Below are 57,671 nucleotides of genomic sequence, written 5' to 3'. Positions count from 1 at the left end.
GGTGGCGAACCTGACGTCGGTCGTCACCGAATACCGGATCCCCAACTCTTTGGGCCAGGTCGACCCGTCGAGCGGGATTCCCGAGTTCGTGGGCCGGCTCAAGAACGCCGGTATGAGCAAGGTTCTCTCCGAACTGCAGAAGCAGATCGACGCCTGGCACAGCGCCAAGTAGCGCCGCACCGGATCCTTGTAGGGCCAAGACAGGACACCAGATGATGCCATCATCACACGCGACATCCAGCGCCGACTCGTCGGGGCGTCCCAGAGACGTATCTCGCTCGGCGGTGCCGGAGCGTGCCGTGCGCCGCCTCCCGATTCCCCGCACCCGGGACCCGTTCATCAACACGCCCCTGCTCGCGCTTGCGCACGGCGACGGCGTGCCGCGGCGGTACTGGATCTCGACGTGGAACGCTGCCTCGGGATCCACCGGCGCGCTGGTTGACGAGCACGGCAACGCACGCGTCTACCGCTTTGAGCCGCCCCACAGCGGGTTCTACAGTGCGGCACAGGTGGACGATGACACCCTGATGCTCTGCGGCGACCTGTCGCGGGTCGTGCGTTTGACCCTCAGCAGCGGCGCAGTTGACGTGTATGAGACGGGAGCGCCGCCTGGCCTGGTCTTCAAAGGCATGGCGTGCGATCCCGTATCGGGCAAGCTCTACGCCGCGGCGCTGGGGTCCGGTGCACGGTCGAGTCTTTCCTTCGACTATCGCAACGGCGTCACGGCGGCGATCCACACCGACGTGACGCCGGATCACTACACGAAGGCCAGCTTCGCCAACGGCGATGGCACCTACACCATTGCCGTGGGATCGCCGGGGCTGACCCTGCTGCGATGGGACCCTGCCACCGACTCCGTTGAGGCACTCGCTCTGCAGAGGCAGGAACCGCCCGTCCTTGACTGGTCGCATTTCCAAGGTCTCGATCGCCTCATCGACGACGGCCAGGGCCGGATGTTCCTCCCGGGCTGGGGGTGGTACGACCCAAAGCAGAGGAAGATCGTCGATGGCCCCGATCCCCAGATCGACATGACCTGGTTCGGCAGGATCGACGAGACCGCCTGGGGCGTCCGGTCGGACGGAAGCCACGCCGAAGTGGCACGATGGAACATCAAGACCGGCGAGATCAGCCAGGTCTGCTCGATCCCTGATCTCGCCGGCGAAGGCATCGTGCTGTCCGACAACGGCAAGATCGTCGCCGTCAACATCTACGGTGACTTCTTCCAATTCGACGGCTGGTCCGGCGCGTTGGAGATGACGCTCCGGTTGCCGACCGACGCCGGCGGTCTCGTGTACCACCTCCGACGGGTCGACCACGACCGTCTTCTCGGTGCCCCGTTCATCACCCAGCGCTTCTGGGAACTGAGGCTGAGTGACGGCACCAGCGCGGACCTGGGCAGAGCCGCGCCCGGCGCCGGGGAGGTGAAACTCAGCTGGTCGATCGGCGGCAAGATCTACTTCGCGGCCTACGTCGGTGGCGTACTGACCGCATACTCGCCTGACGAACGCGCCGCCTTTCCGGAGAACCCGCGCGTCGTTGCGGCGACGCCGAACGGGATGCGGCCCACGGCCGGGACCGACGACGGAACACGCCTCTTCTTCGCCTGCAGCCACTCGTACGGCCAACTCGGCTGCACGCTGACCCGATACGACACCGCGACCGGCCGGGCCGGCTACCGCGACGATCCGCTGCCCGGGTTGGCCATACGGACCCTGCTGTGGGATGCGGGAACGTCGTCCCTGCTGGCCGGGACGTCCATCGACGGCGACAACATGAGCGCGCCCCGCGCTCTGGAACGACCCGCGATCGTGCGCGTCGACCCCGAGTCCATGCTGCCGATCGAGCGTTACGACCTCGACGGCCCGGCCGACGAGGTCTCGCTGGTGGGTCGGATCAGCGATGACAGCTACCTCTGCGTAGCCCATCTCGGGCTTGGGCAGAAGCGGTGGTTCACCTTCTCCGCGGCAGCGCCGGCGATGCCTGGTGTCAGTGACATGTCGCCGCTGCCCGAGGGCAGTGGTGACTTCATCGCGACCTCCCGACCGGGAATGTTCATCCGCGCCACGGGCGGCCGGTTCGACCTGTGGGACATGCGCGACGGTCGCCTCGTGGCAACTCTCTACGAGGGCACCGACGTCGACCGGTGCTTCACCCAGGACAACACGGTCTACTTGGCCACCCATCGGGAGATCATTCTGATCGAGCCATTGTTTGCGGACTGTGGGGTGGACGATGATCCGCAAGGCGCCTGAGAGTCCGGTGTTCCCCGCCCGGGAAGATCCCGGTTCGGTCGGCGGCCGACTGGGCGTCGGTACTGCGTTGTTCGGGGCCATCAGCGGCGACGACGCGGAGGCGCAGGTGGCTGCGATCGTCCGCACGGCTCTGGAAAGAGGCGTGCGGTACTTCGATACCGCACCGCTCTACTGTTGTGGTGATTCGGAGAGTCGGCTCGGTGCCGCTCTGGCTTCGAACGACCGCTCGGGCGTCGTCGTGTCGACCAAGGTCGGGTATGTGGTCGGCGACGACAAGGTGTCGATCACACAGGACTTCTCGCGCGACGGCGTGTTGGCCTCGCTCGATGCCAGCCTCGAACGGCTGAAGACCGACTACGTCGACATCGTGTACATCCACGATCCGGACTATTACGCCACCGAAGCCCTCGGTACCGCCTATGCCACGTTGGACGATCTCAGGCGGCAGGGTGTCGTGCGCGCCATCGGTGTCGGAATCAACCAGACCGAGCTGGCGACGCGCTTCGTGCGGGAGACCGACATCGACCTGGTGCTGCTCGCTGGGCGGTACACCCTTCTCGATCGCTCCGCGACACAGGAACTGCTGCCCGCGTGCCAGGACCGCGGGGTGTCAGTGGTCGCGGCAGGCGTGTTCAACTCCGGGGTACTCGCCACCGGCAAGGCTTCGAGCACCTACGACTACCGGCAACCCGACGATGTGATCATGGCCCGGGTAGCGCTGATGAAGAGCTTGTGCGACCGCCATGGCGTCCCGCTGCGAGCCGGGGCCCTCCAATTTCCCGGTCGACACCCCGCCGTCGTTTCGACCCTCGTCGGCGTCGTCTCGGACGCCGAGTTGACAGACGACTTGGACATGACGGGCATGCAGATTCCACGAGAGCTGTGGGACGAACTCGACGCGCTGGATGCGGATGGAGCGTGGAGATGAAAAAACTTCCAACCCTGGCCCTGCACGGTGGCGAGCGGGTGCGAACGAAGCCCTTCCCACAATGGCCGCCGGCGCCGACCGAAGGTGAACGCGCAGCACTCCTGGGAGTGCTCGAGTCGGGCGTCTGGGGTTCCCGTGACGGAACCCGAGGAGTGGAGTTCGCCCGCCGATTCGCCGAGCGCCACGGCGCGCGCTTCGGCGTCACCGTCGCCAACGCGACCCTCGGACTGTTCGCGGCCTTGCGGGCCGCCGGCGTGCGGCGCGGAGACGAAGTCATCATCCCGCCGTACACCTTCGTGGCGACGGCGACCGCGGTGCTGTTGGCCGGTGCGGTGCCGGTGTTCGCGGACATCGACAGTGACTCGATGCTCATCAGCCCGGAATCGATCGCGCAGCGCGTGACGCCGAAGACGTCGGCAGTCATGCCCGTACACCTGGCTGGAGCCGTCGCGGACGTCGATGCGATCCGCGCCGTGATCCCCCCACACGTCAAGATCATCGAGGATGCCGCCCAGGCCCTCGGTGCCGGCCTCCGCGACCAGCCCGCGGGTTCGCTCGGAGACCTGGCCGTTTTCAGTTTCCAGTCGAGCAAGAACATGACCGCCGGAGAAGGCGGGATCATCGTCACCGACGACGAAGAACTGTACGAGGCAGCCTGGTCGGTGACGAACGTCGGCCGCCGCCGAGGCGGCGGCTGGTACGAGCACCCGCACGTGGGCTGGAACCTGCGACTGACCGAGTTCCAGAGCGCGCTGCTGATCGAACAACTGGAGCGACTCGACGAATCCAACGCGCGCCGGACCCGCGCCACGCACCACCTCGCCGCCCTCTTCAGTGAGAAGGTCCCGGGCGCCTGGATACTGCCGGACCCGGACTCCACGACCTCGCACGGGCGATACCTGGCGATGATCCGCTTCGAACCTGCCGTGTTCGGCGGCATGACGACAGATTCCTTGAGCGAGATGCTTCGAGCTGAAGGGATTCCGGCCTCAGCCGGGTACCCGCTCCTGCACAGGGATCGGGCGATCCGCGACGAAGCACTCTCCATTTCCCTGGACGCCTCCACCCAGGACTGCCCGGTCGCGGAAGCGGTCTGCCCCCTCACCGTCTGGCTCCCGCAGAATGTGCTGCTCGCCGACGAGTCGGATCTGGCCGACATCACGGACGCCTTCGCGAAGATCCAAGCCGCGCTCGGACACACAGAACACGACGGCCGACCATGAGCGGGAGCCATCCGGACCTCCTCGATGTCAACGCGCTCATCGGCCGCCATCCCGAGCGCGACGTCGGCGACGGCAGCGTCAGCGAGCTGGTGGCGGAGATGGACCGGGTCGGGATCGCGGCCGCGGTCGTGAGCCATACCGCTTCCTGGCTCCACGACCCTGCCACGGGCAACCGGTGGATTCTCGATGAGACCTCGCAGAGCCCGCGGCTGCACCCGTGCTGGGTGATGCTTCCCGACACATGCGGCGAAATCGCAGCGCCCGCCGACTTCGTGCGCGCCGCGGACGACAGCGGCGTCGTGGCGGTCCGGGCGTATCCGGCCGCTCATGGATACGACCTCGCCGGTCCAGACGCTGCGCCACTGCTGGATGCCCTGGCCGATGCGGGCTTGCCGCTGCTGGTCGATGCCGCGCAGGTCGACCTCCGTGCGATCGAAACCGTCGCGGGCCGACGCCCCCGGCTGTCCGTGGTCGTCTGCAATCCGGGCTATCGCAGCCTACGACGACAGGCCGGAGCACTGTCACGGCATCCGAACATCAGCCTCGATCTGGCGAACCTGGTGACGCACGGCGGCCTGGAGTGGCTGGTGAAACACTTCGGCCCGACCCGACTCGTGTTCGGAACCGGAGGGCCGGAGCACGACCCGGCAGAGGCCGTCACCCGCCTGCTGCTGTCCGAGCTCGACGACGACGAGGTCTCCGCGATCGGGCAGGGCAATGCACGGGTGCTCCTCGGCGAGAGATGGGGTCGGCCATGAACCAGACGACTGAGACGGTGTGGGCCCGACGCGCCCCGCACGGCATTCAGATCATCGACGCACACGCGCACACGGGGCCGTTCAGCCTGTTCTTCATCCCCGACCCCGACCCGGCATCGATGGTCCGCGTGATGGACAGATGCGGCGTCTCAACCGCCCTGATTTCCGCGCATCTGGCCGTCCAGCTCGACACCCGGGCCGGAAACGAGGTGACGGCCGCGGCCGTCGCGCAATATCCGGGCAGGTTTCGCGGCTACATCACGGTCAACCCGTGGCAGGACCCGGTCGCCGAGATCGAGCGATGGGCCGACGACGCTCGCTTCTGCGGCATCAAGATCCACCCGGACCAGCACGCCTACCCGCTGACCGGCTCGCGCTACAGCGCCGTCTGGGAGTTCGCGGCAGCAGCCGGAGCCCCCGTACTCACCCATACATGGGCTGGTTCGGCGTACAACGATCTGCCGATGGTCGGCGACATCGCCGACCGGCACCCGCAGGTCACCCTCCTCGCCGGGCACTCGGGCGGAATGCCTGTCGGCTACGACGAGGCGATCGCCGTTGCCGCGCGGTATCCGAACGTCATCCTCGAGATCTGCAGTTCTCGGGGGCATGGCAGGTATCTGCAGCACATGGTCGACGAGGTCGGTGCCGACCAGGTCGTGTTCGGCTCGGACTTTCCCTATCTCGACCTGCGGGTCGGCCTCGGCCGCGTGCTGTTCGCGAAACTCTCGGACGCCGATGCCGCCGCGGTACTCGGCGGCACGATCACCCGGTTGCTGAGCCACAAGAAGGAAATCTAAGGGCGCCGACCGCGCCATCAGCTGTACGAGGAGTGGGCGTTGCGTATTACCCATGTCGAATGCTTTCAGATACTCGTGCCGGCGGTGTCTCCACCATTCTCCTGGCGCCGGGGACTACTCGGGAGCCCGCCTGACAGCACGGTAGGTGTGCTGCGGGTGGGCACGGACGCCGGCGTCGAGGGCGTTGCCATCACCGGCCGACCGGGCTCGGGCGTGGTGCTGCAGGACTTGGTCGATCGCCTCCTGCGGGATCTTCTCGTCGGCAAGGATCCGCTGCAGCGGGAACTCCTGTGGCACGAGATCTGGGAGCTGGACCGCATCGAGGAGTTGCCGCTGCCCCTGCTCGGTGTTGTCGACACGGCACTGTGGGATCTCGCCGGCCGTTTCTCCCAGCTGCCCACCTGGCAGGTGATCGGCGGGTTCCGGGAGAGCATTCCGGCCTACGCGTCGACTTCGACGTTCGGCTCGGTCTCGGAGTATCTCGATGTGGCGACGCAGTCCTTGGAACTCGGCTTCACCGCGATCAAGCTGCACGCCTGGGGGGATGCGCAGGCGGATGCGGAACTGTGTCAGAAATTGCGCAGCCACGTCGGTGACTCCGTTCCGCTGATGTACGACGGTTCGGCCGGTTTCGATCTGCCTGACGCCGTCCATCTCGGCCGGGTACTGGCCGACGCCGGATACCTCTGGTACGAGGAGCCGATGCGCGAATTCAGCGTGTCAGCGTACAAGCAACTCGCCAGATCCGTCGGCGTGCCGCTGTTGGTGGCCGAAACCTCCGACGGTGCGCACATGAACTCCGCCGACTTCATCGTGGCCGGCTCCGCGACGTTCGGTGTCCGAACGAGCGCGGAGCTCCGAGGGGGGTTCACCGGCGCCATGCGTACGGCGCACCTTGCCGATGCGTTCCGGGTGCGGGCGGAAGTTCACGGCGGAGGCATGGCGAGCCGTCATCTGTGCATGGCGATTCCCAACACCACCTACTTCGAGTCTCTGGTGACAAGCCTGGAGGTCGTCCGGCCGCCCGAGGTGGACAGCGAAGGCATGGTGCACGCGCCGCGATCCGTCGGCATAGCGCTGCCCCGGGGACTCGACTACCCCTCCGAGTTGCAGCCCTACGTGGACGAAAGGTGAGGAGCTTGAGCCAGAACTGGGGACGTTGGGGTGCCGACGACGAAGTCGGTGCACTCAACTACATCACCGACGGGCGACGTCGAAGAGCCGCGGGGCTCGTCAAACAGGGCCGCGTCGTTTCGCTCGCGCGCCCCCTGAAGCTGGGTGACGTGACAAACGGGCATGAGTCGCTGCGGCGTATTGAGATGGACGACGGGTTTCTCGGCGCGGTGACGGAGTGCCTTCAGCTCGAATATCACGGCGACGAGATCACGCACATCGACTCCCTCGGACACATCTGGGACTCCGGCGGGATGTGGGGCGGCAGAGACCCCGACAGCATGATCCAAGCCGACGGATTGTCCTGGGGGGCCATCAACGCCTGGCGCGAGGGCATCGTCACGCGGGGCGTTCTCCTGGACGTCGTCCGGCACCGCGGCGTCGACTTTGTGGAATCCAGCGCGCCGGTGACCGGGAACGAGCTGGCCGAGATCGCGCGCAAGCAGCAGGTGGACGTCACAGTCGGCGATGCGGTGGCGGTCTATTGCGGACGTGAAGAATGGGTTGCCGCCGGTCGCCCCGGGCACAGCGCTCCGGGTCTCGATCCGTCGTGCGTGGACTTCCTGAGCGCACGAGAGTGCACTGCTCTGCTCTGGGACCAGAACGAGGTCACGCGCGCCGACGGACAGCCCAGGACGCTGCCCGTGCACTCGGTGATATGGCGGTTCGGCATGGCAGTCATCGACGGAGCGAAGCTCGACGAGCTGGCGGACGTCTGTCAGGAGCGAAACACCTACGAGTTCATGCTGATCACGGCACCGCTGCCGATCATCGGTGGCAGCGGATCCCCGGTCAATCCGCTCGCACTCCTCTAGGCGACGGTCCAAGCCATGGACAAGCCCGGCCGCTCGGCCTGGCGTTGGATCACCCCGCCGGCGGCGTTCCCCTCGGCCCAGCGCTACGTGACGTGTCCGGCCGATGGCTTTCGGACCACGTGAACGATGCCCCTCAGCGAAGGAGAACGTAGACATGACTGACGTGAGCGTCTCGGCGGCGAGAGCCGGGTTCGAAGTTGTCCGCGGACTTGACGCGCAGGCGATGTACCGGGCGATGCTGCGGATCCGCCGGGTCGAAGAACGGATTCTCGCGTTGCGGCGCGAAGAGGCGATCAGCGGCTCGGTCCATGTGTGTGTAGGGCAGGAGAGCGTCCCGGTCGGCGTCGTAGCCGCCCTCGACCACCGGGACAAGGTCCTGTCGACCTACCGTGGCCACGGCTGGGCGCTCGCCCTCGGAGTACCGGCCGAATCCCTGCTCGCCGAGTGCCTGGGCCGGGAAACCGGTACCAACGGCGGCCGCAGCGGTTCCCCGTATCTCAGCTCGCCGGAGCACGGCTTCATCGGCGAGAACAGCATCGTCGGGGCGGGACTGCCCGTCGCAGGCGGCGTCGCGATGGCGCTGAACGCGGCCGGCGAGAACGCGGTGGCGGTCGTCTCGTTCGGCGACGGCGCCACGAATCAGGGCGCGTCCCACGAAGCCCTGGTGTTCGCCATCGCGCGCAGGCTGCCGGTCGTGTTCGTGTGCGAGAACAATCAGTGGTCGGAGATGACGCCGATCACCGACACGGTACCGAACGCTCAGCTGGCCGACCGTGCCGCCGGCTATGGCCTGCCGACACAGATCGTCGACGGCAGCGACGTGGCGGCTGTGTTCCATGCCGCGCAGACCGCAGTCCAGCACGCCCGCTCCGGCGGCGGTCCGTCCTTCCTGGAGGTCCGTGTGCCGCGGATCCTCGGACATTACAACGGCGACGTCGAGCACTACCGGACCGCGGACGACCGCGCCACCCACGCCAAGCGTGACCCCATCGCCCGGCTTCGGGACCAGCTGCTCGCCGACGGCGCTGTCGATGCTGCAAGGCTCGAATCGGTGGAAGCCGACGTCGAAACCGACCTTCGGCGGCGCGAGCAGCTCGCCCTGGCGGGTCCGCTGCCCGACCCCGCCAGTGCACGAGATCACGTATACGCTCCCGCGCACGCGCCGGCCACGACGCCGTTCAATCCCGACGCCAAGGCCCTGCGCTATGGGCTGGCGGTGAACCGGGCGCTGGACACCGAGCTGAGCGAACGCCCCGAGGTCGTGCTGTTCGGTGAGGACATCGCGATCCCCGGCGGAACGTTCGGGGTGACCCGCAACCTCCGCAAACGCTTCGGCGAGCGGGTGTTCGATACACCCATCTCCGAGTCCGCGATCCTCGGGGCCGCGGTGGGGGCGAGTGTCCAGGGTCTGCGACCCGTCGTGGAGATCATGTGGACGGATTTCGTGTTCGTCGCGCTCGACCAGATCGTCAACCAGGCGGCAAACGTCCGATACATCGCCCGCGGAACCGTCTCCGCCCCGATGGTGATCCGCATGCAGCAGGGCATCACGCCGGGCTCGTGCGCCCAGCATTCGCAGAGTATGGAGGCGCTGCTGGCACACATCCCCGGCATCAAGGTCGGGATGCCGTCGAACCCTCAGGACGCCTACGCGATGATCCGCGCCGCCATCGCCGACCTGGACCCCGTGGTGATCATCGAGTCGCGGGCGCTGTACCAGCTCAGCGCACCCGTCGACACCGAGGCCCCGGTGGAGCCGGTCGGCGGCGCCCGAGTGCACCGCCACGGCGGGGACTTGCTCGTCATCACATGGGGCCGGATGACCCAGACATGTCTGGCCGCTGCGGAACGGCTGGCTGAGCAGGGCATCTTCGCATCCGTCCTCGACCTGCGCTGGCTCACCCCGCTCGACGAGGACCAGATCGCGGCCAACCTCGGCAGCGGCAAGGTCCTCATCGTCCACGAGGCCAATCTCACCGGCGGCTTCGGGGCCGAGATCGGCGCCCGACTGGCCGAGCATCACTTCGACAAGTTGAGGGCGCCCGTCCGGCGCATCGGCCTGCCGGACGTTCGGGTGCCGTCGGCTCCCACGTTGCAAGAGGCCCTGCTGCCGGACACGGAACAGATCGTGTCGGCGGCCACGGAGCTGCACACCCGCCAACCCTGATGATCAGTCACTGCCTGACATACGAAGGATGAGATGAGCGTATTGGTGACCGGCGCGGGTGACGGCATCGGACGTGCCGTGGCCGAAGCGCTGCTCGAAGAGGGGCATCACGTGGTAGCAGTCGACCTGGACACCTCGCGGTTCGCAGCAGAGGTCGTCTCGGATCGCCTGCACCTGCTCGACGGCGACGTGCAGGACGCGGACCTGCTCGACCGTGCAGGGCGGGCCGCTTGTCAGCACGGCCGACTGGAAGGCGTGGTGGCTTGTGCCGGCATCAGTCGGCCAGGCGACAGCGGCACATATCCGGCCGAGCTCTGGCACGAGGTCCTGGGTGTCGATCTCGACGCGGTCTTTGAGACTTTGCGGCTCGCGGCGCGCTACGCCGAAGGGGAGGCGTCCTTGGTCGCCATCTCCTCCATCGCCGGGCATCAGGGCTTTGCCGGCCGGGCCGCGTACAGCGCGGCGAAGGCCGGAGTCGAGGGGCTTGTGCGCAGTCTCGCAGTCGAGTGGGCGCCGTCGCTCCGGGTGAACGCGATCGCGCCGGGCTATGTCCGCACGGCGATGGTCGATCGGAATATCGCCGATGGTGTCGTCGACGAGGCCACGCTCGTGTCCCGTACGCCGATGGGGCGCCTGGGGACACCGGCCGATGTCGCGGCCGCGGTGTCGTTCCTGCTCTCCGACAGGGCCGCGTGGATCACCGGGACGACGCTCGTGGTGGACGGCGGCTGGACCGTGTACGGCCTGAACGCGCGGACGTGAGGCGGGGGCAGCTGATATGGGCATCCAGCGAAGCTGTGTCGTCGTGATTTCACCTCAATGAATTTCCCATTCCTGAACGCAGTTCGTCGTCGAATGTGTCGAAAGGACAGACCAGTGGTCATCGCGTGGCGCGGCAGCCTTGCTGCCGGCAGAAGAAAGTTAAGAGTCATCGCCGTTGCACTATCGGCGATGGCGCTGTTCTGGATTCCCAACATGCCGCCGTTCGCCGCCAGTACGGCGCACGCCGGCGTTCAGGCCACCTACTATGTGTCGCCGACCGGATCGGGATCGACCTGCTCATCGGCGAGCCCGTGTAGCCTGACCGGCGCCCAAAGCGTGGTCCGCACCGTGAACAGCAACATGACCGGCGACATCATCGTGTACATCATGCCCGGGAACTACACGGTCACGTCCCCGATCACCTTCGACCAGTCGGACTCGGGCACGAACGGCCACACGATCCGTTACGAGAACTACGGCCCGGTCGGCAGCGCCGTCTTCCTCGGTGGTCGGGCGGTCACGGGATGGACGCAGTACTCGGGCAACATCTACCGGGCCAATGTCGGAACCGGGTGGGCGTTCAACGACCTGTTCGAGAACGGCCGGCGCGCAGTCAAGGCCAGGACGCCGAACGTCAGCAGCAGTTACGGGCAGACCACGACGAGCCAGGGCCCTTGGCTCAAGAACATCGCGTACAGCGACACCTCGAACACGACCTTCAAGTACAACACCGGTGACCTGAACCCGACCGGATGGAACCTCGCCACCATGCAGGCGATGATCTTCTCCGGCGGGTACTACAACTGGGACGAGAACCTGATCCCCCTGGCCGGCGTCGACTCGGCGAACCACCTGATCACCTTGGAGCAGAACACGCCCTACGGCCTCACGCCGGGCGGCCGCTACTTCATCCAAGGCGACTTGTCGCTGCTGGACGCACCCGGGGAGTACTACCTCGACCAGGCCGGCGGGTACCTCTACTACTACCCGCGCAGCACGTCGATCCAGGACCAGACGATCATCGCGCCGACGGTGAAGGACATCTTCCGGTTCGTCGGGTCGTCGCAGACGTCGCTCGTCCACGACGTGGCGCTGCGGGGCCTTTCACTGGACTACTCCGACTTCGTCGATCAGGACCCTGCGCCCGGCACCAACCTGGTCCGTGCGCCGGACGCGATGATCTACCTGACCAACACCCAGGACATCACCATCGAGGACTGCCATCTGCGGAACGCGGGCCTCACCGGCATCTTCATGCACCGGTTCAATGAGAACAACACGATCTACGGGAACTGGATCGAGCAGTCCGGAGTCAACGGGATCAGCATGATCGGTTACGATCCGAGCGATCCGGCGACCGCCGACGTCAACAACAGCCATGTCATCGAGAACAACAAGATCGAATTCGTGGGTGTGCACGGGTCGTACTCCGCGGGGATCTACATGCTGTTCACCGGGAAGAACACGGTGTCCCACAACCAGATCAGCCACGGCGCTCGGTGGCTGATCGGCGGAGGCACGGTACCCGACATTCCGATTTCGCAGCAGTACTTCGCGAACAACTACTTCGGCTACAACGATCTCTATGGAGCGTGCGAAGACACGGCTGACTGCGGAGCCTTCTACTTCTTCGGAAGTGTGTACCAGGCCCAGGCCAACACCATCGAGCAGACGCGGGTCGACACCGCCCGCTGGAACGCGAACGCCGGCTTGTCTGAAACGGCTCCATCGGGCGTACAACCCAACATCGGGGTCTGGGGGATCTACTTCGACAACGCCAGCAACTACTGGAACGCACGCAACATCAGCGTGAAGAACGTGCAGACCGGAGCGTACCTGAACAACGGGAACAGCAACGAGACCCTGAGCAACGTGAGCTGGGGGACCGGATACAACGACAGCCTGGTGGACCACAAGAATATCGGGCTGCTGCCGGACTTCCCCTCGGCGTACGGGAACGGTGGCTATACCTGGGCCAACGACTCCGACTCCCAGCTGACCTACACCGGCAGTTGGGCCTACAACCCCGGCCCCGTCGCGGGTGACATGAACGGCGACGAGACCTACACCGATACGCCCGGAGACTCGGTCCAGTACACATTCAACGGTACCGAGGTCAAATGGGCGACCAGCACGTCCAACAACAGAGGTAAGGCCGACGTCTACATCGACGGCGTACTCGATGCGACCGTGGATGCCTACACGGCGGGCTCCGTGAGGCAGAACGTCGTATACGACAAGGGCGGGCTGTCCAGCGGCCGGCACACCATCAAGATCGTGGTGTCCAGCAGCAAGAACCCCAACTCGGGTGGAAACTACATCGTCGTGGACGGCATAGGTGCCACCTCCAACTATGTCAACGACGACCTCATGACCTACAGCGGGGGCGGCTGGTCCGTCAACACGGGGCTCAGCGGCAACTACCTCGGTGACGAGCACTACGCGGACACCAGCGGAAACTCCAGTCAGTACTCGTTCAACGGCACCGGGGTCACATGGCTGGCATCGACCTCCAACAACCGTGGCGAAGCCGACGTCTACATCGACGGAGTCTTCGACGGGACCGTCGATCTGTACACGGCCACCGCTGTCCGACAGAACGCCGTGTACACCATGCGTGGCCTGATCCCAGGGCCGCACACCATCAAGATCGTCGTCAACGGTGCGCACGACAGCACCTCCGGCGGCACCTATGTGACGGTGGACGGCCTCGTCGTCGTCCCGACGTGATGCGCACTTCCTGAACGTACGAACAGGACGCCAAGGCAAGGAGCTTGCCGCGCCACTTGCCTTGGCGCCCGTCGCTCACATTGAGAGGAAACATGGTCGCATCAGCGACGCTTCAGAATGAGCACGTGCGGGTGACCGTCCTGACGGGCAAGGGCTGTGACATCCACGAGCTCTGCGACCTCACGACAGGTGTCGACGTCCTGGCCAAGACCCGGGTACAGCTCAGCGATCTGCAGCCGGGCATCCATGCGCCCGACTCGGCCGAAGCCTGGCTGGCGCAGTATGTCGGGGGATGGCAAGTCCTGCTGCCCAACGGCGGAGCGCCCGGACGGCGCGGCGGCGCGGAATGGGGTTTCCACGGTGAGGCAAGCCAACTGCGCTGGAACGTCACCGACCAGGCCGATACCCATCTTGACGCGTATGTACGGCTGCTGCGCGCTCCGCTGCTCGTCACACGCCGGCTCGAGATAGCCGGAGCGACTGTCAGACTGACCGAATCGGTGCAGAACGAAGCCGCGGCGCCCCTCGAAGTCATGTGGGTGCATCACCCCGCCTTCGGCGCGCCCTTCCTCGACGCGGGATGCCTGCTGTCCGCAGGTGCGCGGACCGTTGTCGCCGACGACGAGAATCCCGGCAATGTCCTCATCGCCGGGTCGGTGAACCCATGGCCGAAGGCCACGACGAGGGACGGCGGGCAACTCCGCCTCGACGAAGCACCCGGACCGGACTCGGGCACCGCCCACCTGGCATACCTGTCAGAGTTCGAAAGCGGATACTTCGCCATCACCAACCCGAGACTGCGCCTCGGCGTGGCACTGAGCTGGGATACCGACGTCTTCCCCCACGCGTGGTATTGGGTCGAGGCCCGGGCGACATCCGCGTTCCCGTTCTTCGGCCGTCACTACACACTCGCCATCGAACCGGCGACATCCGTACCGGCCCAGGGGGTCGACGCGTTGGCAGCCAAATCCGGTGAGCCGCTGCTCCTCGCGCCTGGGCAGACCATCGCCACCACCCTCGAAGCAACGCTGTTCCACGACGACCGGCGGGTCGCCGGTGTCGAGTCCGGCCGGATCGAGTTCGTCGAGGCAGGTGGACCACGGTGAACGGGCCCAGATTCGAGATGCTGGTCCGCTTGTTCGGCGACGCCGAAGCGGAGCAGATCTTCTCCGAGCGCCGACTGGTGCAATCGTGGCTCGACGTCGAGATCAGCCTCGCGGCCGCACAGGCCGAACTCGGGCTCATCGAGCCCGAGACAGCAACGGCCATCGCGAGCGCGGCACGCTTCGAGCATATGGACCTCGGGCTGTTGTGGACGGAGGCCCAGACGGTCGGCTACCCGATTCTGCCGCTGGTCCGGCAGATCGAGAACGCGACGCCGCCGGAGCACCGCGGACGCGTCCACTTCGGTGCCACGACGCAGGACATCATGGACAGCGGGCTCGCCCTGCAGCTGACAGCGGCGACCGCGCGGCTGGAAACCCTGCTCCAGCAGCTCGGCGACCAGATCGCGACCCTCGCGCAGCGGTACGCGACCACGGTGATCGCCGCACGCACTCACGCCCAGCAGGCCGTCCCCACCACCCTGGGAACGAAACTCGCCGTCTATCTGGCCGAGATCACCCGGCACCGGTCCAGGCTGATGTCAGCAGGCCGCGACGTCAGCGTCCTTTCACTCTTCGGCGCCGGCGGCACATCAGCCGCCTACGGCGGCTCGGCTGCTGCGCTTCGCAAGAACGTCGCGGCCCGCCTCGGGCTGCGTCCGGTCGACGTCCCCTGGCACGTCGCCCGCGACAGCCTCGCGGCGTATGCGTCGACGTGCGCGGCCATGGCAGCGACGACCGCGCGATTCGCTCGCGAGGTCATCGACCTGTCGCGAACGGAGATTGCCGAACTGGCCGAGGCCGACGGCTACCTGCGGGGCGCCTCGTCGACGATGCCGCAAAAACGCAACCCCATCGAGTCCGAAGCGGTGATCGGCTTCGCGGTCTGTGCCGAAGCCCTCAGCGTCGCGATGCTGCGCGCGATGGAGGCGGGGCATGAGCGGTCGGCCGGTGAGTGGCAGGTCGAGTGGCAGGCGTTGCCGCAGCTCGTGTCCCTGACGTGCTCCGGTCTGCTGGTCGCAGGTTCGATCGCCCGAGGGCTGCGCGTGTTCCCGGAGCGGATGCGTCAGAACCTGCGGGCCGACGCGGGGCTGGTCATGGCCGAGGCGTACATGATGCGGCTCGCTCCTGTGATGGGTCGCGACCGCGCGCACGAACTCGTCTACGACGCGGCGCGGCGCACGCGCGAGAACGGCGAGGACTTTGTCCAGACCCTGCGGCAGATGTGTCCCGAGGGGATGTGGGTCGCAGTGGATGAGCTGGATCCCGGAAGTTATATCGGCGTTCCCGAGCAGACCATCGCGGCGGCGCTGTCCGCCTGGGCGGCCGGCGGTGTCGAGTCCGCGACGGAGCTCCGCTGACCGCGGCCGCAGACGGCACCCTCCGTCGACAGGAGTTTCGTTGGTGAGTTAGGCCGTCAGCCTGGCCCGGCCGCGGCGTCGGATGGCGGCCGGAGTCTGGTAGCCGGTCAGCAGGACCAGCGCGCCCTGGTGACTGTTGTAGTCGAAAGCCCGTTCCAGCATGGGGAAGACGTCGGCAGCGACCAGGGCGCCCCGGAGAGCCGGGCGGCCACTCCTGGCAAGCCACGACTGGCAAGAACCGATCAGCCACGCCCGGCCCTCCCGGGCCGCGTAACAACTTACGGAGAACCGATGACTCCTCCCGACCCGGATTTCGCCCTCGACGTCCACGTGTTGCGGTATTCCGAGACCTTCGGCCGCCGGATCCGGCAGGATCCGTACTGGCAGCTCGGGATACCCACACAACGCCTCGTCCTGGAGGCGTTGAAGCAGGGCCAACCGGACGTAGCCGTAGCCCTCGCCGAGTACATGGCAGAAGAATTCGCCATCCTCTTCGACAGTGTGCTGAACGGTTGGCTCCGCCAGCTGCTGGAGCACACCGTAAGCCGAATGCAGGTGCCTGAGCTGGAGACCGTGCTCCGGGTCCCGGGCAAGCACGTCTGGGAGGCATTCCACGCCGTAGGCGGGAAGCTGCACGCGGAGGCAATCACCGCAGTCGCGGAAGGCGAGGTCGCAGAGGCGGGTGCGGCGTTGGACAGGACTCGCCTCATATTCAAGACGATCAACGACGAGACCGTGCGGTTCATCCAAGACCTGCTGACGGCCCTCGACGAACGGGAAGGCGAACACACACCCATCGAGGCGATGCGTGGCGCCTACGAAACGATCTGGCGCGACCGCTACCGCTCGTGGAACGACCTGACCCCCGAGGAGAAGTTGCATCTCTCCTGCGAGGGTATGCGAACCCACTTCGGCGGGCCGCTGCGCGACGGAGCGTTCGAGGTCTTCGACGACGGCGATCGCTACCGGATGCAGTTCGCGGTCTGTGGCACCGGTGGGATGCTCCGCTACGGTGATCCGGAAACCGATGGCAGGCCCTGGCCGACGACCGGCGTCAACCGCACCCCGCAACCCTGGAGTTGGGGAAAGGTCGGCGTCCCCTGGTACTGCACCCATTGCAGCCTGTTCCTGGAGCACTGGCCGGCAGAGGACTACGGCCACCCCCTGCGTCCCCTGCTCTATGACGACGACGAAGACAGCCCGCTGTCGACGTCATGGTTCATCTACAAGCAGCCCGGCTTCGCGCGGCCAGAAGACTTGGTCCGCATCGGCCGCGGCGACACCGAACGCGAGGACGAGCGATGAGCAGAAGCGCTGTAGTGACCGGATGCGGCGCCGGAATCGGCCGAGCGACCATCGAGCGCCTGGCCGACGACGGTTACCGAGTGGTCGGCGTCGAGGCGAACCCGGACAAGGCCGCAGCAACTTCTTCCGCGATCGGCGACCGTGGAGAGATCCTGACCGCGGATGTCCGCGACCGCGACGCGCTGCAACACGCGGCTCAAGTGGCCCGGGGGCTCGCGCCACTGGCCGGCTGGGTGAACAACGTCGGAGTCGCGTTGCGCGGGATGCTGCACCAAGCCGACGCAGCGGATGTGCATGCCGTCGTCGACATCAACATGATGAGCCACTTCTGGGGTTCATGTGTCGCGGTGCAGACCTTCCTCGACCAGGGCGCGCCCGGCTCGATCGTCAACATGTCGTCGATCCACGGACGCGCGGCCTTCAACGGGTGGGCCGCGTACGACATGGTCAAGGGCGGCATCGACGCGTTGACCCGCTACATCGCCGTCGAATACGGGTCGATCGGCGTGCGCGCCAACGCCATTGCTCCGGGTGCGATCCGCACCGAGATGGTCCGTGACGTCATCGCCAACTCCCGAGACCCCGAACACGAGGAGCGGGACATGTCGGCGCTGCACCCGCTGGACCGGCTGGGCGAGCCGTCGGAGATCGCCTCGGTCGTCGCCTTCCTCCTGTCGGACGAGAGCTCCTTCCTCTCCGGTCAATGCATCGCCGTCGACGGGGCTGCTACCGCGCGGTGCTACCGGTACGAACCCGACCCGACCCTTCTCGCAGACTTCCGACAGGCCGGCGCCCGTCAAGGGGAAAGGTAGAAAGGACATGACTGTAGACCTATCCGTACTGGCCACCGGACTCGATCACCCGGAAGCGGTGGCGTGGTCCCGTCAGGGTTGGCTCGCCGCCGGGGGAGAGGCCGGACAGATCTATGCGGTCGACCCGTCGTCCGGCACGGTCAGCAAGGTCGCAGACACCAGAGGCTTTGTGCTGGGCCTGGCCTTCGACGCAGCGGACCGTCTCTACGTCTGCGACATGGGCCGCCATGCGGTCCTGCGCGTCGACCCGGGATCAGGCACCGTCGACGACATCACGACCGGATTCGCCGAAACCGAGGTCCGAGTACCGAACATGGCGACATTCACGGCAGACGGAACGCTCTTCTTCTCCGACTCCGGTGACTGGGGCGCGAACAACAGCCTGATATTCGCGAGAACCACCCAGGGCGAGGTCCGGGTCGCGAGCGACGAGGCCCGTGGCTTCGCGAACGGCATCGCCCTCGATCCGGACGGCCGCCATCTCTATGTCGCCGAGTCGTCGGTTCCCTGCGTCAGCAGGTTTCCCCTCCTTGAGGGCGGTCGCCTCGGCGCGCGCGAGGTTGTTGTCGAGACACCGAATACCGTGCCCGACGGCATCGCCTTCGCCGCCGACGGCCGCCTCTTGATCTGCTGCTATCGCCCCGATGCGCTATACGTCTGGGACGGCTCCACAGTGGAACTGCTGGTGTCCGACTGGACCGGATTGACCCTCTCCGCGCCGACTGGCGTTGCCTTCTTCGGGGACCGGCTTGATCGGCTCGTGGCCGCGAACCTGCATGGCCAGACCCTGGTGGAGGTTCACTGCGGAATGACCGGTGCCACCTTGAACTTCCCTGACTTCACTCCGGAAGAAGCGGGCTGCTGACTGCTGTCCGGTCCAACTGCAATGAGGGGTGTGGCAACGCGGCGCACCGGGCATCCCGCGCAATCACTCCGCGGGATGCCCGGACACCCGCCGCAAGATCTCCTTGCGGACATCCACCAGGGTGCGGTCGATGTGAGCGACGGCGGCGGTACGCGCGGCCGGTCCGTCGCCGTGCTGAATCGCGTCGTATATGGCCTGATGTTCCCGCGCCGCGTCATGGTGCCGACCCGCGATGACGTGCTGGAGCACCATCGCCGCCGACTGGCTGACCAGGCCGCGTACGTTCGCTGCGGACGCGCGCAGGAACTTGTTGTGCGCCGCGTCGGCCACCGCCGCATGGAACGCCTCGTCGGCCTCGGCGTTCGCGGTGAACTCGTTCCGCTCCAGGGCGGCCCAGTACGCGTCAAGTGCCTCCTTGATCGCCCGCATCTCCGAAGGAGTCGCCCGGGCCGCGGCGAACTCGGCGAGCTCCGCCTCCAGCAGGCGCCGGTACTCGAACAGCGCCGTGACGTCCTCGACGTCCAAAGGGATGTAGCGAGGCTCCACGTCGTGGAACATGACGGGGTTGTTCGCGACGTAGAGACCCCGGCCCTTTTGCGCGCTGATCTTGCCGACCGCCGACAACACCTTCACCGCCTCGCGGGTGACGGTGTGGCTGAAGCCGAGGGTCCGCGCCAGTTCGTTCTCCGCAGGCAGCCGGTCCCCGGGCGACAGGCCGTCGCGCTCGATCAAATTCAGGATCTGTCGGGCCGCGCGGACATAACCCGGAGTGTATCCGTCGTCCCGGGACGCTTCGCTCCCCTCGGGACTCTCCAGCGACCTCATTGGACCCCTCTCCACCAACTCATGGGGGAAGACTAGCATCTATGATCAGTTGGTGTTTTGCTTCTGGTAGTTATTCAAGGAGCCGGTTGCTGCGGGACTTCGCCTGGTGCGGCCAATCCATAGCGCCACTCTTGACAGTCGAACACGAACGGGCGACTGTGTGTCTCACAGTTTTCCGCCTGCGCACAGCGCCTTGCGGCCACAATAACTGCTAAACATTCTCTTCGCCAAGTCCTGCGCGTATGTCGCCGGTCGACACCCACCGAGCCAAGGGAAAAGCCCACCATGGATTCGACGACAGCAGGTCCTCTGGTAAGTCGACGCACCGTACTCAAGGGCGCCGGACTCTCCGCTGCGGGGGTCACCGTGCCGACGGTCGACCAGGACCGGTCTCGTCATGCCGGTGTGACACCGAGCCTCACTTTCTACGTTTCGCCCACGGGCGCGGACAGCAACGACGGCACACGGAACGCCCCGTTCGCGACACTGGAGGCGGCGCGCGACGCGATCCGCGCGCTGAAGTCGAGGTCCAGGTTGCCGGCCGGGGGCGTGACCGTGTATCTCCGCGGCGGTCGGCACGAACGGTCCTCGACCTTCACGCTGGGGACACAGGACTCCGGCTCCGCAGGGGCACCGATCGTCTATCGCGGTCACCACGGCGAAGTCGTCGAGATCGTCGGCAGCAAGGTTCTCGACGGCAAGGCGTTCGCACCGGTCACGGATCCGGCCGTGATGTCACGGCTGGCGCCGAGCGCGCGGGACAAAGTGCGGCAGGTCTCGCTGCCGGACCAGGGAATCAGCGACTACGGAACCATGGTCGGCGGCTGGGGGATCAGCATCTACCCCGGGACCGTCCCCGTTCCGCCACCCCAACTCGTCCTGAACGGCGCATGGATGACCTTGGCCCGCTGGCCGCAGTCCGGATACACGACGATGGGCGAGATCGTCGACGACGGGACGTCCGGACAGCCGCTGCAGTTCCGGTACACCGACGACCGTCCGAACCACTGGAGAAGTGTCGACGATACCTGGATCTTCTCGTACCCGAAGTACACCTGGTCGTTCGAGGATCTCCGGATCGCGGCCGTGGACCCGTCCACTTCTACGCTCACCTGCGCGTTCGGCACGGGCTACGGCGCAGTGCGCGGCGCGCGCTACTACTACTTCAACGTCCTGGAGGAACTGGACTCTCCAGGGGAGTGGTATCTCGACCGAAGCACCGGATTGCTCTACCTCTACCCGCCGGCCGACCTCGAGTCGGCAAGCGTGAGCCTGACCCAGCTCGAGACACCGCTGGTCGCGATGGACTCCGTCGACCATGTGACCTTCGAAAACCTCACCTTCGGCGAGTCGCGTGGCACGGCGATCTCCAGCACCAAAGGCAGCGACAACCTCGCACGCGCCTGCACCTTCGCATTCCTCGGCGGCCGCGCCGTACTGTTCGCGGGCGGATACCGCAACGGTGTCACCGACTGCGAGATCCACGACACCGGCATCGGCGGCGTCGTCATCGACTCCGGCGACCGCGCCACCTTGACGCCAGGCGACAGCTACGTCGAGAACAACCGGATCCACGCGTTCAGCCAATGGCAGGTGGACGACTCGCCCGCAGTGCACGTCCTCGGCGTGGGGAACCGCATAGCCCACAACGAGATCTACGATTCCCCCCACATAGCGATCATGTTCTACGGCAACGACCACATCTTCGAGTACAACGAGATCCACCACGTGGTCACCGACACGCAGGACGCCAGTGCCGTCTACACCGGCCGGGACTGGTCGGTCCAAGGAAACGTGTTCCGCTACAACTACTTCCACGACATCAACAACAGCCCGTCTCAGCTGCCACCATCCGACGGCACCCAGGCCGGAATCTACCTGGACGACGGCTCTGGCGGAACGTACATCTACGGCAATGTCTTCGAACGCGTCGCCACACCCGTCCTCCTGCACGGCAGCCGCAACACCGTCGTGGACAACAACCTGATCATCGATTGCGGCCGGCCGATCTGGATGACCGGCATCGGCCCGGACCTGCTCCCCGCCCTCCATCAGTCGCTTCAGCAGGTCCCGTACAAACAGGAGCCGTGGGCCTCCCGCTATCCGGCGTTGCTCACCATCACCGACGACGACCCGACGCTGATGAAGCACAACACCCTGATCCGCACGGTGATCGCCGCATCAGGCCCTTCGTCGTACTCAGCCGATGCGATCAAGTACACCAGCATCGAAGACAACTGGGTCACCAGCTCCACCGCCATCGGGCTCGTGAACATCGACGGTTCCCGCCATTACCTCCGAAGCGACTCGGCAATCCTCGTGAATATTCCCGATTTCGCCGTCATGCCGGCCGGCCTGGTGGGGCGGTTCTCCAACGACGGTGTGTTCCAGAGACTGGCCGACCTGGTAGCGGCCTTCAAGGGCACCGATGACATCGGCGAGGGTACGAGCCGACGGCTCTACGAGATCCTCAACAACGTCCGCAACGCGCTCGCAGGCGACAACCGGAGAGCCGCAGCAGCTGCTCTGGCGAGGTTCGTGACCGTGACCAAGAACGCGGCCGCACACCGGACATGTTCGCGGAGCGCTGCCACCGGCCTGGTCACACTGGCCGACAGCCTGCTTGCCTCAGTCTCGGGCGACGGCTTCCAGGACGTCACCGCGCACTCCACCAAATCGGCCATCGCCATCGGCGACAGCCTCAAGGTCTGGGCCATGGGTGACATGCTCTCCGGCCAGTACGTCAACGTCTTCCCGGCACACACACTGAAATCCTTGAATCCCCGGGTAGCGAAGACCGGTTCCGGCGACACCGCCACCGGACTGACTGCCGGTCTCGCGCGCCTCAGCGTCCAGGCGCGCCACGGCGGCATGACTCACACGGGCATCGTCCAAGTCCCCGTACGCACCGCCCTGCTCGCGACGATCACCGCCACGGCCGGCACGCACCTGCTGACCGTCGGCAGCGACCGGCTGACGCTGGCCGTCACCGGCACACTTACCAACGGGGACCCGGCCGACATCGCGCCGCAGGACCTGCAGTTCAGCACGTCGGATCCGACCGTTGCCACCGTGGACCAGGCCGGCACCGTGACGCCCGTGGCGAAGGGCGTCGCGGTCATCACCGCAACCGCTGTCCAGGACGGGATCAGCGCCGACGCCGGCTGGGGGATCATCGTCGCCCCCGCTCAAGCGAACATACCCGAGGGATGGAGCGTGACGAACCTCGGGCACACGGTGCACGGCGGAACCGTTCCCACTCAGGGGGCCGCGACCTGTCAGAACGGTGTGTGGTGGGTCGCCGGCGACGGCGCCAACATCTGGAACAACACCGACGACTGCACCTTCCTGCACCAGGACATCTCCGGAACCACCGATGTCACCGTCACCGCCACGTTCCAGAGCGGCACGGCAGGCCAGTACGCGGGCTTCGGACTGCTTGTCCGCGACGGAGACTCGGACTCGGCCAACGAGGTCAACTGGCGTACCCAGCAAGGCGGCAGCCTCGTCGTGCAGTACCGCAATGCCGACAATCCGAACTCCTGGTACATGGCCTTCCCGTCCGCCGCGTTCCCGGTCGAGCTACGACTGGCAAAGCAGGGCGACGTGTTCACCGCCTATCTGGGGCAGGGCGGCGCCTGGACGAAGATGGGCAGCGTCACGGTACCCATGGGACCTGACCTGCGCGTGGGAATCGGCATCTTCGCCGATGCGGCGTTGGTCGCCGAGGCCAACTGCGCCGACGTCGTGCTGACAACACCCTGACCTGACTCACCTACACCGCTGGACGGAAGGATTCCCCGTGCGGTCAGACATAAGACAGGCCGCTGCGACATTCAACGAGCCCGGCATCGGGCCGCCGGTCCCGTTCGATCCGGAGCTGGCGACGGTGCTGGAGGCCGCTGCTGGAGCCAAGTCAGCCCTTGCGGTCAGCAATCCGCTGATGTGGCACCGTAAGGCCATGGCCGGTGTTGCCGACCTGACCGACGAGGAACTGAGCGTCGACGGGACGTTTGCCGTATCCGAACGGGTAGTGCCCGGTCCGGCAGACGGGGACGACATCTCGTTGCTCATCTGCTTGCCAACGGCGGCCACCGCGCCTGTGCCCGCGATCTACTTCATCCACGGCGGCGGCATGCTGGCCGGCACCAGCCGATCGCGAAGCCTCGCTCCATTGGCGCTCGACGTCGCTGCCGAGCTCGGGTTGGCGCTCGTTTCGGTGGAATACCGGCTGGCTCCGGAGCATCCGCATCCCGGGCCGGTCGACGACTGCTATGCGGGCCTGGCGTGGACCGTTGAGCACGCCGACGAACTGGGAATCGACCCGGAGCGTGTGGTCGTCGCCGGCGGCAGCGCAGGCGGTGGGCTCGCCGCTGCGGTCGCCTTGCTGGCCCGGGACCTCGACGGTCCGAAGCCGGCTGGTCAACTTCTGCACTGGCCCATGCTCGACGACCGCAACGACACCCGCTCGGCTCGGCAGATGGACGGGCTCGGCGTGTGGGACCGGTCGGCGAACCAGGTTGGCTGGACAGCCTTGCTCGGGGCCGCACGAGGCGGAGCCGATGTATCGCCCTACGCTGCGCCCGCTCGTGCGGACGACCTGTCGGGCCTGCCGCCGGCGTTCATCGACGTCGGCTCGGCGGAGACGTTTCGCGACGAGGCGGTGGCCTACGCCTCACGAATCTGGGACGCCGGGGGATCGGCCGAACTGCACGTGTGGCCGGGCGGGTACCACGGCTTCGTGTCCTCCGCGCCCCGAGCCGCGCTGTCCCGTGCGGCGAAGGCGGCGGTGGAACCGTGGCTGCGTCGCATCGTCGGGCAGGAGCGCGGGCAGGAGCGCGGATGACTGAGGTGAGGTCCGACGGCCGATGGTCGCCGCCCTGACGATGCACCTCACATCTTGGAGAGAACCTTGCTCAGCACCACGGTCTTCGCCGGCGGACGTGTACTCATTGCCAGTGTCAGCGGCAGCGCGGAAGGCGGCCGCCGAAGGCCGCAGCGCGCACTTCGGCTACTCGGCTTCCTGGGCCGTGGCGCGGATGCAGGTGCGGTCCGGCGTCGCGCCCAGGGGCGAATTCGAGGACCTCCAACGCCATGCCGGCACGCACGCGACCTCCGATCCATCCCGCAGGGGCCTACACGTCACGGATCTCACCTATGCCGCCACGGGAGAACGAATAGGGGATTCTGAGCAGCTCGATCGCATCCGGCGTGCCGATCCGGGTGGGCTGGTTCTGGTCGGCAGCCTGCACGAGGATGTCCCTGACGACATGGGGCAACTGCTCGCCGCAGTGAGCTTTCCCGCCGGATTGATCGCCAGCGACGCCATGCCGCTGACCGGCACGCAACCGGGCACGGAGGAAACCTGGCCCCCCCGCGCCGACCACATGACGCATCCGCGTACCGCGGGCACCTTCGCCAAGGCGATCCGATTGCTCCATCGCCGCGGCGGCACTGATCTCATGACGGTCCTCGAACGGGCGACGATCCTGCCTGCCCGACTGCTTGAGGCATCCGTCCCCGCGATGAGACGGAAAGGACGTCTGCAGGTCGGCTGCGACGCCGACATCGTGGTGCTCGACCCATTGACCGTCACCGATCTCGCGACATACCGCGACACCACCCGGCCCGCGGCCGGAATCGTCCATGTCGTCGTCGACGGCGAATCGGTCATCGACGACGGGGTGCTTCACCTGGACAGGCGGTCGGGAAGCCTGATTCGCGGACTCGCCAGAACATAGAACTGGAAGGATCAACAAAGATGCGGTTTGCCGACCAAGTAGTGGTCGTGACCGGTGCGGCCGGGGGAATCGGCTCGATCATCGTTTCGCGGTTCGTCGAGGAGGGGGCACATGTAGTGGCTTCCGATCGGGAGTTTCCTGTCGGTAGCGGCGCTTCCGATCGTGTGACCGAGATCCGTGCCGACCTCGCCGCGCCCGGTGCCGGCCGGCACATCATCGATGCCGCACTGGCGACTCATGGACGCGTGGATGTCGTGGTCGCCAACGCCGGCCGGGCAACGGACGGGGACATCGACTGCGTGGCCGAAGAAACATTGCAGGAGGACGTGGCGATCAACCTGTCCGCGAACTTCGGCCTGTTCGGCGCGGCGGTGACGGCGATGCGACCCCGGCGCTCCGGCGTACTGGTTGCGATCTCATCCGTGAACGCCCACGAGGACTACGGCTCGCCGGCGTACTCGGCGGCCAAAGCGGGACTGGAAGCCCTGATCCGTTCGGTCGCCGCCCGCCACGGGATCGACGGCATTCGGGCGAACTCCGTGGTCCTGGGGACGATCGCGACTCCGGCGTGGCTGGCCAGGCTCGAACGCGATCCGTCGATGCTTGAGCGGCTCCGAGAGATCTTTCCGCTTCGGCGGGTGGGAACGCCGGCCGACGTCGCCAACCTGGTCACATTCCTTGCTTCGGCGGAGGCGTCGTGGATGACCGGCTCATCGGTCGTCCTCGACGGTGGCATGCGGATCGCGAATCCACAGTTCACGGCGACGGTCTTCAACTAGTGTGATGCGCCGGGCACGGTCTCGCGAGGTGTGGCCGAACTGGAGTCGGGCGAGGGTCCGTTGGGGTGGTCTTCTCCGCGATCACCATGAACTGGCGCGGTCGGCCCCTCACCAGCCACGAGGTCGTCGTGCAGACCATCGCCGCGACGACCACTCGCATCGGACTGCGCGTCCGCGCCGAACTGGACCCGGGCTCCTACCCCAGATGCGCGATTCGGCTGGTCACAGGCGAATGTTGGTCATGCCCCCGTCGACACGGTGGATCGTGCCGGTGGTGGATCCCGCGTGCGGAGAAGCGAGCGAGACGACGGCGTGCGCTACCTCCTCGGCGGTCACCAGGCGGCCCAACGGCTGCCGTGCCCGGAGCGCCTCGGCTGTCGCCTCCGGGTCCTCCGCGTTGTCGAGCAGGCGCGCGACCCAGGGAGTGTCGGCGGTGCCGGGGGCCACGGCGTTGACGCGGATCCCGTCTGCGGCGTGGTCGGCGGCCATGGCGAGAGTGAGCGCATGGACCGCGCCCTTGCTGGCGCTGTAGAGCGCTCTTTGAGGTATGCCGATGAACGCGGCGGCCGAGCAGAGGTTGATCACCACCGCGTGCGGTGAGCGCCGCAGGTGCGGCAGCGAGGCTGTCGTCGTCCGGGCGATGCCGGTGACGTTCACATCGAGGACGCGGGCCCACTGGGTGTCGTCGTTGGCGTCAATGGCACCCACCGCGCCGATGCCGGCGTTGTTGACCAGGACGTCGAGACCCCCGAAGCGATCCGCGACCTGGGCGACGGCGGTATCGACCGCGTGTCGGTCGGTGATGTCGCAGCGAAGGGCCGTCACGCCGGCGGGAGCTCCCTCGGTACGCAGATCCAGGACCGCGACCTGTGCGCCCTTGTCGCGCAGGAGGGTGGCGGTGGCGGCTCCGATTCCGCTGCTCCCACCCGTCACGAGTGCGGCGAGGCCGTCGAATTCAGTCACAGCATGCTCCTAGGTCAGGACAATCGCGGATTGACGTGGATCTTTTCGGGCCGGGTCCGGCTTTCGGCATATGCCCTGATGGTGGGTGCCGGGTGCCGTCAGGACGAACGCGCGCATGCGTGCGTGGTTCACCGTGGTCCGAGTACGTGCTGCCGCTGGCTGCCGAGCTGCTGAATGCCCAGTTCCATGACATCGCCGGGCTGCAGCCATACCGGCGGGTTGCAGCCCATGCCGACGCCGGGCGGGGTCCCGGTGTTGATCAGGTCGCCCGGTTCGAGGACGAGGAACTGGCTGAGGTGGTGCACGATGAAGTACGGGTCGAAGATCATCGTCTTGGTGCTGCCGTTCTGGCGGCGTACACCGTTGATGTCCAGCCACATGTCCAGGGCGAGGATGTCGTCGATCTCGTCGGGGGTGGCGAGCCAGGGACCGGCGGGATTGAAGGTCTCGGCGGACTTGCCCTTGGCCCACTGCCCGCCGCGCTCCATCTGGAAGGCGCGCTCGCTGACGTCGTTGACGACCAGATAGCCGGCGATGGCGTCGCGGGCCTCGTCCATGGAGTCCAGATAGCTGGTGCGCCTGCCGATGACGATGCCCAGCTCCACTTCCCAGTCCGGCTTGGTGGAGCCGCGGGGGATGCGTACGTCGTCGTCCGGGCCGATCAGGGTGTTGGGCGACTTGGTGAACAGGATCGGCTCGTCGGGCACGGCCTGCCCGGTCTCGGCCGCGTGGTCACGGTAGTTCAGGCCGATGCACAGGATCTGGTGCGGCCTGGCGATCGGTGCGCCGATCCGCTCTCCGGCGAAGCGGGACACCTGACCGGTGGCGGCGCGCTGGGCCACGACGGGACGGAGGCGGTCGATGCCGCCGGAGCCGAAGAATGCCTCGTCGAAGTCGGTGACCACGTCGGACAGGTCGATGTAGCTGTCGGCGTCGATACGGGCGACGGGCTTCTCGGCGCCAGGGGCGCCGATACGCATGAGGTACACGGGACAGTTCTCCAGGGTGGTGGCGGGTCGGATCGGACCGAGCGAACAGGTGGCGGGAGTTCGGCCGCCGCGGTGACCGCAACGGCGTGGGTCACGGGCGAGGCGCTCCCAGGACGCCCAGCAGACCCCGGATCTCCTCGACGGCATCCGTCAGGGTGCTGAGCGGGGTGCGGTAGGCCACGGCGCTCACGCTGATCGCGCCCGTGGGAAGGTGCGGTGCTGCCGTGTAGAGGGGCAACGCGACGCAGTTGACGCCCCTTTCGTTCTCCTGGTCGTCGACGGCGTACCCGCGTTCCCGGGTGAGTTCGAGTTCCTGGTGCAGGTCTTCGGCTGTGCACCGGGTCTGTGCTGTGCGGCGGGGGAGCGGGTCGGCCCCCGCCCAGTCCCGGACCGTCTCCAGGGTGGGCAGCCGGTGCGCGAGCAGCAGCTTGCCGACGGCAGTGGAGTGTGCCGGGTTGCGGCCGCCGACGGTGGAGGTGAGCCGCACCGCGCCGCTGGCAGGGTCGACCTTGGCGCGATAGACGACCTCGCGGCCGTCGAGGACTGCGTAGTGAGCGGTTTCGCCGAACCGGGTGGCCAGAGCGTCCAGCAGAGGGCTGATGCGTACGTGTTCCGGGCGGGCCTCGTGGTGGGCGAACGCCATACGAATGAACTCGTCGCCCAGCAGATAACGGCCGCGTCCGTCCTGGTCGGCGAGGCCGGCCCGGCGCAGGGCCCCGAGCGCCCGGTGCACCGTCGGCTTCGGCGCCCCGATCGCCTGAGTCATCTCCTCAAGTCCCACGCCGTCGGGGTGACGGGCGAGTTCCTTCAGTACAGCCAGCACCCGGTCGGACCCCACCAAGCGGTGAGTGTCGCCGCGGTCGGCGTTCTTCTCATCCGTAGGGTCTGCTGATCCGTCGAACGTCTGCGTATGCTCCATCGTGTTCCAAACTGTAGACCGACATACCGACTAATGAAAAGAGCCGTGTGTGAAGCTCCGCAACGCACAGTGGTACGCGGGTCAGGACCGCAACGCCTACATCCACCGGGCCTGGATGCGCCGCGGCGTACTGGACGAGGCATTCACGGGCCGTCTGCTGGCCGGAACACACGATGCGGCGGCGACGCCATACTGGTCAAAGACCTCTTCCGTCGGCATCTGCGACTCACCGACGACCCGCTCGGCCGAGCCGCAGACCACTACGACGGCCTGCGCGTGGCCGCAGTCGGTATTGCCGCCAACCAGTCGCTCGTCACAGGCTTCTCCGTCATGATCGACGAATTGGGCATCGGGCTGGGCACCGAACGTGATCACGAGGGGTCCACCATGCAGTGAGCAGGTCCACCCGGCAAGGAGTACCCGCGGGTTCCTCGCAGATCCTCGATATCCCTCAGAACTTGCTACACCACCCGCGTGCCCTTGCGCACCACGCTGATCAGTGTTGAACCATTCGTCGGGAATCGAGCGTGGGATCCGCCGCGGAATGCTGGGGCGGTAGCGCCCCATCCGCTCCGGCTTCCAGCCGTCCATCGGATTGTGTTGCGCGTGCGCCCAGCTGGAACGACGGGACAGATCCAGCGGGAACGGTTTGAGTAACGGTCCGGTGCCCGCGTCACGGTGGCTGCCATAGAAGCGTCGTAGAACCGTCTCACCGTGTGCGACGGTGGTCGGAGCCCAGCCCGGGCCCGACCGACGGCTGTCCCAGCACGGGTTTCGGCGCGCGGCCGCCTGTACGGCCGCTGAGCCGAAGACTTCGCTCGCCTTGGTTTGGCCATCGGGTCGGATCCAGCGGCTGAAATCCCTGGCCTCTGCCCGGCTTGCTCGGTCCCGAGGAATGCCCACCGGCTGCAGGAACCGCCACCATCGGTGCCCCCGTACGACTACTTGCGGGACATCACGGTTGATCAGCCGGTAGGCGAAGATTTGTCACCACTGATGGGGCGTCAAGCGGAGGGCAGACGGCAGACCGTGTTCGTCGCGGATGTCGCAGGTCGTACACCTGGCCACCGCCGGGTATCTCGGCCGCAAGACCAGCCAAGGCTTACACGACACTCGAACTGGTCACTTACGGCTCCGCTCCATCTCGGCGTAGCCGCCGCAGGGGCCGCCGCCGATGGCCTCCGGGAGGACCGTTTCCCGGCGGTCCGGCCGGACGAGCGGGTTGTAGAAGGCCGCGATCTCGACGCTGTCCTCCGGGATGTAATGGAAGATCAGTGCCCGCCGGAAGCGGTCCTGTGTACTGTTCGGGCGGGAGCCGTGGATGACACTGCCGTGGAAGAACAGCACGTCCCCGGCCCGCATCTTGGTCTGCACCCGGCTCAGCCCCTCCGGCACAGGGACCTCGACGCTGGTGAAGGACTCGGTCAGGTTCGCCGGCTCCGGGCAGAGCAACTCGGTCTTGTGTGAGCCGGGGACGACGGCGAGCCCACCGTTCGTCGCGTCGACATCGTCGATCGCGATCCAGGCGGCGAGGCAGGTCTCGGGGTCGGCGCGCAGGGACGTGTTGTCCTGGTGCAGCGCCTGGCCGCGGGCGCCCGGCGGCTTGAAGTAGAACATCGACTGGGCACCCAGCGCGGGCCCGATCAACACCTGGACGACATCGAGGATCCGGCTGTCGAGCATCAGCTCCAGCGAGATCTTTCCTGCCTCGATGTCGGTCCGTCGGTGCGGGTGCACGAACCGCGGGAACCTCGCCAGCGGGTCGTCGTCGGGTACGCCGTCGTCGATCGCGAGCGAGCGGTCGACCGCGACCTGCTCCATGAACACCGTCTTGATCCGCTCGACCTCGGCGGGCTCTAGCAGTTGGGGGACCTGGACGATGCCGTCCCGCTGATAGATGTCTACGACTGTCTGCGTCATGACTCCAGGATCCGTCTGAGGGCCCCGTGCAGCGATAGCCTATTGCGCTATGAACCTTCGACATCCTGCTGAGTCGCCCCACCCGGTGGTTCGGCGGCTCGTCACCGGCGAGTTCGACGAAGGGCCTGAATACGTGACGTATCGGCGCCGCGGCACGACGGACTGGCTGCTGGTCCAGACGCTCGACGGCCGGGGACGAGTCGGGCACGTGTCGGCCAGGCCCGGCAGTGTCACGCTGATCCGGCCGGGGACCCCGCACGACTACGCCACGGTCGGCGACCGCTGGCACTTCCTGTACGCGCATGTGCGTCCCAAACCCGACTGGCTGGCGCTGCTCGACTGGCCGGAAGCAGCTCCCGGCATCGTTCAACTCCATCCCGCCGGCCCGTCCTTCGAGCGGATCGCAGGCCATCTGCGGGAGGCCGTACGCCACCAGCGGAGCGTGCTGCGGCAGGCTGAGCAGCTCAGTGCCAACGCGCTGGAGGCCGCGCTGCTCTGGTGCGACACGCAGAACCCGAAGAGAGTCCAGATCGACGATCGGCTGCTTCGCGTCATCGAGCTGATCGACCAGGATCTGACCGCCAAGCTGGACGTGGCCCGGCTGGCGCGGGCGGTCAATCTCTCAGTGTCCCGGTTCTCGCACCTGTTCCGCGCGCAGCTCGAGGTCAGCCCGCAGCAGTTCGTCGAGCGCCGCCGACTGGACGCCGCAGCCCGCCTCTTGGAACTCACCAGCCGGTCCGTGGCCTCGGTGGCGGCCCAGGTTGGGTACCCAGACCCCCTCTATTTTTCGACCCGCTTCCGCCTGCACACCGGATCGAGCCCAACCGGCTACCGCAAACAGCTCTTAGCGGGTGGTTCGTGAGTTTCTTCTTGAGTGGTCCTGTGGTCGCCTGATGGTGTGAGGTGGGGGCGGAACCGCGGGTGCACCACGTGGGGGAGATCGTCAACGCGGTTCGATTCGGAAGTGTCGCAGAGCTGTCGGCCGGGAGCCGGCCCGTACTCGGGGGTGCCGTGGGCCCCGGTGCGGGTGTGCGATCGGCTTCGCTCCCGGACGTGGCAGCCGGGTCCGGCGCTCTCGCCGCCGTGCCCGCACCCTGGGCTGCTCTGGCTCAGCCCAGCGCGTCCATCAGGTCGGTGACATAGGCATTCAGCCGTTCCTCCACGGCCCGCGTCGTCAGCTCTGTCCTCCCTGCCTCACGCCAGGGCTGCGCCACCTGCTGCACTTCTTCTGAGCACGCCAGCCCGTCCCGCATCCGCCAGTACAGCCGCTCGCTCGCGGCCGCGGCCAGCACCCCGCCGGCCTCCTCATACGCCTCGGCGAACCGCAGACCCCACGCCGGGCCGTGCAGCAGCGCGAGATTGGTGGAACAGTGCGCCACATCGAGATCCGCCGGGCCCCAGGAGGTAGCTGCCCAGTCGACGACCCCCGTGATCCGGGCACCTGCCGGCCTTGGGGGCGGCACGTCGAACAGCACGTTGCCGGGTTGGAAGTCCCGGTGCAGGAATCGCCCTTCATAGGGCGGCGCGGGTCTGCGGGTCACGTCGATCGCCGCGGCCCAAGCCGCCGCGTCGGCGCCCTTCGGAACCACGACGGTGTCCGCGGTCGTCAACGCCACATACTCTGGGGGTCGCTCGGCGGGTCGCAACGCGTGGATCGCCACGAGTTGATGGGCCAGCAGAGGAACGCGCTTCTCCAATCCCTCATCGTCGAGGACCGTCCGGCCCGCCAGGTGTGTCATCAGCAGCGACGGGTACTCGCAATGCGCGGTGGTCGGATCAACCGCGACCAGTTCAGGAACCGGCACGCCGGTCCCTGCGAGCAGGGTCAGGGCACCGGCCTCCCTGTTCAACCAGTCCTCGGCGTGCTCCACGTTGACGAAGGTCCGCAGCACCAGGTCACGGGTGCCCCCGTCCCGCGTGCCGATGGTCAGCCTCCGTATTTCGGCAGTGATGCCGCCGTGCAGCACCTCGGCTCTGACGATCCGTTCGCCGACCTCCAGGTGCCGTCCCACCCAAGCCAGGGTCAGGGGTCGGACGGCCTCCGCTTCATCGTGGTTGGTCACTGTGCCAGCTCATCATCCGGACGGCGACACGCGCAAAAGTGGGTTTCGTCTGAGGCGATGACAACGCTGCTTTGCTTCTCTCGCAGCTGCCGTGGGCCCCGTTCAGGCACTCGCATCGAGCCGTGGCCTCAGCTCGGAAAGTTGGAGCACGCCCCCGAGCGGTACAAGGAGCGGCTGGCGTCGAGCACCATCGGGAGGCTCACCGACGTGTTCCAGATGAATGTGACGAGCACCCGGTCCACCTCGGTGGTCATCAACGGCTGGCAGGTCACCGACGTCACCTGCCGGAAGAGTACCGGGCACACCATCGTGGAGCTTCCGGAGCAGGGCGGTTCAGCTGAAGGACGGCAACGGCAAGCCCCTGCGCATACGCACCGACTCCGTCCCCATGGATGCCCGGCAGGAGTGGGTTTTCATTGCCGGGCCATGGAGGCTGTGCGAGAGGCCGGAGCCGTTGAAGTGCATCACATAGTCGGTAGAGCCGTGGCTTTCGTCCTCCTGGCCGTGCTGTGCGTCCCGACCTGAGCAAGATGATCTGGCTTCAATGACCGGTCGTGATGGCTCCCTACGATCAATGCCGGAGTCCGCTGAACGGGACTGTGGCCTCGTGCGCGAGCGGGTGACCGCCCAGTTTCTTCAGGTACGAGAAGGCGGCAGAGCGGTCGCCGCCGGCCATCAGCTTCCGCGTCTCGTCGGGGGTGAGTGCCCGGTCGAGAACCATCGCCCATGTCTCGGGCTCGACCTCCTCGGGCCGCACGGACACCGTGAATGGCACCTTGTTGGCGTCGTACTCCGCGTTGGAGTCGTTCTCCCTGGCCACACTGGGTTTGACCATGAGGTAGCCGGTCAGCGTGTCCCGGAAGACGGCCACGAAAGCGATCGACAGCATCACCAGCAAGGCCACCGCTCGTCGCCGCCGTGAGGAGCCGGGCGCCAGGCCGAGTGTTTCGGCGACGATCGATGCGAAGCTCTCACGAGGTCCGCTGCCCTCGTCGGCGTCGTTCTGTCGCGGGGGCTGCGCGGCCACGGCTCGCGGGCCGCCGTCCGAGTCCCCATTCTGCCCGGCCTGTTGTGGGGGCGGCGCTGCGCGGGCGCGGTCGGCACCGCCCGGCTGCGACCCCGGTCTCTCGTCCGGTGACCCGGTCGTCGTCATGCCCGTCCCCCCCGTAGGTCCGCACTGAGCGACGTCGACGAGAAGCTGATCCTCATCACCGCCGAGATGTGTGCCGACGCCGTCCAGCACGAACGCGTCCCGGACGGGACTTCCACGTCCGGCTGGCCGCCGAGGCGGACGGCGGGCGGCTGCGGGTGGAGGTCTCCCACACCCGCGCGGAACGCCGGCCCGCCGTCACCGCCCCCCGCGGACCCCGACACCGAGTCCGCATCACGAACTCCTCGGCATGTCCACCGACGACCGGCTATGAATGTCACCCGAAGCCGCCTCGGACGCCTCACCCGACAAGGCTTCCTCACCCAACCCGGACAGGCCGCTACCAGAAACGGACTTAACGCCCTCCCGGCTCAGACACAGCTCAGATGGTGAGGGTCACGCGCAGGAGGAACTGATGGAGAGGATAGGTTCCTCCCACGAAAAGGCACTGGTAATGAACTCTGTAGCCCTGCGACGAGTAGTAGGCCACGTAATACTGGCCGCGCACTAGACATTCCGGGGCGAGGTACACGCCCACGTCGTACGTCCGCGACGCCGAGGCCGCTGCGTTGGGCATGGCTACGGCCGCAGGAGCCGAAACGGCTACTCCTCCGAACGCGATGGCAAGCCCGGACAGCGCTGCGGCAATCCTCTGCTTCCTCACCCTTGTTCCTTTGGTGCTCATGGGGGTGCCTCCAAACGCTCGTGCACGCCATGACGTTCCGATGATGTGCCGCCCTGGCAGCACACTCCTTCTGTCATGGGTGATTGACAACTGCGGCGGAAGAAGACGAGCTGAGTCCCGATCGGTGCCGGAGCCCCGTGTTCCCCCGCATGGCCCGCTCCCGAAGTCACTGGGATGCTGCAGCCCCACTGTCACCTGCGCCGGGCAGCCTGGTCTTTGGCCGAGGGCGCAGACATCCTACGCATTCAGCGCACGGTGGCCCGGACCTCGCTCGGCGAGACCCCGTACGCCCTGCGGAAGGCCCGGCTGAAGTCCGCGGGATGGCGGAAGCCCCAGCGCAGGGCGGTCTCGCCGATCGTGCGGTGATGCAGGCGGGGCTCGGTCAGATCGGCGTGGCAACGCTCCAGGCGGCGGCGCCGAATGGTGACGGCGACGGACTCCGGCTCCCTCTGGAAGAGCTGGTGGAGGGTGCGTACCGAAATGTGGTGGTGGGAGGCAATGGCCGCCGGGTCCAGCAACGGGTCGGCGAGGTGGTGGTCGATGAAGGCGCTGATCCGGGCGAGAAGTGCCGTTCTGCGGGTCTCAGCGGGCAGCGAGTCCTGGTCGCCGAACCGAGCCGAGAGAAGGGACACGGCCAGGTCCACCCCGATGGCGCCGAGCCGGGCAAGCTCGGCAGGGCCCACGGCACGGGCGACCTCCGGCAGGGAGGTCAGATATGGGCCCAGCAGCGCGCCGGAGCCGGACTTGCTGGGCAACGGCTCGGCCAGCAGGCGGTCGGCGCGGCCGTCTGCCAGGGGGAGGAGAGCGAGGGGGAGGCGCAGGAGGGTCAGGCGGACGGTACCGCCATTGTCCAGGAAGTCGCAGGTCAGCGGCTGCGAGGAGGAGAACAGGGCCATGTCGCCGGGACCAAGGCACGCGACGCCGCGGGCCTGCTCCAGGCGGACCGCGCTCTCCCGAACCAGCAGCACGAAGTAGTCCTCGGGGTCCCCACGGCGGATGTGGGCGGGGGAGCGCTGGGCGGTCATCGGGGAGAAGTCGAAGGCCGCGACCTGACTGTGCGGGAGCCCGACAGCCTCTACGCAGCCCCGGAAGCGGTTTGCGTGCGGACTCCGGATCGACACCGGCATGACCTCGTGGCCGACCATGTCGTTCCACCAGCCGAAGCGGTCCGACACCGCAATGTCGTCGGTGTCCACCGCTACCACCGGGCCCGCCGCCGTGGCGTAATGCCCTGCCATCTCCCTGAGACTTGACATGCAACGATATTGCCCGGCAAAGGAGTTGACTGAGTAGTAGATGCAGGGCCATGGGGTCGGCCACATGCGGTCGATGGAGCTGGGCAGCCCGGGCCGGATGCAGGCCGAGCCGCCGCCACCGCGCTCGTGGTCGCCCCGGCCGCTTGCGGCGGCGGTTCCGATTCCGGCTCCGGCTCCGGTAGTTCCCGGTCGGACACTCAGCAGGCGGCTCAGGGCGGCGGTGCCGATGCGGCGGCGGGCGAGGCCGCCGGTGACACCGACGACGAGAAGGAACCGCCGCGGCGTGCGGCTGTTCTGCCTGAGCCGTGCGGCGACGTGCTTGCCGGTGTGCCCGACCTGTCGCGTGCAGGGGACTGCGGGGTGCTGCAGGATGTAACGCCGCAGTTCAGAGTCTGTCCGGTTCACGAGCCGGTTCCTCAAGTGCCTCCTCTGTGCGGCGGCAGCCGGGGAGGTGCTGCACCGCTGTCGGGCTGGGCGTGAACACCGGTGTGCCTGCGCTCAGTTGTCTTGTTACCGAATGCGAACAGATCCGGGGGAACAACGCCCGCCCCGGCGTCATCTCATGGGGTGCAGCGAAACAGCGGATGCGGCCGGCCGCCCTGCGGGAGCAGGGGGGTGCCGCGTCCTGACAGACCATGGGGGAGCTTTCATCATGACTACGCACCGTGCCCGCCGTACCGCCCGTGCCGCCGCCCTGGCCGCCGTCACCGCCGCGCTGGCGCTGGGCCTGACCGCCTGCGCCGGCGACGGCGACGGCTCGAAGGCGGCGGGCGGCGACCACGCCGCTGGTACCGCGCAGAGCCGCTCCGTGTCCAGCGGGGACGGCAAGGGCAACGCGGAGCAGGCCGGCAGCGGAGGTGACACCGGGGAGGGGGCGCGCTCGGCGACCGCGTCGGGCGGGACGGACGAGGTCGCGACCAAGGGCACAGCGGCCGGCGCCCGGCAGTGCCGCGGAGACGAGTTGCTGGTCACCGCGGAGCACCGGTTCGCCGGTCAGCAGGGCGACCACCTGCTGATCACCGCGTCGAACGAGGACACCAGGCCGTGCTGGGTCACCTCGTACCCGGCCGTGAAGCTCGGCGAGGACGTCGACGGCGCCACACTGCCGCACTCGAAGAAGGACAACCCGGGCGGCGACAAGCACATCACGCTCCTGCCCAAAGGCAAGGCGTACAGCGCGGTGAACCTCTTCGACTACGGCTCGAAGAACCACACGGCGCACTCCTTCGCCATCGCGCTGCGCGGCGCGGACGGTCACAACGGCCCCTTCTACTCCGTCGACACCACGGGCCAGAAGCCGCAGTTCAGCTGGAACGAGGCCGACGTGCTGAACTGGAACACCAAGAAGCCGTACAACTTCTGACGGCCCGTCGGCCGGTGACACATCACCGCCTTCCGGAACGTCTGCGGTCAGTAACTCGCAGGGCTCCCCGGCGGCCGGCGACTCGGTGAGATCGCGGACAGGCCCCGAACAGCCCGTTGGGCCCGGACCGATCGCAATCGGTCCGGGCCCGCTCGCGTATCCGCGGGGGGATCGGATGTTCATACACGCGAAGTCGTGTCCAGCGGCGGCGAGGTGCCTGGGTCACCCGCTCGGCGCGCGGGGAGGGGAACCGGTTTCCCCGGCTGGAGTCGCCATCTGACCGCCGGGCGTACGAGCCCGCGACACGGCCAGCCGAGACGTGGACCCACCACTCCCCAGTGTGGTCCCCTTCCCGCCAGGGAATTCCCCTTGTGTGCATCTGCACCAGGTGTGGTCTTGTATACAGCCAGCGATGCGAAGCATGCTGATCAAGAACTCTCGGGGAGAGAAATGCTGATCGAGACGGCTTTCTGTACACGGGATGTGCTCGCGCCTGACAGGTTCTCCTGCTGGCGCGAGCACATCTCCCAGACGTACGTGCCGATGGACGTCGACGTCGACGAAGGTGACCGCACAGCGGACACCACGGTGTCGCAGCGCATCCTGGCGTTGGGGGCCGTACAGCTGTGGACTATGGAGCACTCACCGATGACACTGCGGCGAACGCAGAAGCTGATCCAGCAGTCCGACCCCGAGCTCTACCATCTCTCGCTCCCTCTGCGGGGGACGATGGGGCTCACCAGCTCCGATCACGAGGCCGAATACGAACGGTACGAACTGGTTCTCCACGACACCTCACGGCCCCACCGCATGCGGGCGATCACCAGCCACGGCGAGAACACGATCCTGGGAGCAGGGCTCTTCATCCCCCGGAAGCTGCTGCCACTGCCGGAGAACGCGATCGACTCACTGATCATGCGGCGATTATCGGCGCGTGAGGGTATCGGGGCGCTGCTCGCCCAGTTCCTCACCCAGGTGTCCCGGGACTCCGACTCCTACCGGCCCGACGACGGACCTCGACTGGGAACCGTGGCGGTCGATCTCCTCTGCGCGCTGTTCGCCCACGCCCTCGATGTCGGCAGCTCCCTCCCCCCGGAAACCCACCGGCAGACCCTCGTCTTACGCATCTGTGCCTTCATCCAGCAGCACTTGCACGACCCGCATCTGACCCCGCGCACCGTCGCCGCAGCACACCACATCTCCACCAGCTACCTGCATCGCCTCTTCCAGGACGAAGAAGAGACGGTCGCGGCATCGATCCGCCGCCAGCGTCTGGAACGCGCCCGCCGTGACCTCTCAGAGCCCGGCCTGCGCACCATTCCCATCCACGCCATCGCCGCCCGCTGGGGCTTCCCCCGGGCCTCCGACTTCACCCGCGCCTTCCGCGCCGCCTACGACATGCCGCCCAGCGACTACCGCCGCCACATCCGCCCGACAGCCGAGTAGACGCAACGCCAAGCAGGTGTGGACTGATTGCTGACGACACCCGCGACGATCGCCTGTCAGTCTGAGGCTGACCCGGGTATGCACCATCGGCGCATCACACGTGACGCCGAGTCATGCTGCCATGCCAAAGGAAGGGCGACCATGACGCGCGCAAAGACACTTCTGTGCTCCATCGGTACGGCCGTCGCCATCGCAGCAGGCGGTGTCGTATCATCCGCGGCAGCCGAGGGCCACCCACCGATAGCCCCGCTGGATGAAGTCATGCCGGTGACGGCACCACTCGACGAGGGCCACATCCCGGTGGTGACACCGTGGGACGCGGCCCGACAGTCCCGTGCCTGCGCCGGTGACGTTGTGACCGCCACCGAGAAGCTGACGGTGCGGCAGGGCCCGGGAACCAACTACGGCAAGTCGGGTGAGAAGGCCATGGGATCCCACTTCTGCGTGACCGGCGAGGTTAGCGGCGGCACGCACACCGCATGTCACCGGACCTGGAAGCACTGGGCACGACTTGCCACCGGCGGTTACGTCACCTCGGCTTGCCTTACCGACCTTGGCCCCGGCCGCCCGTAACTGCACCGTCCACGTCATCACGATCGCCTGGCGCGTCCCGTGCGCCCAGGCGGTCGCGGCAGATCGCCTCGATGCTCTCGCGCTGGGCGAGCCGGCGGGCGAAGGCGTCGGCCTCCCGGCCTTCCAGCAGGTCGACGGGGGCTCCGGTCTCGCAGTCGACCAGGATGCTGCCATACACGCGCGAGCGTTTGAACGCGATGTCGTCCACCCCGAGCACTCGCGGATTCGACGCCAGCGGCTCGGTCCTGCACGGCGGGCACGCGACCGCGCCGACGCGCCGGGCCCTTCAAGGTCGGGCGATCTCATCGCTGTGCTGGCCGCTGAACAACCAGGTCAACGTGACCGCGCGGATGAGTTCCATCGGGTAGCAGGGGCCGCTGGACTTCGCGGGAAGGTCTTCGGGCCCAGGATGAGGCCTGCCCACAGGAGCTCGGCCCAGCTGTCGTCGGCGATCACCCGGGGGTTCGGGCCGATCAGCGCGTGCACGCTCCTCGGCGAGCCACCGCCCAGCCTTGGCCATGATGACGCGGAAGGCTCGACGGACCTTCAAGGCCAGGGTGGAGGTGTCGTACCAGCGCTCGACTCACGCCGCCCAGGTCTCCGCGGTGCCCTGGATCGCTGGCATGCTGCCTTGCTTGGACAGGGACGGCGGGTCGCAGTAGCCGAGCGAGGCGACGGCCCGCTGTATGCCGTGCAGGGGGCCGGTGTGCCAGCGTGCCCACGCCGAGTCCTGCCGCAGGCAGCCGCTGGTTCTCGCCTCGGCCGATGCGGTAGCCACACCGGCCGAGGACGTCGGTGACCTATTGGATGGAGTGGTCGACGGGTTCTCTGCCGAAGACACGCCAGGTCAGGGCGAGCCGGTTGAAGGGGCCCACGCGGTCGAAGTCGGTGAAGCCGCACAGCAGGTAGCCGTCGGCGACCAGGTAGGGGCGGACGGTGACGTCGATCCAGCCGGGCCAGGGCTTTTCGAACTCATCGACGGTGGTGCCGATCAGCCGCAGCCACTCCTGTGGTGTCCAGGCCCAGTAGGCCGTCTCCAGTTCCGCTGCCCGCAGCAGGATGAGACCGATGGTGTCCGTGATGGCCCGGCGGTGATGCGGGGTGTCTGGGCAGCGCATCGCCGCGCGGGCGTCGTCCAGGGGCCGCAGGAGGCGGCCGATCGTGTGCCACTCGCTCGCATACGTGCAGGTACTCGGCCAGCCCGCGGGCGTACGCGTCGATCGTGCGCGGGGCCCGGCCCAGATCCGTCCATACGTGCAGCTACTGAACTTCGACCTGCTGCCGCCTATCAAGCGGATCAATGGGGTGATGCCGAACCCGATCTCCGACTGGCCATGGTTGTCTGTGTAGTTGGCCTCGACGTCCATGGTGGTGCCGTGCCGCATTGTGCCTTCGACGATCGCGGCGACCTCGGAGGCGGTGCAGTTGATCAGCTGGCCTCCCTGGGTATGTCCGATGGAAACGTTGTCGCGCAGGGGGAGCAACGGTGCTGGCACTCTTGGTTTCGATCTTGGCTGTTCTTGTCTCACTGGCCTCGTTGGGTGTTTCATACGCCTCCAGCCGCCGATCTCACATGCCTGTCCTTCAGTTCATGTGGGAGAGCGGGCAGGGCGGTGCTGGGGAGCCGAAGTGGTGGCTGGTCAATGTCGGGACCGGCCCCCCTACCAACATCGTTGTTGCCCAGACTGAACGAACGTCGCTCACACGTGGCTTGAACGGGGAACAGTGGTTCAATCCTGTGCTGGTCCCATCGATCCCGGTTGGCGGCAAGCTGGCTCTGACGTGGCTCGGAGGAACGATGGGCCTGGAGTGTGGGCTGGGCGCCAGCTACACAGATGCCGAGAAGTACTTCTACACGACAAAGTGCGGCGATGACGTATCGATGTTCTTTGTCGGACTGCATCTGCCGCGTTGGCCGTTGTTGAAGCTGAATGGCTGCAAAGCAGTGAAGACCTGGTGGGGTGTGGAAGACCTCTCAGGCCCCCGCTGGTCAGCCGTAAGCGAGCGACACTTCCGAAGGCGTTGGTGGCTCCCGGCACGCTTCGGGATCAGCCGTCGGCTCGGCGGGTGGGCTGATCCTGTCCTTTCCTACCGACCGGGATGACCGAGCCCGCTTCAGCGCGCCATCGTCGCGTGCGGCGTCAATGCACTTCATCGCGGTCTCCGCCGCGATACCGAAGACGCGCATGGGATGGACCGGGTGGTGGTGTGGCTGATCTGCTGTGGGATGACGTGAGCCGTTTCTTCGTCCCGGACCTGATGGGGTCGCTGCCGGACATGTGTGTCCCAGATGCGTCGGTGGAGGACTGGCAGGCAGTCCTCCAATCGGTGGCGCCCGCCGAGCGGAGCGAGCGGCCGAGATCGTCGACGAGTAGACGGGGGTGGCGCCGCCACCACCACATGTCGATGGGGTCGAATCCGCTGATCCGGTGGAACTGTGACAAGGAGATGCCGTCGTCGAAGATGGTGGCGACGCGGAAACGGTCGTCGAGGGTTTTGATCTGCGGGGTCCATAGGACGATCACGCGCTCAGTGAGGATCGGCCACGCCTCGTGCAGCCAATTCCGGCTATAGAGGTCGTTGGTGTATTCGTCCACCAGGTCGCTGTAACCGTCCTCGACCTTGCCCACGAGCCAAGCCCACTTGTCGACCATCTCATGGACGGTGAACGCCTTGCGCCATCCGCGTTGATGCAGGACTTCGCCCGCGGCCTGCTCGTTGTGGGGCTCCATATGCCGGAGCCTGGCATACGGAATGGTCCGGTGACCACGGGTTTCCCTTGGATGGAAGAAACCCGTGCAGCGCAGCGTCGGTTGCGGGACCTTCCTTCACGGGTCGGGGTCTACTTGCTGCTCGCGATGTGCCTGTTCCTGCCCCGTCGGAGGTCGGCTACCGGCTGCTCTGGCACAAGCTGATCGCAGGTCTGACCGGCCTGGCGGGGCTGGAGGTGCTCCGGCCGACCGCGAAGGCTCTGCGTGACCTGCGTGACCTGCGTGACCTGCGTGACCTGCGTCGCCGGGTCGGTACCGGGTCGATGCACCGCCTGTTCGGGGTGCTGTCCGGGCCGCTGGCCCAGCCGACGGCACGCGGTGAGCGGTTCGACCCGTTCCGGACGGTCTCCTTCGACGGCTGCGGCTCGATCAAGGTCCTCGACAGCGTCCGTGACGTGGACCAGTTCGGACGGCAGAGCCGTGGCGGCTACCCGATGGTGGAGCTGATGACCCTTGGGGAAACCGGGACCCGGGCCCTGATCGGTGCGGTGTTCGGCCCGATTAGCGAGGGCGAGACCGTCTACGCCCGTCGACTCCTGCACCACCTGAATCCGAACATGCTTGGTCTTATGGGACCGCATCGGCCTCATCGGCCAACGCGTCCTGGCCCGACTGCTCCCGCCCGGGCGACCCCTGCCAGCACCCGCAAGGTCAAATCGCCGATCTCCCGTTACCACGAACGCCAGGACGGCGGCCGCCCGGACACCAGCCGCACTGTCACCGGCCCCGACATCATCATCCTCGAACCCGAACCGGAGCTACCCGCCGTCTCGCACGATGACCGCCATACCCGCCCGACGACCGTCGCAGGCAGGCGCGTCCTGGACCTCCTCCAAAACGACCCCGACCGCTACTGACACCCGCAAGACCTCGCCCGCAGCGGGACTTCACCGCCGACGCGCCGATCGCGCAAGTCACGATACTGTGGTCTGTGAGACCACAGTATGGATATCCACAGTGTTGCAAACCGTGGTCTGTAGTGCCATGCTGCGGAGCATGTCGGCGAAGCAGAACAAGGACGATCAGGACCCCGACGTGCAGAAGGTCCGCAATACCCGCGCCGAGATCATCCGCGCGGAAAAGCAGCTCGCTCAGCTCCGCAGACAACTCGAAGACGACGTTCGTGCCGCCGTCACCGCACCCGTCGGCGGAAAGCTCCCGTACGGACGGGTCGCTGGACTCGCCCGCATGCTGGGCTACAAGGACTCCAGCATGATCTACACCCTGCGTGACAACAGCCTCGCCCGGGCCGGACACCGGTTCACGCAAAGCGTCACCAAGGACAATCGGAAACCATCTACCGAAGAGCCTGACGGCACTGCCCCAGGCCGGACGAAGCCAACTGCCGCCTGACCGACCGCCGAGCATGGGAACTGCCGTTCATGACTACCGCCACTCTCGATTCTGGGGCCGTGCCCCCCATGCCCGACAGGACACCGAAGGCGCTCCGCGCAGCCATCGCCCAGCATGCGCCGCAACTCCTCGTCGACTTCGATCGACACTGGCGCCGCGACATCGCCGACGCTTACGACCTCGCGCCGGTACCCGCCTTCATGGCCCGCTGGTGGGGCGAATTCGCTCTTGCCCGCGACCCCCAACTAGAAGCGAAGGTGCACGGCCTGGAGGACGAGGCCAGCCGGGAACCTGACTACGCCCGCGCCAAGTCACTCATTGAAGAAGCCGGACGCATTCGCCGCACGGCAGCGAAGGCAGAGCCCGGCCAGTGACCGACGATTTCATGGGGCCGCCCTGGCAAGCCGACTGGACCAAGAATGCCGAGGACAACAGAAACGCCCTCCCCGAAGAGGCCCGTGTCTTGGTCGACGAAGCCCGTGCCGAACTCGTCACCGCCGCTGACCCGTACTTCCGGGGCATCGACAGCGACCGCGACCTCCCAGGCGGAATGAGTGTCGAACCCGTCCAGTCCACCCGCCCCGGTGGCGAGCACATCATCTACTTCGATCACGGCCGAGGGTGGCTCCGGTACCACTTCACCCGCAGGAACACCGATCCGCAGATCGTGATCGACGAGTGTTTCTGGCAGTGAGCCGGCCACCCTGACCCTGGATCCATCGCGTGACGATCGGCTCGGATGGCCCCGGATATAGAGAAGTGCCCGCTGACCTGGGCTGATGGGAGTTGTGAGGCGTTCCCCCGGAGCGTGGACACAGGGGCTCATGCCGCGATCGATAGCTCATCTGCTCGCAGATGTTGCACATCGGCTACGTCTCCTTCGACAAGTACGAGGCCAACCAGGCCAAGCTCACCGCGAACGCCGCCGCCTATGGCAAGGACCGCTGCCCACGGGCCGGCTCGCGAGGGCGCGCCCTGCTGCAGGGCATGACGATGTGCGGGATCTGCGGGCGTCGCATGACCGTCCGCTACCACCACCGCAAACACGGCCTGGAGCCGGAGCACGTCTGCCAGGCCAAGGGCATCGAGTACGCAAGCCCCATCTGCCAGCGCGTACACGGCGCCGTCGTCGGCCACGCCGTTGGCCAACAACGAGTGGGAGCGGCTCGCCGACACAGCCGTCAACAGGTGGCCCGCTGGGCCTCGAAGGCATTCGTGGCGCTTCTCGCATCTGCGGATCACCCGTTGTGGACGGCGACCGAACAACCGGCCCCGAGCGAGGGCCCCGATCAGGTGCTCGCGCTGCCCGCACCAGGGTTGCTCGTACAGTCGACCGGGTCCGATGGAATCGTCCGCTTGCACAACCACGGCAGTGACCACGTCCGGCCACACGACGGCGAGTCCGCGGCAGAGGCCGACCCCTTGTACGGCCGCCATGCGTACTCCACGCACACCGGTCCCACATCGGGGGGCGACAGTGCGGACAACCATGTGTCCGTCGAGGTCGGCGGTGTTGCCAGCGTGCGACGGCGTATCCATCCGCTCGGGGCGGGACGGGGCGACGGGTGGGGCTGGGCGGCATCCTGGCACCGGCCGGTGTTCGTGTCCGGACCGCCGATGGTCCCGGGGCTGCGTGTCGAGAGCGTGACCGTGGCACGTGGGCGCCATGAGCTGCGGATCCATCGCGTACTCGGGGCGCCGCACGGGGCCCGACTCACCCTCACCGGCTGGGCCACTCAGGAACATCGTTCCGACCTGGTCGGTCTGCTCGGCTGGAGTGAGGCGGACGAGGTGGGTGCCCTCAAGGGGACGGCCTATGAATCATCGGTGCGCATGCCCCGGCTGTCAGCGGGGCCCAGGGAACCGCGGTGTTCGTCGCGCTGGCAGCCCTGGGGGCGGACATCGACACGCTCCTGCCCACACACAAGGACACTGAAGTTGTCTGGGCAGAAGGGGAGTTGCGTGTCCGCTGGGCGGACGGACTGGAGACTGTCGTGACCTTCGAGCCGCTTCGTGTCACCACGGCACGCACCGAGGCCGACGCAGGCGACTGATCAGGGACAGGTGCGACGAGCCCGTCAACATCATGGCGTGCAAGGGCGCGGCAGCGTCAGAGGATGCGGGAGCACCGGGGCGGTGGGCGGCCCTGCGCCAGGACGTCAGGGGCACGGTCCATGAGGTCGAGGAGGTCACCTCGGGGCGCCGCCACGTTGTTGGGTGCGTGAGTGTCTGATGGCGCCGTCGGGGCGTGGTGGGCTTGTGCTTCGTGCCGGGGGTCAGGCTCTGGTGGACCGGTTGGCAGCGCCGGTGATCTGGTCAGGGATCTATCGGTGGCCACAGGTTCAGTTCGGGCTCGCATGGAATCCGGGTGACGTCGGCCGTCCACCGGTCGGCTGTTCACCGATCACTTCGCCTCCGAGGCGACAGTCGGAGTCCCGGCCTCGATTGGGGCGTCGGCCAGCGGGATCCCCTCGCCGAGACCAGCGAGCAGGTCGTCGAGGACCCCGTTGAAGTCGCCCTGCTCCGGGTTCCGGTCGGCGAGCCCCTTTTCCCCGAGGACCAGAGGTGCGCGTAATGGGTCCAAATCTCCCTATTTCTCACAGTCCCAACCACCCGGACCGCTCTCATGTGGCCCTGAACTCTCCGTGTGCAAACCGCCGGCGAGAGGGGAACACTGACGGGGCTTTCGCGGGGGTTCGTCTCCTCATCCTTCCGGTCTTTCCCTTGCCTGTATCAGCACAGCGGCCGCGCTGACCTTGGGTTTTTCCGGCCTGTTCTCCACGGACCGATTACTCGGCCGCAGTTGGCCGTGGGAAACGGACTGTGCGCATTCGCTGCCGCGTACGAAGCATCATCAGCTGGGCCTCGCCTTCCAGATGTGCACGGTCCGGTACGTGGGACTGTTCCTGGAGAACCCTCTCGCGGTGCCCCTCGGACGCCTCGTCGAGACAGGGCGCACGGCGCGCACCCGCGGGTCGGAGTCGAGATGGCTGGTGCCCGTGAGCGGGGCGTGCATGCCGATGCCGTAGAGCGAGCCGGAGATGTCGGTGCGGACCCAGCCGCGGGAGATCAGGGTCCGTGGCAGCGCGTGCATCGAGTTGCGGGGCACGCCCAGTTCGTCCGTAGTCGGGTCCCTCCGGGCCATTGACGCCCCTGGTTCGTCTCCATAACCTCTGTCTTCATACATGGATGACGTCTACATAGGGGAATGAGGGCGGGTGATCCCCCGCAGGACGGCCTGGTCGCACAGCTGGAACAGCTTGCCGCCTGCTGATGAAGGCAGCGGACCGGCTGCGCGGCCGGCCCGTCGGCCCCGTGCGTGCCCCGCTCAGCCAGCCGGCCCCAGCCGGCCTCGCCCTCCTGAAGACCCTGCTGACCAACGGACTCGACCTTGTGGGAGCCCCTCTGTGACCCGGGACCTGACCATCACCGACGTACGGTTGACCCCGATCCTGGTCGCCGACCCGCCGCTGCTGAACACACAGGGCGTCCACCAGCCCTACACACCCCGCCTGATCATCGAGGTGGTGACCGCGGACGGTGTCACGGGCATCGGCGAGACATACGGGGACACCAAGTACCTGGAACTGGCCCGGCCGTTCGCCGACCGGCTGAAAGGGCGTCAAGTCTTCGACCTCAACGGACTGTTCACGATCGCGGACGACATCGCCGTGGCCGCCTCCCGGGTGAACGAGGCCGTCGGCTTCGGCGGGCTGCGTGGTGTGCAGACCGCCGGCAAGCTGCGGCTGTCCGTTGTCTCCGGCTTCGAGGTCGCCTGCCTCGATGCCCTCGGCAAGGCGCTCGGCCTGCCCGTGCACGCGCTGCTCGGCGGCAAGGTGCGCGACGCCGTCGAGTACAGCGCGTACCTCTTCTACAAGTGGGCCGACCACCCCGAGGGTGTCGCCGGTGAACGGGACGATTGGGGCGCCGCCCTCGACCCCGCCGGGATCGTCGAGCAGGCACGTACGTTCAAGGAGCGGTACGGCTTCACCTCCTTCAAGCTCAAGGGCGGCGTCTTCCCGCCCGACGAGGAGACGGCCGCCGTCCGCGCGCTGGCCCGGGCCTTTCCCGGGCACCCGCTGCGGCTCGACCCCAACGGCGCCTGGTCCGTGGCGACCTCGCTGACCGTGGCGAACGAACTCGCCGACGTCCTCGAATACCTGGAGGACCCCACGCTCGGCACCCCCGCCATGGCCGAAGTCGCCGCGGGCACCCACGTCCCGTTGGCCACCAATATGTGCGTGACGACCTTCGCCGAGATCCAGGAGGCATTCACCACGGGCGCCGTCCAGGTGGTGCTCTCCGACCACCACTACTGGGGCGGGCTGCGCAACACCCAGCAACTGGCTGCTGTCTGCCGCACCTTCGGCGTCGGCGTCTCCATGCACTCCAACACCCACCTGGGAATCAGCCTGGCCGCCATGACCCAGGTGGCCGCCACCGTCCCCGACCTCCACCACGCCTGCGACTCCCACTACCCCTGGCAGCCGGAGGACGTCCTCACCGAACGCCTCACCTTCACCGGTGGCAAGATCGCCGTCTCCGACGCGCCCGGCCTCGGCGTCGAACTCGACCGCGACCGGCTGGAGCTCCTGCACCGTCGCTGGGCCGCCGACGACGGCACGTTCAGAGAACGCGACGACGCGGCCGCGATGCGGGTCGCCGACCCCCAGTGGGTCACCCCTGCCGTCCCCCGTTGGTGAGACCCCCTGCTCCGGGTCGTCCCGACCGTGGGCCGGACTCGGCGCGAGAAGTGACGGCGGTGCGCCTCGAATCAGTACTGTCGTCCAAAGCCCCCACAAGGCTGCGGAGTTCGCGCGCTCGACGGCGGGACATCGCCGGCATCACCCCTTCGAGGAACTCGCGGGCCTGCCATGGGTCACCGCAGCAGGCCCACTTCGTGCAGCCGCCCCTCTCGTACTCCCACAGCCGTCGATTCGGCTGGTGGACGAAGCTCCGCCAGCGCGCCATCGCCGAGCCGGTCGAGCCCGGCCACAGGTACTTCTTCCGACGTTCGATCCGTCGGACGTCACACCGTTTTCGGCGCGAGCACCATCGGGGAGCAGATCAGTCGCTCGCCGAAGGAACGTGAACGCATCATCCATGCGAGGCATTCTCAGGGAAGTCCCCGCCGCCTGTCCTGCCCGCTGAGGGGTGTGGCTGACCACACCCCAAGTCGGCGGCGTCCCGCAGTGACCGGGCAATCGGCGGCGCGCGAAGGTGATCGGTATGACAGCAGCATCACGCCAGAACCAGCGCCCACCGGCATCCTTGAGCGCGACCGGCGGACCTCGCGGCCGCCGCGCCGGCTGCACACCCGATCCAGCGGAAGGGGCCTCCGTGCGCACTCGCACAGCCCCGCCACGATCCGCAGATCGCCCCGGTCGCGCCCTCGCTGTGCTCGGCACCCTCGCCGTGGCCCTCGGCGCCGCCTTCGTCCTCGCTCCGCGCACACTGGCGGCGGGTGCGTCGAGCGTCGGCTTCGCCGATCAACGCTCCCTCGTCTCCGCCCTCAGCTCAGCTTTCGTCGACTACTGGAATTCCGGCGACCGGGGTTTCCCTCCGAGTTTGGAGAGGGTCGTCGACTACTGGTTCTGGTACCACGTGGCCAAGGCCGTGATCGCCGCGCTCCTGCTGATCGTGCTCGTTGCGCTCGGCGTTCTTCTGTGGAAGACGTTCCTGAGGGCCGGGGATCCGAGGGGACGAAGGGCTGTCCTCGCGTCAGCCGGCGCTCTCGTCACGATGCTTGCGCTGTTCTCACTGGCGGTGGTCATGGCCAACATCCATGGTGCAGTGGCGCCCTTCGCCTCACTGATATCGATGCTGCCGCTGGGCGCATCCGACGGGCGGCTGGCTGAGACGGTCGATCAGATCAGGCAGCAACTGACCCACTACCCGGGCACGGGTGGCCACACGCCGCCCGCTCTCGCGGTGATGGTCGACGACTATGCCCGATTCCACGAGGCGATGGTCGTGCTTGCCGTGACCGTGGCGCTCGTCCTGATCGGTATGAGTGCCATCTCGTGGACGAGCTATGCGAAAAGGGGATCGTCCGACCGGCGGACCAAGCGCGTGCTGGGGTTGTTCGGTGTGGTGTCGGCCTTGTCGTCGCTGGCTGTGATCGTTGTCGCGGTGGCGAACTGGAGCGTCGCGGCGGACCCGGCGCCTCCACTCTTGGCGTTCTTCAACGGCGGATGGTAGTCAACACCCGAACTCGCCTTGCGCTCGACCGTGCTGCGCGAGCAGGCCGTGCCCGACTCGTGCCAGGAGCTTGCTCGCGCACGGGCTCGGGGAGCGGTCGGAGCGGGGCCGTCGTCAGGCGTTGAGGTAGGCGAGGACAGCGAGCACCCGGCGGTGCCGGGCATCGTCGGGCGGCAGGCCGAGCTTCGCGAAGATGTTGCCGATGTGCTTTTCCACCGCGCTGGTGGAAAGCACCAGTCGCCGGGCGATGGCCGTGTTGGAATGGCCCTCGGCCATCAAGGCCAGCAGCTCCCGTTCTCGGACGGTCAGTGCCTCCAAGGGGTCGTTCCGGCGCTGCCCGGCCAGCAACTCGGCGACGACTTTGGGGTCGAGCACCGTCGCGCCGCCGGCGACCCGGTCGAGGGCGTCCAGGAACTCCTCGACCTTGGCGACCCTGTCCTTGAGCAGGTAGCCGACGGCGCCGCAGCCGTCCGCGAGCAGGTCGGCGGCGTAGGACACCTCCACGTACTGGCTGAACACCAGCATGGGGGCGGCGGGCAGCTGCCCGCGGGCGGTGATCGCCGCGCGCAGGCCCTCGTCCGTATGGGTCGGCGGCATCCGTACGTCGACGATCGACACGTCCGGGCGGTGTGCGAGCACCGCCTCGACCAAGGCCGGGCCGTCACCGACCGCCGCCACCACTTCGTGACCGTCCTCGGCAAGCAACCGGACCAGGCCCTCGCAAAGCAGCACCGCGTCATCGGCCACGACGATCCGCAGCGGACGACGGGCCACATCCCTCGGCGACGTTCCGGGCGCTGCCTCGTCCCAGTTCAGCGGCATGGCAGCTCCGCGGTGATCGTCGTCGGGCCGCCCTCGGGACTGATGACTCGCAGTCTGCCGCCGACCGCGAGCACCCGGTCGCCAAGGCCCCGCAGCCCGTGCCCCTTGCCCAGGGCCGCACCACCCACCCCGTCGTCCGTCACCTGGACCCGCAAGACTCCCTCCGTGTGGCGCAGGCCGATCGTGCACCGGCGGGCCCGGCTGTGCTTGGCCACGTTCGTCAGGGCCTCGGCGACCACGAAATACGCGGCCGTCTCGACCGCGGGGTCCAGCTGCGGGCGCACCGGACCGGCTTGGAGTTCGGCGGGGACGACGGAACGCGCGGCCAGCGCGGCAAGTGCCGCGTGCAGCCCCCGGTCGGCGAGGATCGGTGGGGCGATGCCGCGTGAAAGGGCCCGGAGTTCGTCCAGCGCCTCCTGCGCTTGGACGACCGCGTCGGCCAGCGCCGCCCGGACGAGCTCCGGCCGACGCTCGAAGTGGTGCTGGGCGCGGCCGAGTTCCATCGCCAACCGCACCAGCCGCTGCTGTGGCCCGTCGTGGATGTCGCGTTCCAGCCGACGCAGCGCCTCCGCCTCGGCCGACACCGCCGCCACCGCCTGCGCACGGGCCGTGTCCCGTTCCCGCTCCAGCCCGCTGACCCTGCGGTGCAACGCGGACATGTCGGATAGCAGCGCCTGTCCCAGCCCGGTCTGGGCGGCGACGCATGCGCGGGTCACCAACGGCAGCGTGGCCAGCAGCACCAGACCGAGTGTGACCGCGAAGGCGATCCGTTCGACCGGCGACACCAGTCCAAGGCCCAAGTCGATGTGGGACCGGGCGTTGCCCAGGTACAGGGACATCGGCCGCAGCGATCCGGGTGTCACCCGGCTACGCAGAGGGAAGGTGGCGGTCGCGACGCCGACGAACCACCACAGCACCGTCACCGCCGAGGTGACCAGTACGACCGGGATCACCACCACCGCGTGCGCCACATCGAGCCACAGCCCCGGCTCCGACGCCGCGGCCGCCTCCTTCGGCCTCGGCCGTTCGCCCGTGCCCTGTACCCCGTCGGCCAGGGACCGCACCGTGCCGATCCGCCACCATTCGAGGTCGCCGGGCCACCGTGCCAGTGCCAGTGCGCCGGCCACGGGCCGCGACCTGCCCGGCAGCAGCGAACCGACCGTCCCCGCACACACACCGCCGACCACCAGTACCAGGCCGACCGCGGCGGTCACGGGCCCGGTGAGAAGGTAGAGCGACTCCACGAGCGTGCGACGCCCCGCACGGACGACGCCCCCAACCCCCGTCCGCCACCGAACCGCGACTGCGAAGGGCACCAACTCAGCCATACCGCCAGCATAAACGCGACCCGACCCGGGCAAAGCACAGCGCCGGACCACCGGACCGACGCTGTGCCCTGACTCACCTCGGCGAGCGGAGCGCCTCGCTGCTGATGCTGTTCGGCATCGAGACCGCCGTCGCCGCCATCCGGTCCGGTGCGATCGACGCCACCTTCGGCAGCCATCGCAATGCCCGGCCGGCACCATCCCGAAGGCATCGAGTCCGCCCGCGTGCTCAACGAGCCGTTCCAGTTCCTCAACGAGTTCCGACCACGCGCTGGCGGACCTTCGGGTGTGAGGGCCCACCGAACTTACCGGTGGACGTTGGTGACCGGCAGAAAATCGCGTCGTCGGCGCGAGCGGCGCCACGGGTCAGGTCGGCACCGACGACTGTGTCCCCGCCTCGGTGCTGTCGGGCAGGCGGGGCAGGCGCACGGCCACGTAGGGACGGCCCGGCAGCTCTACGCGGACATTGCTGCCTGTCGTCACGCCGAGACGGTCGACCGTCATGGGCCATGTGTCGATCACGTCGATCGCGAAGCGCCCGTCGGCGGGCAGGCTGATGTTCCTGAAACGAGGGCGGCTGAGGCCGAAGTAGATGAGTTCATACGTGTCCCGGACCCCGCCGCGCGGAACGTCCCAGTCGGAGGGGAGCGGGTCGAAGACCCCAGTGGGGGATTCGCGGATGACACTGCGAAGGAATGCCATGCGCTCAGGGCTGGTCCCGGTCAGCCCGCCGCCCTTGGACCACCACAGCTCCTCGGCGTCGTTGAGGTAGGTCTCCCCGTGCTGGACGTACCCGCCGCGGACCGCGCCCTCCCAGCAGCGCCGTACGAGTTCCTCACCCGTGAGGTTGCCCCAACCCTGGTTGCGGGGCGCCGTTGGGGCTCGTACGGTGCGGCCCAAGCATGCGGTGGTGTTCCAGCCGAGGTCTCAGGTGGGGCTGGAGGATGCGACTGCGCCCGCAGGGCCTGCGATCATTTCACTGGCACCGTTTCCCCGGGCGTGATGCCACCTTCGCCGAACGCGTCCACCGCGACCCAGTACTCTGCGTCGGCGTTGAGTGAGCGCAGGTCGAGTGCGGTCCGCTCGTGTATCTGCCAGCTGTGGTACAGCTTCTGTGGGTGGCGGCCGTAGCGGATGTTGTAGCCGGTGGCCTCGGTGCTGGCGTCCCACTCGATCCTGGCGGTGCGGCCGTCGACACGGCGGGCCTGGGCGCGAACCGGGTGCGGAGCCGTGATGTCACCCGTGCCGAAGACCCGTATGCCGCTGACCGCGAGGACACCGTCGAACGGCATGCGGCCGCCGGTGACCCGGACGAACCGGGCGCGCAGCGGTGCGTCGAGCACGATGAACGCGTGCGGGGCGTCGGTGTTCGTTTCCCGGGAGTCTTGGAGGACGGTCCACTGCCGGCCGTCCGGCGAGATCTCCACCACGGTCTCCGCCGGTTCATGGGTGGGGAAGATGCCGCGCCAGATGTGGGGGTTCCAGTCGGCTCCTTCGGCGGTCTGTGGAGCCAGGTCGCCCAGCTCGTGATCCGCCAGATTGATCTGCACCGCGTGCACCGTCTTACTCACGCCGAGGTCGACGGTCAGTGACTCGCCCGGCTCGCGGCTCCCGGCTGCCCACCAGGTGAGGATGTCCTCGTCGACCGCCGACGAGGGAGTGTGGCCGGGGGCGGAGGACGAGGCGGTGGCGTGCGCTTTGTAGGACAGCAGCATCCAGGGCGGGGGCGTCCACGGGTCGAACGGCCCGTCGGGGACGACGAAGGGGTAGTCGGCGAAGTTCTGGTTGCAGAAGAGGACGCCGTCATGGTCGAATCCAGCGGGGAAGATCCCGATGCGCCGCTCGAAGTCGTCGTTCACCGAGATACGCATGGTCGACGCGTGCCACCAGTTTCCATGACGGTCCTGGAACGTGCTTCCGTGGCCTGCCCCGGTGATGAAACCGCCCGGCTTCGACGAGAACGGGCTGTCGAGCGAGTACGCGAACGGGCCCAGCGGGGACGAGGCCGTGTAATAGCCGTCGGCGTAGGTGTTGAACTGCGTGCCGGGCGCCGCGTACTGAAGGTAGTAGGTCCCGTCGTGCTTGGTCATCCAGGCGCCCTCGATATAGGGCTTGCCCTGGAGTCGGGACAGGACCTTCTCCTGGCCGGGGCCCGTTGGCGTCGCGACATGGTCCTCGCCGACCTGTTCCCAGCCGTGCGTTGCGACATCGGCACGGATCAGGGGCAGCGGTTCGGTGATCCGGGCGAAGGTGCCCGACAGTCGCGCCCCGTAGAGGGGCGTGTCGTTGTCGCATCCCCAGTAGAGATAGACACCGCCGTCGTCGTCCTGGAACAGGCTCGGGTCCCAGAAGGGGAAGGTGCCCGGCGTGACCTCTACGAAGTCGTCGGCCAGCGGGTCCACGCTGCGTAAGAAGGGGCAGTTGTCCGTCTTCCTGGACGCGCTGATGTACAGCGCTCCGTCGACCTCCCGGACATCCGGCGCGTAGTCGAGGGCGGGCAGCTTGGAGGTCGGGCGGTACTCCCACCGCAGCAGATCCGCCGAGTGCCAGAAACCCGCCGACATCGACACGAACATGTAGAAGCGGCCCCGGTACCGCACGATGGAGGGATCCGCCGCCTCCCGGTGGACGGAGCGCCGTACGTCAGTGCTTGTGTCGTCGGTGGTGCGGATGTCCTGGTAGCGGTACGGGAGGTCGAGGGGATTGCAGAGCACTCCCTGGGAAGAGCGCATGGGCGGGTCTCCTGCGGTGAGTGACAGTGGATGGTGATGCGTGCGGTGAACTGGAGGGCGAGGTCAGTCGCGTTCCGTGAACACCTTCAGATCCCACGGGCCGAGCTCGACCGACTCACCGGCCGCATGGACGGTATGGGTGAGGGCGTCCTTTGCGGCGGTGGGCAGCGAAACGGAGACCGGGTCCCATGACCAGTTGTGCAGGAAGCGGACGCGACGGCCGTCACGGGAGGTGGCCGAGGTCGCGGTGACGCTCGGGTGGGAGTGGCCCCATGCTCCGGCCGGGGCGGCCCAGCGGAACAGTGCTTCTCCGAAGGCAGGGTCGGGCACCGTGCCGACACAGGTGATACGGCCGGTTCCGTACTGGCGGGTCGTGGCGGCGGGCCAGCGTCCGAGGTGCGGATCGTCGTAGGTGGCCAGTACGTCCGCCCCGTCCGGGACGAACCCCTCCGCCCAGTGCAGGGCGCGTGCCTCGGGTGGCAGGGCCAGTTCGGCGCTGCCCAGCACCTTCACGGGCGTGTCCAGGTTGGTGTATTCGTCGTACGAGACTGCGGCGGGCCCGGCGAGGCGGGCCGGCTGGACGTCGGTGCGGGCCCGGGCTTCGAGGTCCGCGTAGCCGGTGCGCGGGCCGATCACCAGATGTCCGCCGGACTCCGCGTAGGCGAGCAGCCGGTCCAGCGTTGCGTCGTCCGCGGTATAGAACGCCGGGACGACGAGCAGCGGCGGCAGGTCCACGGCGTCCAGTTGGCCGGGATGGACCAGGCGCGCTTGCAGGCCCGCGTCGAAGGCGCCGCGGTAGAAGGCGTCGAAGATGGTCCCGTGGGAGCGCTCGTCGCGCGAGCCGTCCGGCCTGGCCAGTGGGGGCTTGGCCGCCAGCGCCCATTTACTGGGAAGCGAGTACAGGAAGGCGGCGTCCGCGTCCGGGGTGAGGGAGGCGACCAGGTCGCCTGCTGTCTCCAACTCGGCGCCGAGTGCGGCAAGTTCGCGGTAGATCCGGCCCGGGCGGCCGCTGTGCGGGAGGATGCCACCGACGTAGGTCTCGGTGCCGAAGTGCAGGGTGTGCCAGTGCCAGTACTCGATCATCGAGGCGCCGCGGGAGACCAGCGCCCAGGCGGACTGGCGCCACTGTCCGTCGTAGGCGGGTTTGTTGTGCCAGGAGTCCAGCGCCTGGACATGATGACCGGCTCCGCCGGCTGGGGCGACGCCATCGTGCTGGTGCCATGGAAGCTGTACGAGACCTACGGCAACCGTCAGGTGCTCACCGAGAACTGGGACGCCATGGTCCGCTGGGTCGAATGGGCGCTCACTACTGCCCGCACCGCCCGCCACCCCTCCCGGGTGGCCCGCTCCGCCGAGCCACTGCCCCATGAGGAGTTCATCTGGGACGGGTCCTTCCACTGGGGTGAGTGGGCCGAGCCGAAGCCCCGCACCGCGGACGGCTCGCTCATCGAACCGGCGCAAGGCGACTCCGACGGGTGGATGGCGACGGACAAGGGCGAGGTCGGCACGGCGTTCCTGTTCCGCTCGACCGCCACCCTCGCCACGATCGCCCGAGTCCTGGGCCGCGGCGACGAGGCCGCCCGGTACGCAGATCTTGCGGAACGGATCAAGGACGCCTGGCGTGCGGAATTCCTGAACGGCGCCGGCCGCACCACTGTCGATACCCAGGCGAGTTACGTCCGCGCCCTCGCCCTCGGCCTCGCCCCCAAGGAACTGCGCGAAGCAGTCGCCGTGCGCCTGGCCGCACTGATCCGCGAAGCCGGAACACACCTGGGCACGGGCTTCCTCTCCACCGCCGACCTGCTCCCCGTCCTCGCGGACACCGGCCACGCCGACCTGGCGTACGAGGTCCTGTTCCAGCGCACCTCGCCGTCCTGGCTCGGCATGCTCGACCGGGGTGCCACCACGATCTGGGAGGAGTGGGACGGCGTCGACGACAACGGCGACGCGAACGCCTCGCTCAACCACTACAGCAAGGGCGCGGTCATCGACTTCCTGCACACCCACACCCTCGGGCTGCGGCAGGCGGAGGGCTCCGTGGCCTGGGAGCGGTTCGTCGTCGCGCCGGTACCCCACCCGTCGGTCGACTGGGCGCGCGGCACCTTCGACGGCCCGCGCGGCACCATCGCGGTCGAGTGGCGCACTCGGGGTGAGGAGTTGGACATCACCGTCGATGTCCCGCCCACGTCCACCGCCACCGTTGTCTTCCCTGACGGTGAGGAACTGACGGTGGGCCCGGGCCGGTCACAGTTCACCCGCCGGCATGCCGACCAGGAGGAACCAACCAGGCGGTAACCGCCGGCCTGCGTCGCATCGATCCTGTCGACCAACCCGCAACTCGGGATACGGCCGCAAGGTGACCGGAACACCGGTCCAGGTGACCGCGTGACGAACAATCCCTTTCAACCAAGGAGGACGCCTGTCGCGCGCACAGTGACGGCGCGGTCGGAAGGCTCGCGTCCCGGCTGACGCTGAAACAGAAGCTCGCCCAGCTGACGAGACCCGCCCGGCGCCGGCGGTCGAACACTTTGCGGCCGACGACATGAGGTGCCACGCGACGGTACGGGCTCCTGCCCTGAAGTAGACATGGGGACGAGCATGGGGACAACGCGTGTTCTTCCGGCCCCGACGTCACCTGCTCACAGCCAGTGAGGTTTTCTCGGCGAAATGATCTCCGCGAAGCAGGCTGATCGGCGCATGTCGGGATGGATCGGTCCGGGCGGCCCCAGCTCTGGACAGAC

Annotated in this window: 54 protein-coding genes and 5 pseudogenes (1 of these 59 running past the window's edge); 37 read left to right on the top strand and 22 right to left on the bottom strand. The window is 67.5% G+C overall.

The genetic code is table 11. From position 1 onward, the window contains the following. The 16 genes from ACWEKM_RS13380 to ACWEKM_RS13305 all read left to right on the top strand — a co-directional run. Positions 1-172, top strand: the final stretch of a protein-coding gene (locus ACWEKM_RS13380; RefSeq protein WP_451621300.1) for an ABC transporter substrate-binding protein. 1,154 nt of this gene lie to the left of the window's left edge; 172 of the gene's 1,326 nt are visible here — the last part of the coding sequence; its start codon lies beyond the left edge, outside the window; the stop codon is at positions 170-172. Positions 173-284: 112 nt separating this feature from the next. Next, the gene (locus ACWEKM_RS13375; protein ID WP_451621299.1) at positions 285-2,252 is read left to right on the top strand and encodes a hypothetical protein; all 1,968 of its coding nucleotides are present in this window, start codon (positions 285-287) and stop codon (positions 2,250-2,252) included. After that, entirely contained in the window at positions 2,233-3,180 is a 948-nt protein-coding gene (locus ACWEKM_RS13370; protein WP_451621298.1) for an aldo/keto reductase, read from the top strand. Before ACWEKM_RS13375 ends, ACWEKM_RS13370 begins: the two co-directional genes overlap by 20 nt. Beyond that, the gene (locus ACWEKM_RS13365) at positions 3,177-4,403 is read left to right on the top strand and encodes a DegT/DnrJ/EryC1/StrS family aminotransferase (protein WP_451621297.1); all 1,227 of its coding nucleotides are present in this window, start codon (positions 3,177-3,179) and stop codon (positions 4,401-4,403) included. The genes ACWEKM_RS13370 and ACWEKM_RS13365 overlap by 4 nt, the downstream gene beginning before the upstream one ends. Then, entirely contained in the window at positions 4,400-5,161 is a 762-nt protein-coding gene (locus tag ACWEKM_RS13360) for an amidohydrolase family protein (RefSeq protein WP_451621296.1), read from the top strand. The genes ACWEKM_RS13365 and ACWEKM_RS13360 overlap by 4 nt, the downstream gene beginning before the upstream one ends. Next, on the top strand, positions 5,158-5,961 hold the full coding sequence (locus ACWEKM_RS13355) for an amidohydrolase family protein (protein ID WP_451621295.1): 804 nt from the start codon (positions 5,158-5,160) through the stop codon (positions 5,959-5,961). Before ACWEKM_RS13360 ends, ACWEKM_RS13355 begins: the two co-directional genes overlap by 4 nt. 39 nt (positions 5,962-6,000) lie before the next feature. After that, positions 6,001-7,095, top strand: coding sequence for an enolase C-terminal domain-like protein (locus tag ACWEKM_RS13350; RefSeq protein WP_451621294.1), 1,095 nt, complete (start codon positions 6,001-6,003; stop codon positions 7,093-7,095). Between the two features lie 5 nt (positions 7,096-7,100). Continuing rightward, a complete protein-coding gene (locus ACWEKM_RS13345; protein WP_451621293.1) occupies positions 7,101-7,949 on the top strand; it encodes a cyclase family protein in 849 nt (282 codons plus the stop codon). A 154-nt stretch (positions 7,950-8,103) separates the two neighbouring features. After that, a complete protein-coding gene (locus ACWEKM_RS13340; protein WP_451621292.1) occupies positions 8,104-10,116 on the top strand; it encodes an alpha-ketoacid dehydrogenase subunit alpha/beta in 2,013 nt (670 codons plus the stop codon). A gap of 33 nt (positions 10,117-10,149) precedes the next feature. Then, positions 10,150-10,878: an SDR family NAD(P)-dependent oxidoreductase gene (locus ACWEKM_RS13335; protein ID WP_451621291.1), complete on the top strand. Its 729-nt coding sequence runs from the start codon at positions 10,150-10,152 to the stop codon at positions 10,876-10,878. A 189-nt stretch (positions 10,879-11,067) separates the two neighbouring features. Then, positions 11,068-13,608, top strand: coding sequence for a hypothetical protein (locus ACWEKM_RS13330; RefSeq protein WP_451621290.1), 2,541 nt, complete (start codon positions 11,068-11,070; stop codon positions 13,606-13,608). A gap of 92 nt (positions 13,609-13,700) precedes the next feature. Continuing rightward, positions 13,701-14,714, top strand: coding sequence for a DUF4432 family protein (locus ACWEKM_RS13325; protein WP_451621289.1), 1,014 nt, complete (start codon positions 13,701-13,703; stop codon positions 14,712-14,714). 29 nt (positions 14,715-14,743) lie between these two features. Then, positions 14,744-16,072: a lyase family protein gene (locus tag ACWEKM_RS13320; RefSeq protein WP_451621288.1), complete on the top strand. Its 1,329-nt coding sequence runs from the start codon at positions 14,744-14,746 to the stop codon at positions 16,070-16,072. A gap of 291 nt (positions 16,073-16,363) precedes the next feature. Continuing rightward, complete coding sequence (locus tag ACWEKM_RS13315) at positions 16,364-17,377, top strand: hypothetical protein (protein ID WP_451621332.1); 1,014 nt, start codon at positions 16,364-16,366, stop codon at positions 17,375-17,377. Beyond that, positions 17,374-18,189 carry an SDR family NAD(P)-dependent oxidoreductase gene (locus ACWEKM_RS13310; RefSeq protein WP_451621287.1) on the top strand — a complete coding sequence of 272 codons (816 nt, stop codon included), beginning with the start codon at positions 17,374-17,376 and terminating at the stop codon, positions 18,187-18,189. Before ACWEKM_RS13315 ends, ACWEKM_RS13310 begins: the two co-directional genes overlap by 4 nt. A 58-nt stretch (positions 18,190-18,247) precedes the next feature. Further along, complete coding sequence (locus tag ACWEKM_RS13305) at positions 18,248-19,054, top strand: SMP-30/gluconolactonase/LRE family protein (RefSeq protein WP_451621286.1); 807 nt, start codon at positions 18,248-18,250, stop codon at positions 19,052-19,054. 63 nt (positions 19,055-19,117) lie between these two features. Here ACWEKM_RS13305 and ACWEKM_RS13300 read toward each other — a convergent pair whose 3' ends face one another. Then, the gene (locus ACWEKM_RS13300) at positions 19,118-19,879 is read right to left on the bottom strand and encodes a FadR/GntR family transcriptional regulator (RefSeq protein WP_451621285.1); all 762 of its coding nucleotides are present in this window, start codon (positions 19,877-19,879) and stop codon (positions 19,118-19,120) included. 285 nt (positions 19,880-20,164) lie between these two features. On the opposite strand from ACWEKM_RS13300, the gene ACWEKM_RS13295 reads away from it, so the two are divergent. From ACWEKM_RS13295 to ACWEKM_RS13275, 5 genes and pseudogenes are all read left to right on the top strand, one after another. Continuing rightward, positions 20,165-23,644: a right-handed parallel beta-helix repeat-containing protein gene (locus ACWEKM_RS13295; RefSeq protein WP_451621284.1), complete on the top strand. Its 3,480-nt coding sequence runs from the start codon at positions 20,165-20,167 to the stop codon at positions 23,642-23,644. A gap of 37 nt (positions 23,645-23,681) precedes the next feature. Beyond that, the gene (locus ACWEKM_RS13290; RefSeq protein WP_451621283.1) at positions 23,682-24,725 is read left to right on the top strand and encodes an alpha/beta hydrolase; all 1,044 of its coding nucleotides are present in this window, start codon (positions 23,682-23,684) and stop codon (positions 24,723-24,725) included. A gap of 112 nt (positions 24,726-24,837) precedes the next feature. Continuing rightward, entirely contained in the window at positions 24,838-25,620 is a 783-nt protein-coding gene (locus ACWEKM_RS13285) for an amidohydrolase family protein (protein ID WP_451621282.1), read from the top strand. Positions 25,621-25,640: 20 nt separating this feature from the next. Next, positions 25,641-26,399, top strand: coding sequence for an SDR family NAD(P)-dependent oxidoreductase (locus tag ACWEKM_RS13280; protein ID WP_451621281.1), 759 nt, complete (start codon positions 25,641-25,643; stop codon positions 26,397-26,399). Between the two features lie 68 nt (positions 26,400-26,467). Then, positions 26,468-26,602 (top strand): annotated as a pseudogene (locus tag ACWEKM_RS13275) (ISAzo13-like element transposase-related protein); the annotation flags it as partial. 19 nt (positions 26,603-26,621) lie between these two features. Here ACWEKM_RS13275 and ACWEKM_RS13270 read toward each other — a convergent pair. The 5 genes from ACWEKM_RS13270 to ACWEKM_RS13250 all read right to left on the bottom strand — a co-directional run bounded on the left by ACWEKM_RS13270 (position 26,622) and on the right by ACWEKM_RS13250 (position 31,190). Beyond that, a complete protein-coding gene (locus ACWEKM_RS13270) occupies positions 26,622-27,362 on the bottom strand; it encodes an SDR family NAD(P)-dependent oxidoreductase (RefSeq protein WP_451621280.1) in 741 nt (246 codons plus the stop codon). A gap of 128 nt (positions 27,363-27,490) precedes the next feature. Continuing rightward, positions 27,491-28,351 (bottom strand): fumarylacetoacetate hydrolase family protein, encoded by an 861-nt coding sequence (locus ACWEKM_RS13265; protein ID WP_451621279.1) that lies wholly within the window; start codon positions 28,349-28,351, stop codon positions 27,491-27,493. A 91-nt stretch (positions 28,352-28,442) separates the two neighbouring features. Continuing rightward, the gene (locus tag ACWEKM_RS13260; protein WP_451621278.1) at positions 28,443-29,270 is read right to left on the bottom strand and encodes an IclR family transcriptional regulator; all 828 of its coding nucleotides are present in this window, start codon (positions 29,268-29,270) and stop codon (positions 28,443-28,445) included. Positions 29,271-29,366: 96 nt separating this feature from the next. Then, a complete protein-coding gene (locus ACWEKM_RS13255) occupies positions 29,367-29,645 on the bottom strand; it encodes a hypothetical protein (protein WP_451621331.1) in 279 nt (92 codons plus the stop codon). Between the two features lie 747 nt (positions 29,646-30,392). Next, positions 30,393-31,190, bottom strand: a complete 798-nt coding sequence (locus ACWEKM_RS13250) for a phytanoyl-CoA dioxygenase family protein (RefSeq protein ID WP_451621277.1) — start codon at positions 31,188-31,190, stop codon at positions 30,393-30,395. Positions 31,191-31,323: 133 nt separating this feature from the next. Here ACWEKM_RS13250 and ACWEKM_RS13245 point away from each other — a divergent pair, with 133 nt between their 5' ends. Next, complete coding sequence (locus ACWEKM_RS13245; protein ID WP_451621276.1) at positions 31,324-32,052, top strand: helix-turn-helix domain-containing protein; 729 nt, start codon at positions 31,324-31,326, stop codon at positions 32,050-32,052. Between the two features lie 247 nt (positions 32,053-32,299). Here ACWEKM_RS13245 and ACWEKM_RS13240 read toward each other — a convergent pair whose 3' ends face one another. The 5 genes from ACWEKM_RS13240 to ACWEKM_RS13220 all read right to left on the bottom strand — a co-directional run bounded on the left by ACWEKM_RS13240 (position 32,300) and on the right by ACWEKM_RS13220 (position 36,344). Beyond that, the gene (locus ACWEKM_RS13240; RefSeq protein WP_451621275.1) at positions 32,300-33,202 is read right to left on the bottom strand and encodes a phosphotransferase family protein; all 903 of its coding nucleotides are present in this window, start codon (positions 33,200-33,202) and stop codon (positions 32,300-32,302) included. Between the two features lie 179 nt (positions 33,203-33,381). After that, a complete protein-coding gene (locus ACWEKM_RS13235; protein ID WP_451621274.1) occupies positions 33,382-33,534 on the bottom strand; it encodes a hypothetical protein in 153 nt (50 codons plus the stop codon). Between the two features lie 290 nt (positions 33,535-33,824). After that, on the bottom strand, positions 33,825-34,406 hold the full coding sequence (locus ACWEKM_RS13230; protein WP_451621273.1) for a hypothetical protein: 582 nt from the start codon (positions 34,404-34,406) through the stop codon (positions 33,825-33,827). Positions 34,407-34,785: 379 nt separating this feature from the next. Continuing rightward, entirely contained in the window at positions 34,786-35,088 is a 303-nt protein-coding gene (locus ACWEKM_RS13225) for a hypothetical protein (protein ID WP_451621272.1), read from the bottom strand. 245 nt (positions 35,089-35,333) lie between these two features. Next, on the bottom strand, positions 35,334-36,344 hold the full coding sequence (locus ACWEKM_RS13220; RefSeq protein WP_451621271.1) for an AraC-like ligand-binding domain-containing protein: 1,011 nt from the start codon (positions 36,342-36,344) through the stop codon (positions 35,334-35,336). A gap of 652 nt (positions 36,345-36,996) precedes the next feature. Here ACWEKM_RS13220 and ACWEKM_RS13215 point away from each other — a divergent pair. The 3 genes from ACWEKM_RS13215 to ACWEKM_RS13205 all read left to right on the top strand — a co-directional run bounded on the left by ACWEKM_RS13215 (position 36,997) and on the right by ACWEKM_RS13205 (position 39,726). After that, the gene (locus tag ACWEKM_RS13215; protein WP_451621270.1) at positions 36,997-37,707 is read left to right on the top strand and encodes a DUF4232 domain-containing protein; all 711 of its coding nucleotides are present in this window, start codon (positions 36,997-36,999) and stop codon (positions 37,705-37,707) included. A gap of 450 nt (positions 37,708-38,157) precedes the next feature. Continuing rightward, positions 38,158-39,153 (top strand): AraC-like ligand-binding domain-containing protein, encoded by a 996-nt coding sequence (locus ACWEKM_RS13210; RefSeq protein ID WP_451621269.1) that lies wholly within the window; start codon positions 38,158-38,160, stop codon positions 39,151-39,153. 141 nt (positions 39,154-39,294) lie between these two features. Next, positions 39,295-39,726, top strand: coding sequence for a hypothetical protein (locus ACWEKM_RS13205; protein ID WP_451621268.1), 432 nt, complete (start codon positions 39,295-39,297; stop codon positions 39,724-39,726). Here the strand turns inward: ACWEKM_RS13205 and ACWEKM_RS13200 are convergent. From ACWEKM_RS13200 to ACWEKM_RS13190, 3 genes are all read right to left on the bottom strand, one after another. Further along, on the bottom strand, positions 39,698-39,934 hold the full coding sequence (locus tag ACWEKM_RS13200) for a hypothetical protein (RefSeq protein ID WP_451621267.1): 237 nt from the start codon (positions 39,932-39,934) through the stop codon (positions 39,698-39,700). The genes ACWEKM_RS13205 and ACWEKM_RS13200 overlap by 29 nt on opposite strands. 375 nt (positions 39,935-40,309) lie before the next feature. After that, positions 40,310-40,504 (bottom strand): hypothetical protein, encoded by a 195-nt coding sequence (locus ACWEKM_RS13195; protein ID WP_451621266.1) that lies wholly within the window; start codon positions 40,502-40,504, stop codon positions 40,310-40,312. Between the two features lie 22 nt (positions 40,505-40,526). After that, a complete protein-coding gene (locus ACWEKM_RS13190; protein WP_451621265.1) occupies positions 40,527-41,222 on the bottom strand; it encodes a Tn3 family transposase in 696 nt (231 codons plus the stop codon). On the opposite strand from ACWEKM_RS13190, the gene ACWEKM_RS13185 reads away from it, so the two are divergent. Continuing rightward, positions 41,213-41,830: a hypothetical protein gene (locus ACWEKM_RS13185; protein ID WP_451621264.1), complete on the top strand. Its 618-nt coding sequence runs from the start codon at positions 41,213-41,215 to the stop codon at positions 41,828-41,830. The genes ACWEKM_RS13190 and ACWEKM_RS13185 overlap by 10 nt on opposite strands. Positions 41,831-41,867: 37 nt before the next feature. Here ACWEKM_RS13185 and ACWEKM_RS13180 read toward each other — a convergent pair whose 3' ends face one another. Next, on the bottom strand, positions 41,868-42,458 hold the full coding sequence (locus ACWEKM_RS13180) for a hypothetical protein (protein ID WP_451621330.1): 591 nt from the start codon (positions 42,456-42,458) through the stop codon (positions 41,868-41,870). On the opposite strand from ACWEKM_RS13180, the gene ACWEKM_RS13175 reads away from it, so the two are divergent. From ACWEKM_RS13175 to ACWEKM_RS13150, 6 genes and pseudogenes are all read left to right on the top strand, one after another. Further along, positions 42,384-42,641: a transposase domain-containing protein gene (locus ACWEKM_RS13175; protein ID WP_451621263.1), complete on the top strand. Its 258-nt coding sequence runs from the start codon at positions 42,384-42,386 to the stop codon at positions 42,639-42,641. The genes ACWEKM_RS13180 and ACWEKM_RS13175 overlap by 75 nt on opposite strands. After that, on the top strand, positions 42,587-43,354 hold the full coding sequence (locus ACWEKM_RS13170; RefSeq protein WP_451621262.1) for a hypothetical protein: 768 nt from the start codon (positions 42,587-42,589) through the stop codon (positions 43,352-43,354). The genes ACWEKM_RS13175 and ACWEKM_RS13170 overlap by 55 nt, the downstream gene beginning before the upstream one ends. 139 nt (positions 43,355-43,493) lie before the next feature. Then, on the top strand, positions 43,494-43,850 hold the full coding sequence (locus ACWEKM_RS13165) for a hypothetical protein (protein WP_451621261.1): 357 nt from the start codon (positions 43,494-43,496) through the stop codon (positions 43,848-43,850). A gap of 68 nt (positions 43,851-43,918) precedes the next feature. Next, the gene (locus tag ACWEKM_RS13160; RefSeq protein ID WP_403696874.1) at positions 43,919-44,224 is read left to right on the top strand and encodes a hypothetical protein; all 306 of its coding nucleotides are present in this window, start codon (positions 43,919-43,921) and stop codon (positions 44,222-44,224) included. After that, positions 44,221-44,544, top strand: coding sequence for a hypothetical protein (locus ACWEKM_RS13155; RefSeq protein WP_451621260.1), 324 nt, complete (start codon positions 44,221-44,223; stop codon positions 44,542-44,544). Before ACWEKM_RS13160 ends, ACWEKM_RS13155 begins: the two co-directional genes overlap by 4 nt. A 503-nt stretch (positions 44,545-45,047) precedes the next feature. Further along, positions 45,048-45,904, top strand: a pseudogene (locus ACWEKM_RS13150) (DUF2264 domain-containing protein); the annotation flags it as partial. Between the two features lie 350 nt (positions 45,905-46,254). Here ACWEKM_RS13150 and ACWEKM_RS13145 read toward each other — a convergent pair. Further along, entirely contained in the window at positions 46,255-46,434 is a 180-nt protein-coding gene (locus ACWEKM_RS13145) for a hypothetical protein (RefSeq protein ID WP_451621259.1), read from the bottom strand. Between the two features lie 247 nt (positions 46,435-46,681). Here ACWEKM_RS13145 and ACWEKM_RS13140 point away from each other — a divergent pair. After that, positions 46,682-46,780 (top strand): annotated as a pseudogene (locus ACWEKM_RS13140) (DUF4158 domain-containing protein); the annotation flags it as partial. Here the strand turns inward: ACWEKM_RS13140 and ACWEKM_RS13135 are convergent. Continuing rightward, positions 46,774-46,974, bottom strand: a pseudogene (locus ACWEKM_RS13135) (IclR family transcriptional regulator); the annotation flags it as partial. The pseudogenes ACWEKM_RS13140 and ACWEKM_RS13135 sit on opposite strands and share 7 nt — an antisense overlap. A 146-nt stretch (positions 46,975-47,120) precedes the next feature. Between ACWEKM_RS13135 and ACWEKM_RS13130 the strand changes: the two are divergent. The 3 genes and pseudogenes from ACWEKM_RS13130 to ACWEKM_RS13120 form a co-directional block, all read left to right on the top strand. Further along, positions 47,121-47,261: pseudogene (locus ACWEKM_RS13130) on the top strand (5-dehydro-4-deoxyglucarate dehydratase); the annotation flags it as partial. After that, a complete protein-coding gene (locus ACWEKM_RS13125; protein ID WP_451621258.1) occupies positions 47,258-48,553 on the top strand; it encodes a glucarate dehydratase family protein in 1,296 nt (431 codons plus the stop codon). The pseudogene ACWEKM_RS13130 and the gene ACWEKM_RS13125, both read left to right, overlap by 4 nt. Positions 48,554-49,247: 694 nt before the next feature. After that, positions 49,248-50,051 (top strand): hypothetical protein, encoded by an 804-nt coding sequence (locus ACWEKM_RS13120; RefSeq protein WP_451621257.1) that lies wholly within the window; start codon positions 49,248-49,250, stop codon positions 50,049-50,051. 114 nt (positions 50,052-50,165) lie between these two features. Here ACWEKM_RS13120 and ACWEKM_RS13115 read toward each other — a convergent pair whose 3' ends face one another. The 5 genes from ACWEKM_RS13115 to ACWEKM_RS13095 form a co-directional block, all read right to left on the bottom strand. Next, a complete protein-coding gene (locus ACWEKM_RS13115; RefSeq protein ID WP_451621328.1) occupies positions 50,166-50,810 on the bottom strand; it encodes a LuxR C-terminal-related transcriptional regulator in 645 nt (214 codons plus the stop codon). A gap of 53 nt (positions 50,811-50,863) precedes the next feature. Beyond that, positions 50,864-52,201: a sensor domain-containing protein gene (locus ACWEKM_RS13110; protein WP_451621256.1), complete on the bottom strand. Its 1,338-nt coding sequence runs from the start codon at positions 52,199-52,201 to the stop codon at positions 50,864-50,866. Positions 52,202-52,564: 363 nt separating this feature from the next. Beyond that, positions 52,565-53,098 carry a DUF5605 domain-containing protein gene (locus tag ACWEKM_RS13105; protein WP_451621255.1) on the bottom strand — a complete coding sequence of 178 codons (534 nt, stop codon included), beginning with the start codon at positions 53,096-53,098 and terminating at the stop codon, positions 52,565-52,567. Between the two features lie 71 nt (positions 53,099-53,169). After that, positions 53,170-54,930 carry a family 43 glycosylhydrolase gene (locus tag ACWEKM_RS13100; protein ID WP_451621254.1) on the bottom strand — a complete coding sequence of 587 codons (1,761 nt, stop codon included), beginning with the start codon at positions 54,928-54,930 and terminating at the stop codon, positions 53,170-53,172. Positions 54,931-54,993: 63 nt separating this feature from the next. Next, entirely contained in the window at positions 54,994-56,034 is a 1,041-nt protein-coding gene (locus tag ACWEKM_RS13095) for a beta-galactosidase (RefSeq protein WP_451621327.1), read from the bottom strand. Between the two features lie 69 nt (positions 56,035-56,103). Here ACWEKM_RS13095 and ACWEKM_RS13090 point away from each other — a divergent pair, with 69 nt between their 5' ends. Then, the gene (locus ACWEKM_RS13090; protein ID WP_451621253.1) at positions 56,104-57,225 is read left to right on the top strand and encodes an alpha-L-rhamnosidase-related protein; all 1,122 of its coding nucleotides are present in this window, start codon (positions 56,104-56,106) and stop codon (positions 57,223-57,225) included. Positions 57,226-57,671 lie beyond the last annotated feature (446 nt).

It is taken from the genome of Streptomyces sp. NPDC004752 (genome assembly GCF_053601275.1).
This window is presented reverse-complemented; position numbering and strand designations above follow the sequence as displayed.

Coding starts and splice junctions, on each gene's coding strand:
- ACWEKM_RS13370 (WP_451621298.1), top strand. CDS start 2,233: ATGATCCGCAAGGCGCCTGAGAGTCCGGTGTTCCCCGCCCGGGAAGAT.
- ACWEKM_RS13365 (WP_451621297.1), top strand. CDS start 3,177: ATGAAAAAACTTCCAACCCTGGCCCTGCACGGTGGCGAGCGGGTGCGA.
- ACWEKM_RS13360 (WP_451621296.1), top strand. CDS start 4,400: ATGAGCGGGAGCCATCCGGACCTCCTCGATGTCAACGCGCTCATCGGC.
- ACWEKM_RS13355 (WP_451621295.1), top strand. CDS start 5,158: ATGAACCAGACGACTGAGACGGTGTGGGCCCGACGCGCCCCGCACGGC.
- ACWEKM_RS13340 (WP_451621292.1), top strand. CDS start 8,104: ATGACTGACGTGAGCGTCTCGGCGGCGAGAGCCGGGTTCGAAGTTGTC.
- ACWEKM_RS13335 (WP_451621291.1), top strand. CDS start 10,150: ATGAGCGTATTGGTGACCGGCGCGGGTGACGGCATCGGACGTGCCGTG.
- ACWEKM_RS13330 (WP_451621290.1), top strand. CDS start 11,068: ATGGCGCTGTTCTGGATTCCCAACATGCCGCCGTTCGCCGCCAGTACG.
- ACWEKM_RS13325 (WP_451621289.1), top strand. CDS start 13,701: ATGGTCGCATCAGCGACGCTTCAGAATGAGCACGTGCGGGTGACCGTC.
- ACWEKM_RS13315 (WP_451621332.1), top strand. CDS start 16,364: ATGACTCCTCCCGACCCGGATTTCGCCCTCGACGTCCACGTGTTGCGG.
- ACWEKM_RS13310 (WP_451621287.1), top strand. CDS start 17,374: ATGAGCAGAAGCGCTGTAGTGACCGGATGCGGCGCCGGAATCGGCCGA.
- ACWEKM_RS13300 (WP_451621285.1), bottom strand. CDS start 19,879: ATGAGGTCGCTGGAGAGTCCCGAGGGGAGCGAAGCGTCCCGGGACGAC.
- ACWEKM_RS13295 (WP_451621284.1), top strand. CDS start 20,165: ATGGATTCGACGACAGCAGGTCCTCTGGTAAGTCGACGCACCGTACTC.
- ACWEKM_RS13280 (WP_451621281.1), top strand. CDS start 25,641: ATGCGGTTTGCCGACCAAGTAGTGGTCGTGACCGGTGCGGCCGGGGGA.
- ACWEKM_RS13260 (WP_451621278.1), bottom strand. CDS start 29,270: ATGGAGCATACGCAGACGTTCGACGGATCAGCAGACCCTACGGATGAG.
- ACWEKM_RS13250 (WP_451621277.1), bottom strand. CDS start 31,190: ATGACGCAGACAGTCGTAGACATCTATCAGCGGGACGGCATCGTCCAG.
- ACWEKM_RS13230 (WP_451621273.1), bottom strand. CDS start 34,406: ATGACGACGACCGGGTCACCGGACGAGAGACCGGGGTCGCAGCCGGGC.
- ACWEKM_RS13225 (WP_451621272.1), bottom strand. CDS start 35,088: ATGAGCACCAAAGGAACAAGGGTGAGGAAGCAGAGGATTGCCGCAGCG.
- ACWEKM_RS13220 (WP_451621271.1), bottom strand. CDS start 36,344: ATGTCAAGTCTCAGGGAGATGGCAGGGCATTACGCCACGGCGGCGGGC.
- ACWEKM_RS13215 (WP_451621270.1), top strand. CDS start 36,997: ATGACTACGCACCGTGCCCGCCGTACCGCCCGTGCCGCCGCCCTGGCC.
- ACWEKM_RS13210 (WP_451621269.1), top strand. CDS start 38,158: ATGCTGATCGAGACGGCTTTCTGTACACGGGATGTGCTCGCGCCTGAC.
- ACWEKM_RS13205 (WP_451621268.1), top strand. CDS start 39,295: ATGACGCGCGCAAAGACACTTCTGTGCTCCATCGGTACGGCCGTCGCC.
- ACWEKM_RS13175 (WP_451621263.1), top strand. CDS start 42,384: ATGGACGGTGAACGCCTTGCGCCATCCGCGTTGATGCAGGACTTCGCC.
- ACWEKM_RS13180 (WP_451621330.1), bottom strand. CDS start 42,458: ATGGAGCCCCACAACGAGCAGGCCGCGGGCGAAGTCCTGCATCAACGC.
- ACWEKM_RS13165 (WP_451621261.1), top strand. CDS start 43,494: ATGTCGGCGAAGCAGAACAAGGACGATCAGGACCCCGACGTGCAGAAG.
- ACWEKM_RS13160 (WP_403696874.1), top strand. CDS start 43,919: ATGCCCGACAGGACACCGAAGGCGCTCCGCGCAGCCATCGCCCAGCAT.
- ACWEKM_RS13110 (WP_451621256.1), bottom strand. CDS start 52,201: ATGGCTGAGTTGGTGCCCTTCGCAGTCGCGGTTCGGTGGCGGACGGGG.
- ACWEKM_RS13100 (WP_451621254.1), bottom strand. CDS start 54,930: ATGCGCTCTTCCCAGGGAGTGCTCTGCAATCCCCTCGACCTCCCGTAC.
- ACWEKM_RS13090 (WP_451621253.1), top strand. CDS start 56,104: ATGATGACCGGCTCCGCCGGCTGGGGCGACGCCATCGTGCTGGTGCCA.